Raw genomic sequence first — 56,284 nt, forward strand, 5'->3', positions numbered from 1 at the left:
AAGATCGGTATGTGATGCAAGATCGGAAGAGGCCGCAAGACCTAGTTAACAGCGTCTTCGGCGAGGCGTTCCCCGAGGTATCACCTGAGGAGCGCGAACCGGTTTCGCCAGAGGATGACGCAGACCATGATCGCTGGCTGCGCGACAACGTCCCGCCCCACCACGACTGACCTGTGTTTTCGCAATAGCACCAGCAGGTGACTTGCGTAACGGACCTGGACCCGCCGGCGAATAGCTGAGTGCGGGGTCACAATCCGCGACGGTTTCCCTAGCCTTACTCCGTGGTCGCACGGATGGGGCCGGGGGTCGGCGGGGGTTATCCAGCAAACGACGGGCAGCGAGCGGTTCCGGTCCACACCACCCGGAGCTCCGCGTTGCCGGTCCGATGCCTCCCCGTTATGTTCCTCATGTCAACGATTAGTGAATCGTAAGAACGACATGTGAGGTTTTTAATTCTCCTCACATGAAAGTCTTGCGAGGTGTGTGGTGTAAGCGGTAGCCAGGCACGGACAGAGCGAAGCCCCGCCGGGGCTTTGTGCGACAGAGCAGGGAGAAGATGAAGGCAATCAGTCGGGTGCTAATCGCGATGGTCGCGTCCATCGCGGCTTTGTTCGTGAGCACTGGCACCTCTCACGCAGGGCTGGACAACGAGCTGAGCCTGGTCGACGGCCAGGGCCGGACGTTGACGATCCAGCAGTGGGACACGTTCCTCAACGGCGTGTTTCCGTTGGACCGCAACCGCCTGACCCGTGAGTGGTTCCACTCGGGCAAGGCGACCTACATCGTGGCCGGCGAGGGCGCCGATGACTTCGAGGGCACGCTGGAGCTGGGTTACCAGGTCGGCTTCCCGTGGTCGCTGGGTGTGGGCATCAACTTCAGCTACACCACCCCGAACATCGCGTTCGACGGCTGGGGCCTGGACGGCAACCTGGCTGACAGCATCGTGACCCCGCCGCTGTTCCCGGGTGTGTCGATCTCGGCGGATCTGGGCAATGGCCCGGGTATCCAGGAGGTCGCGACCTTCTCGGTGGACGTGGCCGGCCCGACCGGTTCGGTGGCGGTGTCCAACGCCCACGGCACGGTGACCGGTGCTGCCGGTGGTGTGCTGCTGCGTCCGTTCGCCCGCCTGATCTCGTCGACCGGTGACAGCGTCACCACCTACGGCGAGCCCTGGAACATGAACTGACCTGAAGTTCCGGTGATCGGCCCCCGGCTCACATCCGGGGGCTGATCTCACCAAGCACGTTCTCTCGGTTTTCCCAGGCGCAGATGTTCAACCCCAACACAAACGAAGGAAGAAGATGAAGGCAATCACCCGGGTGCTGATCGCGATGGTCGCGTCCATCGCGGCGTTGTTCGTGAGCACTGGCACTTCGCACGCAGGGCTGGACAACGAGCTGAGCCTGGTCGACGGCCAGGGCCGGACGTTGACGATCCAGCAGTGGGACACGTTCCTCAACGGCGTGTTTCCGTTGGACCGCAACCGCCTGACCCGTGAGTGGTTCCACTCGGGCAAGGCGACCTACATCGTGGCCGGCGAGGGCGCCGATGACTTCGAGGGCACGCTGGAGCTGGGTTACCAGGTCGGCTTCCCGTGGTCGCTGGGTGTGGGCATCAACTTCAGCTACACCACCCCGAACATCGCGTTCGACGGCTGGGGCCTGGACGGCAACCTGGCTGACAGCATCGTGACCCCGCCGCTGTTCCCGGGTGTGTCGATCTCGGCGGATCTGGGCAATGGCCCGGGTATCCAGGAGGTCGCGACCTTCTCGGTGGACGTGGCCGGCCCGACCGGTTCGGTGGCGGTGTCCAACGCCCACGGCACGGTGACCGGTGCTGCCGGTGGTGTGCTGCTGCGTCCGTTCGCCCGCCTGATCTCGTCGACCGGTGACAGCGTCACCACCTACGGCGAGCCCTGGAACATGAACTGACACAAGGTTCTACAGAGACGGCCCCCGGCGATGTGCCGGGGGCCGTTTCGTGTCTTGGGAGACTTCCTCATTCCTCGGAATGGTCCTGCACACCCTTGCCGGCGTGCTTGCCGACCGCGGCGCCGGCGTCGCCATTGGTGCGCAGCAAGTCGCGGATCTCGGTCAACAACGTCAGCTCGGTCTCGGCCGACTCCACCTTCTTGTCGCGCTCCCGGATCTTCTTGAACGGCACCACGATCACGAAGTAGATGACGGCGGCGACGATGAGGAAGTTGATCGCTGCCGACAGCACCGCGTTGAGGTCGACGAACTGGTCGCCGCCCAACGGGATTCGCAGGATGCCGTACTCGGTCTCGGGGCCCGCGCCGATCCGGTCGATGAGCGGCTGGATGACGTTCTCGGTGAAGGCAGTCACCAGGCCGGTGAACGCGGCGCCGATGACGACGGCGACGGCGAGGTCGATGACATTTCCCCGCGCGATGAACTCCTTGAACCCCTTCAACATGAAGGTCACCCCTTTCGGTCTGTTGTCGAGCGGCTTCCCGGAATTTAGCCTGTCCACCCTGTTTGCGGGCCACCTCGGAGATGCCCAGGACCGGCACTGTTGCGCCCTGCCGCCCGAGCTGATGCGGAAAGCGTTGGTGGGCAACGAGTTCAGGCTGACTTCGCGCTCCCCGGCGGCGATCCGACGTCGGTGCGCGGCGGCCCGACATGAACGTCCAACAAACTCACAGGAAACGGTGGTGGACCTGCGAAGATCCGCCGAAATCGAATCTTCCGCTCGGCGCGCACACGGCGTTTCTGACTGCTACTCTATGGAAGCCTGAAATCGTAACGAGGACACTTGTGTCCGCTTATCAAAGGGGAATGCTGATGGCCAAGCATGCCAAAGCGTCTACCCGCAGTTCCAAGAAGCTGGGTGTTCTGGGCCTGGGCTCGTTCGCCGTGGCCACAGCTTTCGCCGGACTCGGTAGCGGTACGGCCAGCGCGGATGTCGAGGAAGTCGGCCCCGGCCCGACCGTGACGAGCCGGCAGGCCACGGAGTTCTCGGTGATCCGCATCAACGACTTCGGCGTCGCGCGCGGCATCTCCGAGTCGCGGGTCGCGGACGCCGGCATCATCAACGCGTTCGGCGAGGTCCGTGACAGCGTCAAGGCTGTCGTCGGGACCACCGCGTCCGCGTTCGAGGGTGAGTACCCGACCGGTCCCGGTATCGGCGACTGGTGATCTGACCTACGCGAACCGCCCCTGGGGAACCCCGGGGGCGGTTTGCGTTCTGCGGTTCATCAGCTAATGCAAGGTCAGCGTCACCGCCTCGACGAGGGCCGCGCCCGCGACCGATTTCGCCGCGGCGGCCGGTAGGGCCACCAGGACCACCCGGCCCGAACCGCGCGCACCGACCCCGCTTTCTTTCGCCGAGACCAGGACCACCACCGCGTCGGTCGCGATCAGGCGAGCATCGGCGGCCTCGTCGGCGGGGGCGGCCACGATATCGACGACATCTCCGGGTCGGACGAGATCCGTCAGCGCCGCATCGGCCAGCGGAATCGGCACGATCCGCGCGTCAGGCCCGGCAGCGGACTCGGCGAGCCGGGGTCCGAGTAGCCGGATGTCGGTCAGCACTTCGCCGCGGCGGGCGGGCCCGGCGAGCATTGTGCCCACCACCGCGTCGACGGAACTGTGCGCGCCGTCCGGAATGGTGGCGGCCGGCCGTGCCTCGACGTGCAGGTCGGCGGCGGTGAGCTCGGTCCCGGGAGACAGGTCGTGGGTCGTCACGACGACATCGGACATGTCGGCGCCCGGATCACCCCGCCACGCGGCGACCGCCGCCAGGATGACCAGCGCCGCTGCGAGCGTCCGCCGGGCGGCCGCGGTGTGCGTCCAGTCGGGGCGCAGTGCTCGGGACACGCGATCGAGAGTCGACCGGTCCAGCGGATGCCCCATGGGTCCACGCTAGGCAGAGCGGACAGCGCGATTCAGCGGAGATTGCGAAAGCTGTGGATAACTCGCCGCGTCAGCTGGACGCGGCGGCCGCGGGTGCCGAAGAAGTGGTCGACGACGCGGACTTGTCCGATGAACCGGACTTGTCCGAGGACGAGGACGAGGAAGAGGTGGTGGACGACGACTCCGAGCCGTTCGACGAGCTGCCCGAACTCGAGCTCTTCCCGGATTCCCGGCTGTCGGTGCGGTAGAAGCCGCTGCCTTTGAAGACCACGCCGACCTTGCCGAACACCTTGCGCAGCCGTCCGGCGCACTTCGGGCACTCGGTCAGCGAATCGTCGGTGAACGCCTGCACCACGTCGAACTTGTTGCTGCATTCGGTGCACGCATAGGAATAAGTGGGCACTCAAACCTCCGAGGTGGTCAAACTTCTTAGCACTCTACCGGCTCAAGTGCTAGAACCGCCAGCGGGACCGTGCCATTCCCGGCCGCCGGCCAGCGCCACCAGCCCCTGCCGTGGTGTGAGGGCATGCGTCATCCGCACATCGTGCGGCTCGGAAGGCAGGCGGTCGACGAGCTCGTCGTCGCGTACGACCGCCACCAACAGCACGCCGGGTTCCGCGAGGGTCAGGGTGCGGTCGTAGTAGCCGGCGCCGCGCCCCAGCCGTGCCCCGCTGCGGTCGACGGCCAGCGCCGGGACCAGAACCACGGTGGCGCTGCGCATCTCCCCGGCGGGCAGCCACGGCGGCGGCGGTTCCTGAAGACCGAACGGCGCCGCGACGAGAGCCCCCGGCGTGTGCCGTCCCCACCGCAGCGGCAGGGGAGTGCCGTCACCGTCCTCACGGGCCACCGGCAGCAGCACCGTGCAGTCGCGCCGGACCAGATCGTCGACCATGGCCGCCGACCCCGGCTCCGAGCCGACCGGGAGGTACGCGCACACCGTGGTTCCAGCGGGAATCAGGGCGCCCAGATGACGGGCCAGCTGTGCGGCCTCGCGGACTCGCATTTGCTGAGTCAATGACCGACGCGCGCTGAGGATTTCGGTCCGCAATTCTGATTTGGTCGACGACACCGACTAGTCCTCTTAACGACGGGTAAGGAAGGAACAACCGACTCAGAGAGGTTAGTGTGTGAACGATGAACCGGCCTGAAGTTGCTATCCCGCGCACCGCGGTCGTCCCCGCAGCGGGGCTGGGGACGCGTTTTCTTCCCGCGACCAAGACGGTGCCGAAAGAGCTGCTGCCGGTTGTCGACACGCCGGGCATCGAACTGGTCGCCGCCGAGGCGGCCGAAGCCGGCGCCGAACGTCTGATCATCATCACCTCCGAGGGCAAGGACGGCGTCGTCGCGCACTTCGTCGAGGACCTCGTGCTCGAGGGCACGCTGGAGGCGCGGGGCAAGAAGACGATGTTGGAAAAGGTCCGGCGCGCCCCGGCCCTGATCAAGGTTGAATCGGTCGTGCAGGCCGAACCGCTCGGTCTCGGCCACGCCGTCGGCTGTGTGGAGGCCAGCCTGTCGGATGACGAGGACGCGCTCGCGGTGCTGCTGCCCGACGACCTCGTGCTGCCGACCGGTGTGCTGGAGACCATGTCGAAGGTGCGCGCCAAGCGCGGCGGCACCGTGCTGTGCGCGATCGAGGTGGATCGCGAGGACATCAGCGCCTACGGCGTCTTCGACGTCGAGGAGGTGCCGGACGCCACCAACCCGAACGTGCTGCGGGTCAAGGGGATGGTCGAGAAGCCGAAGTCCGAAGACGCACCTTCGCTTTTCGCCGCGGCCGGGCGCTATGTGCTCGACCGCGCCGTCTTCGACGCGCTACGGCGCATTCCGCGTGGCGCCGGTGGCGAGTTGCAGCTCACCGACGCCATCGCGTTGCTGATCGAGGAGGGTCATCCGGTCCACGTGGTCGTCCACCGCGGATCTCGACACGACCTGGGAAATCCCGGGGGCTACCTGAAGGCTGCGGTTGACTTTGCGTTGGAGCGGGACGACTACGGGCCTGAATTGCGCCGGTGGTTGGTCGAGCGGCTGGGCCTCGCTCCGGCGACGTCCGAGCAGTAGCGGCTGCGATCGAGCGCATCCGCCGACCGATCGGTCGGCGCCAGCCCATGCGAGGTGAGAAAGGCGTGCCGTGCGTTCGGTGGAGGAGCAACAAGCCCGGGTAGCAGCTGCCGCGGTGGCGCCGCGGCCGGTGCGGGTGGCGATCGCCGAAGCCCAGGGTCTCATGTGCGCCGAGGAGGTCGTCACCGAGCGTCCGCTGCCCGGGTTCGATCAGGCCGCCATCGACGGCTACGCGGTGCGCAGTGTCGACGTGCTCGGTGTCGGAGGCGCGCCTGCCGAGGAGAGCGCCGACGGTGACGCCGACCGCGATGAGAGCCGCCCGCGGGAGATCAGCCTGCCGGTGATGGGGCTGATCGAGGCGGGCGCCCGCACACCCAGCCGGCTGCAGCCCAGGCAGGCGGCACGCGTGCAGACCGGGGCGCCGATGCCCACGCTCGCCGACGCCGTGCTGCCGCTGCGCTGGACCGACGGCGGTGCGTCCCGGGTGCGGGTGCTGCGCGGCGTGCGCTCGGGGGCCTACGTGCGCCGCACGGGCGACGACGTGCAACCCGGAGATGTGGCGGTGCGCGCGGGCACGATCATCGGCGCCGCGCAGGTGGGTCTGCTCGCCGCAGTCGGTCGCGAGCGGGTGCTGGTGCATCCGCGGCCGCGGCTGTCGGTGCTCTCGGTCGGTGGTGAACTCGTCGACATCTCGCGCGCCCCCGGTAACGGCCAGGTCTACGACGTGAACTCCTATGCGTTGGCAGCCGCCGGTCGCGATGCCGGCGCCGAGGTGAACCGTGTCGGCATCGTCTCCGCCGACCCCAAGAAACTCCGCGAAGTGGTCGAGGGTCAGCTCAGCCGGTCTGAAGTCGTCGTCATCGCCGGCGCGGTCGGCGGCGCCGCCGCCGAGGGGGTGCGGGCGGTGCTCGCAGAACTCGGCGACATGGAGGTCACCCGCATCGCGATGCACCCCGGTTCGGTCCAGGGGTTCGGCCAGCTCGGCGCAGACGGAGTTCCGGTGTTCCTGCTGCCCGCCAACCCCGTCAGTGCGCTCGTCGTGTTCGAGGTCATGGTGCGCCCGCTGATCCGGCTCTCGCTCGGCAAGCGGCAGGCCATGCGACGCATCGTGCAGGCGCGGGCCTTGTCGCCGATCGAGTCGGTCGCCGGTCGCAAGGGCTTCCTGCGTGGACAGCTGATGCGCGACCAGGACACCGGTGAGTACCTGGTGCAGGCGCTGGGCGGGGGGCCCGGGGCGTCGTCGCACCTCCTTGCGACGCTGGCGGAGGCAAACTGTCTGGTCGTCGTTCCCAGCGAGGCCGAGCAGATCCGTACCGGGGAGATCGTCGACGTCGCGTTCCTGGCCCAACGCGGGTGAACGCGAGATGGCGGCGGTGATGAACCTCTTGAGTTCACGGTCGCAGCATCCCGGCTGGCCGCTGGCGGTCGGCCCGCTGCGGGTCCCTGCGGGGGTGGTCCGGTTGCGCCCGGTCCGGCTGCGCGACGCCGCGCAGTGGAGCAGGATCCGACTGGCCGACCGCGCACACCTCGAGCCGTGGGAACCTACTGCGGAGCTGAATTGGGAACTGCGCCATGCTGTTTCGTCGTGGCCTTCGGTGTGTTCGGGGCTGCGCTCGGAGGCCCGCAAAGGCCGCATGCTGCCGTACGCGATCGAACTCGACGGCCAGTTCGCCGGGCAGCTGACGATCGGCAACGTCACCCACGGCGCGCTGCGGTCGGCGTGGATCGGCTACTGGGTGGCCAGTGAGTTCACCGGCGGAGGGGTCGCCACCGCGGCGCTGGCGCTGGGGTTGGACCACTGTTTCGGGCCGGTGACGCTGCATCGCGTCGAGGCCACCGTGCGGCCGGAGAACGGCGCGAGCCGGGCCGTTCTGGCAAAGGTCGGTTTCCGCGAGGAAGGCCTGTTGAAGCGATATCTTGACGTCGACGGGGCGTGGCGCGATCACCTGCTGGTGGCGCTCAGGATCGAGGAGTTGAACGGCAGCGTGGCCGCGGCGCTGGTGCGGGCCGGTCGCGCCTCGTGGGCCTGACCCCGTTCCGTGAGTCGGCGCAATTTGGCCATTTCCATTTGCGTCGTCACGCGAAATTGAGTCCTGCGCACGAACCGGTGCGTGTTACTGATGTGACACGTGTGACTATTGGTGCTTGTCTCCAGCGAATTACAGGTGTGTAATTGTGTCGGCGCGCCGCCCACGGATGCGCTGGTCACAGACCTAGCCTGATGGGGAAAGGAGCAGGCGCCATGCCAAGCATCCCCCAATCTCTTCTTTGGATCTCGCTCGTTGTGCTCTGGCTCTTCGTGCTTGTTCCGATGCTGATCAGCAAGCGCGATGCGGTGCGCCGCACCAGCGACGTCGCGCTGGCCACCCGCGTGCTCAACAGCGGTGCCAGTGCGCGGCTGCGTCGGCGCGGGCCCGCGGCCGGCCACCGCAGCGACCCGCATTGGCGGCCGTCCGAGGACGACGCCGACGACGCCGAGGACCGCGCACCCGGCGCCGCGGTGGTGATGGTCGCCGCCGAGGCGGAGGCGGCCGACGCCGAACCCGATTACCTCGATGTGGACGTCGTCGAGGACTCCGGCGCGCTGCCCGTGGCCCGGTCGATGGCCGAGGACGAGCAGTCCGCCCCCGTCGCGGCCGCGTCCGACGAGTTCACCGCCGATGCGGACCACACGGCGGAGCCGGAAGGACAGCGGGTTCATGCGGCGTCGCAGGACCCCGGACGCGACACGTCCGAGGACACCGGGGTGTACTCGGTGATCGACGACGAGTACGAGTACGAGGACGACGAGCCGGTGCAGGCCGAGGCGGCGGCAAAGAGCCGGCCGGCCGGGGAGTCCGAGGCGCCGGAGGACACCGAGCCGCGCATGGCGGACTCGATGAGCGAGGCGCGGCGCCGGCGCCGGGAGTCGACCACGGCCGCGGCGGTGTCGGCTCGCAAGTACCGGTTCCGTGCCCGCACCATCGCGGTGATGGGCGTGCTGCTGTTGACCAGCGCCGTCGCGGCGTTCACGTGGTCGTCGTCGATGTGGTGGGTCTGTGGCGCCGTCGGCGTGGTCACCGCGCTCTATCTGGCCTACCTGCGCCGTCAGACCCGCATCGAGGAGCAGTTGCGCCGGCGCCGCGCCCAGCGGCTGGCCAGGTCGCGGCTCGGCGTCGAGAACACCAGCGACCCGGAGTTCGACGTGACCCCCGCCCGGCTGCGCAGGCCCGGTGCTGCGGTGCTGGAGATCGATGACGAGGACCCGGCGTTCGAACACCTCGATTACGTGCCGTTCTCGCGACACTACGACCTGCCGCGTGCAGCGGGGCAGTAGAGGACCTACCGATTTCTGCCGGTGACCGGTGGCTGATAACCTGTACCGGCACCAGGGGCTATGGCGCAGTTGGTAGCGCGACTCGTTCGCATCGAGTAGGTCAGGGGTTCGATTCCCCTTAGCTCCACACATCAATACGGAAAATCCCCGGCCACTGGCCGGGGATTTCTCGTTTATCCCCCGATTGGCGCACCCGCGGACCGATTTTCGCGGCGGCCACCCAGCCCTGATGCTGGGCTCTCAACACCGGTGGTTACCCAGGCGACCGCCTCACAGAGAGCCGGGCGCAACCACACCGCTTGATGACCCCACTGCCGACGCTCCGCGTACCCGGGGTCGCCGACGGAAAACCCCTCAGAACGGACTGCTGTTGGAGTGCGCCTGGGCGTCGTCAGGCCGCGGGCCGAACCGGCGGACGTAGTCCTCGTGCATCTGCGCGTCCTTCTTGCGCTTGATCACGTCGACCAGGTTCGGGTCGAGCCCGTGGGTGGCCAGGCGGTGCCGGCGCCACACCTTGTTCAACGCCAGCCCCATCAGCAGCGCCCAGATGTAGATCGGCACCGTCATCTCGATGCGCATGTAGACCGACGCGGGCAGCAGCCACAGTGGGGCCAGGACAAACAGCGGGGGGATGGCGTAGCGGATCATGTGCCTGCGGATCGCGCCCTGGCCGGCCAGATCCTCGGCGACCCAGCGGTCCATCGATTTCGGCAGCCGGCGCCCATAGCAATAGGTGAGGTACTGCCAGATATTGGGTTTATCGGTGCCTTGCGGCTCATCATGGGCCATTGTTGGTCTCCTTCGGGGGACGGGATTCAGGACGACGCCACCGCGTCCGCGGCCTGGGCGGCTGAGTTGATGCGGGTCAGGACGTCGTGCAGATGCTCCAGCTCGGCCAGGTCGACCCCGAGCCGCGCCACGACCGCCGCCGGGATCTCCACCGCACGCTCGCGCAGTGCGGCACCGGCCGGGGTGAGCGCGATGTCGGTGGTCCGTTCATCGGCGGCGTTGCGGGCACGGGTGACCAACCCCATCGCCTCCAACCGCTTGAGCATCGGCGACAGGGTGGCCGAATCCAGCTGCAGCGTCTTGGCGATCTGCTTGACCGACAGTGCGCTCTGCTGTGCCGCGGACTGCTTCTGGTGATCCCACAACGACAGCATCACCAGGTACTGCGGGTGGGTCAGCCCGAGCGGTTCCAGCAGTGGCCGGTACACGGCCAGGACGGCGCGGTTGGTCACCGCCAGCGCGAAACAGACCTGCCGCTCGAGAGCGAGCGGGTCGAGATCCTCGGTGACGGGCGCGGCCATAAGTTACATAGTCCACTAACTGTTAGCGTGCTAGCAATATCGCCTGCGTCACGTCGGTCCGATCGTCACACCGGCGATCCGCTCCATCGGTTTGACCACCGATGTGAAATCCGATGCTGCGCCCTCTTCGGCCTGGGTCTGCTCCCACAGCCGCGCCACCGACTCCGCGAGAACCGCCGGTGATTCCAGAGCCCGCGCCTCGTCCAGATAGAGCAGCACGTCCTTGGTCATCAGACCGGTGGCGAAGCCGTAGTCGAACGTGCGGGGGAGCACCGCGCGGGGGAACTTGTCACGGCTGGCGTGGGTGCCGCCCGAGCCGGCGTTGAGCACGTCGATCATCACCTGAGGGTCCAGCCCCGCCTTGACGCCCATCACCACCACCTCGGCGGTCGCGGCCAGCGTGGTCGCCGCCATCAGGTTGTTGATCAGCTTCATGGTCTGTGCCGCGCCGGGCTCTTCGGACACGAAGATGGCCCGGCCGATCACTGCGAAAACCGGTTCCAGGGCCTCGAATTCGGCCCGCGGGCCCGACACCATCACCGCCAGCGTGCCGGCCTGCGCGCCATGTACCCCACCGCTGACCGGGCCGTCCAGCGCCGCGACGCCATGTACGGCGAGCAGTTCCCGGTTACGTTGAGCCGCTTGCTGTCCCACGGTCGACAGATCGACCAGCCGGCGCACCGCCGATCCGCGGGCCACCTCGGCGACGACGTCGTTGGACGCCTGTGGGGTGGGCAGACTCGCCAGCACCGTGGCGGCCTTGTCGGCCACCTCACGCACCGACGCGCCGGGCACACCGCCGAGCTGAACCGCCCGCGCCACCACTTCCGGGCGGGTGTCGAAAACCACCACCTCGTGCCCGGCGGCGACCAGCCGGCTCATGATCGGGAACCCCATGTTCCCCAACCCGATGAATCCCAGGTCCACGGCCGGCTACTCGTCTTCGAGTTCGGCGAACGTGGCCTTGGCCACGCGGAAGCTGTCGACGGCGGCGGGGATCCCGGCGTACACACCGACCTGCAGGAAGATCTCGCGGATCTCATCGCGGGTGACCCCGTTGCTCAGCGCGCCCCTGATGTGGGTGGCGAGTTCCTGCGGCCGGTTGAGCACCGCGATCATCGCCAGGTTGAGCATGCTTCGGGTCTTGAGCGCCAAGCTGTCACGCCCCCACACCGCGCCCCAGCAGTATTCGGTGACCAGATCCTGCAGCGGCTGCGAGAACTCGTCTGCGTTGGCTGCGGCGCGGTTCACGTAGTCCGCGCCGAGAACCTCGGTACGGATATGCCGGCCCTTCTCGTAGGTGTCCCGGTCCATGTCGTCTCCGTTCGGTTGTCAGGCGGGCGGCGGGGTTCCGATGAGTACCGCGCTGAGCCGGCAGCCCTGCGGCCCGGCCCGCCACGCGTGGTCCACGCCGGCCAGCACCACCAGATCGCCCTGTTCAAGCCGGTGCGCGCCGTCGTCGAGCACCAGCTCGACGGTGCCGGAGAGCACCGTCTCCAAATCGATCGTGTCGGTGTGGTGCATCGGCGTCTCGGAGTCGGGGCCCAGGTCCACGACCATCCAGCGGATCAGGCCGGGCGCGATGCCCTGGTCGATCAGCGGGGCGGTGCCCTCGGGGCGCGCCGGCGGTGGAGTCGCCGTCGTCTCGTAGGGGACACCCATCGCGAAGCCCGGTGCCAGGCGGTCCAGCGTCAGCTCGCCGTCGCTGACGACACACGACCTGCCCTCGGCGTCGACTCCGGTGATCAAAGTACGCACATTTCCCTCACTTTCTTGTTCGCTCAGGCCGAACCCGGTGACACCCAGACGCCGTGGTGATGACATTGATTGCCGCCGTTACGTTTTGCGCGGTACATCGCCATGTCCGCGGCGGCGATGAGATGGTCGACGACGCCGTCGCGGTCGCGGGGCCGCACACCGTCGAGCGCGGCGACGGCCGTGCCGAGGCTGGCGGTGACGGTGACGGGGATGTGCAGTCCGGCGATGGCGTCACAGATCCGCTGGCATTGCTGGGCGGCCTCGGCCGATGACACCACGTCGGCGATCAGGAACTCCTCCCCACCGCTGCGTGCGATCACCGCCGTCGGTGTCGCGGTCGCCCGCAGCGTGTCAGCTACGGCGACCAGGGCTCGGTCTCCGACGAGATGCCCGTGCGCGTCGTTCAGCCCCTTGAAGTCGTCGAGGTCGAGCAGTGCGACCAACAGATATGCGTCGGCGGACCGGCCGTCGAACATGCCGAGGACGAGCCGGTGGAACGCGCGGCGGTTCAACAGCCCTGTCAGTGGGTCGAGGTCGGCGTTGACCAGGTCCCCGCGCAACGCCCGCAGCAGCGCGTGGATGGCCACGGGCATCGTGATGTTGGCCTGCAACACCAGGACGAAATCAACCGCGGCCAGCGCCAACCGCCCGCCTTCGGCCAATTCGACGGCTCGACTGAACGCCACCGCGATGGCGATGAAGACCATGCCCAGCACCAACCGCGTCGAATGGAAGAACGCGGCGAACGCGCCGATCGTGCTGAACGCGATGCATCCGAGTAGGCCCGCCAGCGGATCCGGATAAGCGAGACACGCCAGCGCGATCGACAGCGACGTGACCACGACGAACGCGGCCGACTGCAGCCGGGTCGGCCAGCGCCACAGCCACAGTGCCGTACCCGCCACACCGCCGCCGACGGCGAGCAGCATCATCGCGCGTTCGACCGTTCCGTCCGGTCCGCCCGCGCCGCGCAGCAGAACGAGCAACGCTCCCGACATCGACAGTGCGGTGCCGGCCACCAACAAGCGCACCGTGCGCGCCCCCCCGCGCGCCTCGAGGTAGCCACTGAACCACTCGTAGTGACCAGCGCGCCGCTGATCCCTTTGCATCAACACCGTTTCGTTGCCGTTGACTTCACAGCCATCCAACAGCGTGTTCGCCGGCGGGGGGACGGAACCGCTCGAACGCGATGCAACTCACAAACGGGCGTTTGCTGACGGTCTTGCCGCCTCCTTGCCGGACATTCCCGCACGCCCGTAGCCTCGAGTCTGTGTCCGGCCTGACCACCGTGCGAGCCGATGACCTGGCCGCGCTGACCGTCTTCGACGGTGTCCCGGTGGAGGCGTTGGTGCCGCTGGCCGCGCAGCTGCGCCCGCTCGCCGCGGCGGCGGGTCAGGTGCTGATGCAGCAGGGTGAGCTGGCGGTGTCGTTCCTGCTGATCGGTAGCGGTCGGGCCGAGGTCACCCACGCCGGCGACGACGGCCATGACACCTTCGTCGAGGTCGACCCCGGCCTGATCGTCGGCGAGATCGCATTGCTGCGGGACGCGCCGCGCACGGCGACGGTGGTGGCCACCGAACCGCTGACCGGCTGGGTCGGCGGCCGCGAGGCATTCGCCACCATGCTCGAGATCCCGGGCATGGTCGACCGCTTGGTGCGCACCGCGCGTCAGCGGATCGCCGCGTTCATCACCCCGATCCCGGTCACGATGCGTGACGGCACCGTCCTGCATCTGCGACCCGTGCTGCCGGGTGACGTCGAGCGCACCGCCAACGGGCCGGTCGAGTTCTCGACCGAGACCCTGTACCGGCGCTTCCAGTCGATGCGATCGCCGACGAAGTCGCTGCTGACCTATCTGTTCGCGGTGGACTACCGGGACCACTTCGTGTTCGTGCTGACCGAGGGCTTCGACGGCCCGGTCGTCGCCGACGTCCGGTTCGTCCGCGACGTGCACCGCCCCGACGAGGCGGAGGTCGCCTTCATCGTCGGCGACGCGTATCAGGGCAGAGGGATCGGGACGTTCATGATGAGTGCGATCTCGGTGGCGGCGCGGTATGACGGGGTGCAGCGGTTCACCGCCCGCGTGCTCAGCGACAACTACGCGATGCGCTCGATTCTGGACCGCTACGGCGCGGCGTGGCGCCGCGACGATCTCAACGTCGTGGTCACCGAGATCGCGGTGCCGCCGGTCGAGGAGTTGCCCCTCGGACGGGAACTGGTGACTCAGATCCGCCAGATGGCGCGCCAGGTGATCCGAGCCGCCGGATGACCCGGCCGCCGCTGAGCAAGGACACGACGGTGTGCATCTCGCTGGCGGGACGTCCCAGCAACATCGGCACCCGGTTCCACAACCACCTCTACGACGTGCTCGGCCTCGACTTCCTCTACAAGGCCTTCACCACCACCGACATCGCAGCGGCGATCGGCGGGGTGCGCGCGCTCGGCATCCGCGGCTGCTCGGTGTCCATGCCGTTCAAGGAGGACGTGCTCGCGCTGGTCGACGAGGTCGAGCCGTCGGCACAGGCCATCGAGTCGGTGAACACCATCGTCAACGACACCGCGGTGCCGGGTGGCCGGCTCACCGCGTCCAACACCGATTACCTTGCGGTGCAACAACTCATCGCCGAGCACGGCCTCGACCCCGACGATCCGGTGGTGATCCGCGGCAGCGGCGGCATGGCCAAGGCAGTCGGCGCGGCCTTCGTCGGGGCCGGGTTCGGCACGGGCTTCGTGGTCGCGCGCAACCCCGACAGCGGGCGCGTACTGGCCGACCGGCTCGGCTACACACACGTCACCGACGTCACCGCGCCGATCCTGGTCAATGTCACCCCGATCGGGATGGCCGGGGCGCCCGAGGAACACGAAATCGCGTTCGGTGAGGCCGCGATCGCCGAAGCCACCACGGTGTTCGACGTGGTGGCCCTGCCGTCGGAGACGCCCTTGATCAGGGCCGCGCGGGCGGCCGGCGTGCCGGTGATCACCGGCGCACAGGTGATCGCACTGCAGGCCGCCGAACAGTTCGAGCGCTACACCGGTGTGCGGCCCAGCCCAGAACAGATCGCCGAGGCCTCGGAGCTGTCGCGCGCCTGAGCCGGGTCAGGGGGTGATCGTGGTCTGCTCGTCGATGGCCGCGGTGGCTTCCATCAACGGATACGCCAGATCCTCGGTGCCGTCCGCGGTCAGCTTCAGCACGAACAGCCCGTCCTGGCCGGGAATCACGACGGTCTTCTGCGCCACCATGTGGTTGATGCCGTCCTTGGTGTAGAAGCCGCCGATCTGGGTGGCGTCGAACCCGCCGAGATTGCTCGGCTCACCCTTGTCCGCGCCCTGGAAACCGGGAAGGTTGCGGGTCTCGTTGGGGGCGTACTCGATCACCTTGGCCGGGTCCGCCTCGCCGGTGAGCTTGGAGACGAACGCGACGATCGTCGGAGGGGTGGTCGCCGTCGGGTCCGCGGTGTAGATGATCGCGTCGTAGGCGCCCTGGGGCGCCCGGGGTCCTGCCGCCTCCCAGCCGGCGGGCAGCGGGAGGGTGATCGTCGGTGCGCCCGGATCGCCGCGCAGCACCGGCGTTTCAGTCAGGCCGCTCTCCTCGATGTACTGCGCCAGTGTCTTGCCCGGGCCCGCGGCCGGCGTCGGCGATGGAGACGCCTGGTCGGGAGCGGCGCTCTCGGACGTCGTCGCGGACGCTTCGGTGCCGGACTCCTCGCCGGAGTTGTCCGAGCTGCAGGCGGCCAGCCCGATCCCGAGTGCGACGGCCGCGATCGCGGTGACGCCGGCCCGCATTGCGTTGGTCATGTCGTCTCCTGTTCGCCGGCCCCGTGGGTCGACACGGTCGGTGCGCGACGAAGGCCGGATCGCAGCGCAGCATATCGAGCTGGAGAGATGGATTTCGAGGTCAAGCCTGATGAATTTGCTGGCAGCTCCCCGACGGTGTTTGCCGAAATCGTCCGCGGCCGTTCGGGTGGTGGTACATGTTGCCTGTACCGGCGCGATGGTTGAGGGGTCGGGACATGGGGCTTGTCATTCGCCCGATTGCGGCGCTCTTTTTAGTGCTCGCTAGCGTGGCGGCGCTGCCGGTGTCGTGGGCGTTGCCCGGGGTCGCGCTGACCCTGACCGCGAACACCACCGCGCTGATCATGGGTGGCACCTTCCATCCGCTGGCCGCACCCCGGGACGGCCCGCGGTTCGTCACCGACTACCTCGACAACGCGGTGACCCGGCACCTTGATCCGGCGTTCGCGGGGTCGTCGGGCCCGGTGACCAACGCCGTGGCCGTCGTCACCCCGGAGGACTTCTTCCCGATTGGGCGGTTGACGTTCGAGACGTCGGTCGCCGAGGGCCTGGCGAACCTGCACCGCTGCGTACGGGCGGGTGCGGAGTGCGTGTTCAACGCCGACCCGGCGGTGACGCCCGGAGTCGGTACCGGTGCGCCGCAGGCCGGCGACACGCTGAGTGTGTTCGGCTACTCGCAGAGCGCCGTGATCGCCTCGCTGGCCAAACGCGACCTCATCCGGGACTACGAACCGGGCGATCCCGGTATGTCGTTCATGTTGGTGGCGAATCCGATGCGGCCCAACGGCGGCGTGCTGATGCGACTGCATCGCTGGCCGACCATCCCTGTCCTGCGGATCCCGTTCCCCGGCGCGTCACCGACCGACGGGCCCAGGCTGGCCGGCGGCGGCCCGGTGTTCCCGACCGTCGACCTGGTGCGCCAGTACGACGGGCTCGGTGGGGACTTCCCGGTGCGTCCGCTCAACCTGCTCGCCACGGTGAACGCGTTGCTCGGATACGGCCTGCTGCACGGCGAGACCGTGGACGTGCCGCTCAGGCAGGCCCGGTTCCAAGGTCATGAGGGCGACACCGACTATTACCTCGTCGAGACCGACCTCGTGCCGTTGCTCCAGCCGTTCGCGCCGTTCGTGCCCCGGCCGATCCTCAAGGCGATCGACGCGCCGCTGCGCGTGCTCATCGAGGATGCCTACGACCGTCACATCGGCCCGGGCGTGCCGAGACTCATGAGCTGGCGGCCGGTCACGAGCGTGATCGGGTTGGCGGGCAGGCTCGTCGCGTCGATCCCGGTGGCCGTCGACAACTTCACCCAAGGACTGGGACTCGGGCGCGTGCTGCGCACCACCGAACCGGGCACCTTCGGTGTCGGCGGTCCGGACCTACCGGCCGGCGCCTCGCCGGAAATCAGAAACGATGCGGCGCAACGGGAGTCCGGTCTTGCGTCGGGGAAAAGCGAACATGGCGGCGGGGACGAGGAACCCGCAGGCGGCGGCACGGGGCCCCCGGCCCGAACCGAGATCGAGCTCGCAGAACCCGACGAAGAGGCCGAGCTCGCTGAACCCGACGAAGAGGTCGAACTCGCGGAACCCGACGAAGAATCGGCGCAGCACGTCGACCCGACGTCGCCAGAAGCCGAAGAGCGGCATCCGGTGACACCCGCCGAGCGCGAGGACACCTCAGACGTACCGTCGGACCGGGACACCTCCGATGTGCCGTCGGACCGGGACACCGCCGACGCGGCCTGAGCGTCGCACCCGTGCCCGCCCGGTCCGGCGTGGTATCAACAGCCCGTGAGGCTGTTCGCCCTCTTCGCGCTGGCGCTGGCCGGTGCCGCCTGCGCGGCGCCGCCGGAACCGGTACCGGCGCCCGCCCCGTCGCCGGCGGTCGATCACACAGTCAACCCGGCGCGCATCGACCGCGCCCGCGACCGCCTGCCCGAGGACTACGAGGTGACCGCCTACACCGGGCCGCCGTCGCCGTTCGCCGTGTGGGGCCTGAGCGACACACCCACCGTCGATCCCGGACACTGCGCGGTGCTGGGTGCGCCTGCGGTCGATCCGGTCACCGCGCGGGGATGGTCGGCCTCCGGCCCTGGCGGGATCGTCTACGCGCTGGTCGCCGGCACCGCCGACGCGGCGCCTGCTGCGCCGCCCGACGAGGGCTGCTCGCAGTGGACGGTGGCGTCGGGGCACACGACGGGTGTGGTGACCGGCGTGCCGGGTCCGGACATCCCCGCCGCCAGGACCGTCGGGATGAGCAGTGCCGCCACCACCGTCGTCGAGGGCGGCACCGAGACCCGCACGCATGCCGAGACCTTCGTCGCCTACCTGGGTGACCACATCTGTTTCGTCGCGGTGCTCACAGACCCCGGGTCGCCGCACCCCGTGCTCAGTCGTGATTTCGCATCCGGACTGCTCGCCGAAACGGTGTCGGCGCTGCGCGGTTGAGCCGGGCTGCCCGGGTACATTGGCGGCGATGTCAAACCCTCCGAGCCTCCGGGCGGCCGCCGCGGTGATGTGCGCGGCGCTGGCAACCGCGTGCGGGGCCGCGCAGTCCGAGGATCACTCCAACGCCGACATCGCCCGGGTCTCGGACCTGAAAGCCGACTTCCCGGCGTCGTTCACGGTCCACTCGGTGGGTCCGGCGGCCATCGACCCGCAGTACCTGACCGCGCAGAAGCTGCCGCCCGGGCTGACCTTCGATCCGGCCGACTGCGGGCAGGCCGCCGACGAGCAGGCCATCCCTGACGGCGTCAAAGGCAACATGGCGGCCACCACCGCCGAGGGTGACGGTGTGCGCTACATCGTGATCGCCGTCGAGACCTCCGAGCCCGTTTCCGCCAACACCCCCGCCGACCAGTGCCGCAAGGTGAGCTTCAACGGGCCGGGGATGCGCGGCCTCGTCGAGGTCGTGGAGGCCCCGCAGATCGACGGTGTGCACACCGTCGGCACCCACCGGGTGCTGCAGACGACGACGGCGCAGGGGCCGCGCACCGGCGAGCTGTACAACTACGTCGCCCATTTCGGGACGTTCATCGTGATCGTGACCGCCAACCCGCTGGTGGTCGCCGACAAGCCGGTGGCCCGGGTGGACACCCAGCGCGCCCGCGACCTCGTCGCGCAGACGGTCGGGCTGGTCAGGGGCTGAGCCGTCGTCACCGGACGTCGTGGGGGCGGAACTGGATGCTGATGCGCGGACCGGTGGGCCGCGCGGTCTTCGGCACGGCGTGTTCCCAGGTGCGCTGGCACGAGCCGCCCATCACCAACAGGTCGCCGTGGCAGTGACGGAGCCGCAGCGACGGTCCGCCGCCGCGCGGGCGCAACGCGAAAACCCTTGTCGCGCCCAGACCTACGATGGCGACCATGGTGTCGTCGGTACTGCTGCGGCCGATGTTGTCGCCATGCCAGGCGACGCTGTCGTTGCCGTCGCGGTAAAGGCAGAGGCCGGCGGTGACGAACGGCTCGCCGAGCTCCCCGGCGTACGCGTCGTTGAGGCGGCGGCGCAGCTGCTTCAGGCGCGGATGCGGTACGGGGTCGTCGAGCAGGTTATGGAAGCTCACCAGGCGCGGCACGTCGAGCACCCGGTCGTACATCTGGCGCCGCTCGGCACGCCACGGGATCTGATCACGCAGCTCCCTGAACAGCGTGTCGTCGGCTGAACCATCCTGGAACAGCCACCCGGACCGCACCTCCAGCCACGCGCCGCCGCCGAGGTCGCGGCGGTCGGAGGGGTCGAACAGAGAGCTTTGCACAGCCGGCTCCATACCCTGCACTCTATCGCACACCCGTTCGAAGACGGTGTGAACATCGGGAACCGGAACCCTCAGAGCCGGGCTGCGCCCGGGCCCTCCTCGGCGAGCATGTCGCCGGGATTGGCCAGCGCGCACACCTTGAGGCTCAAGCACCCGCAGCCGATGCAGCCCGCGAGATTGTCGCGCAGCCGTTGCAGATGCAGGATGCGCTGATCGAGATCCTGCCGCCACCCCGCCGAGAGCCTGGCCCAGTCCTTGCTGGTGGGCACCCGGTCCGACGGCAGGGTGGCCAGCGCTTCCCGGATCCGGGCCAGCGGGATGCCGAGTCGCTGCGACATCCGGATGAACGCGACCCGGCGCAGTGTGTCGCGCGAGTAGCGGCGCTGGTTCCCGCCGGTGCGACGGCTGGTGATGAGCCCAGCGCGTTCGTAGAAATGCAACGCCGACACCGACACCCCGCTGCGCACCGACATCTCGCCCGGCGTGAGTTCGTGGGGCCGCTCCATGACCTCAACCCTAGTTGAGGTGGCGATCCGGGTTACGGTGCTAGACGTGACTGAAGCCGCGCTCGGGTGCAACTCGGAAGTCGGCACGCTGCGGGTTGTGATCCTGCACCGGCCAGGGCCCGAACTGCAGCGGCTGACGCCCCGCAACAACGACACGCTGCTCTTCGACGGGCTGCCGTGGGTGGCCAGGGCCCAGCAAGAGCACGACGCGTTCGCCGAGCTGCTGCGCTCGCGCGGCGTGGAGGTGCTGCTGCTCGGTGACCTGCTGACCGAGGCGCTGGCCAAGAGCGGCGCGGCCCGGATGCACGGCATCTCCGCCGCGGTCGATGCGCGCCGCCTCGGAGTGCCGCTGGCCCAGGAACTCTCGGCGTACCTGCGCACCCTGGAGCCCGCCGCGCTGGCCCGGGTGCTGATGGCCGGGATGACGTTCGACGAACTGCCGTTCGGGGAGCACGAGCTGTCTCTGGTGCGGCGCATGCACCACGGCGGGGACTTCGTCATCGACCCGCTGCCGAATCTGCTGTTCACCCGCGACTCGTCGTTCTGGATCGGCCCGCGGGTGGCGATCACATCGCTGTCGATGCACGCCAGGGCGCGCGAGACCTCCCTGACCGATCTGATCTACGCCCACCACCCCCGATTCCTCGGGGTGCGGCGGGCGTATGAGTCACGGTCGGCGCCGATCGAGGGAGGCGACGTGCTGCTGCTGGCGCCCGGTGTGGTGGCCGTTGGAGTGGGGGAGCGGACGACGCCGGCGGGCGCGGAGGCGTTGGCGCGCAGCCTGTTCGACGACGACCTCGCGCACACCGTGCTGGCGGTGCCCATCGCCCAGGAACGCGCGCAGATGCACCTGGACACGGTGTGCACGATGGTCGACACCGATGCCGTGGTGATGTACCCGAACATCCAGGATTCGTTGACGGCGTTCACCATCCGGCGCGAGTCCAGCGGGGTGAAGATCGACCGTGCCGCACCGTTCGTCGACGCGGCGGCCCACGCGATGGGGATCGGCAAGCTGCGGGTGATCGACACCGGGCTGGACCCCGTCACCGCCGAGCGTGAGCAATGGGACGACGGCAACAACACGTTGGCACTGGCGCCGGGTGTGGTGGTGGCCTACGAGCGCAACACCGAAACCAATGCGCGCCTTATGGATGCGGGCATCGAAGTGCTGCCGATCGCGGCCTCGGAGCTCGGCACCGGCCGTGGCGGGCCGCGCTGCATGTCGTGTCCGGCCGGCCGCGACCCGCTCTAGCACTTCGCGAAACCGCCATCACGGTAGCGGATCGCGACAGCTGACTACCGTGGTGGCGGTTTCGCGAGGCGAACGCGGCTACCGCCAGGACGGCAGCCAGATCTGCATGTTCCACGTCTGCTGGGAGATCGGCAGCCCGGTCAGGATCGGGTACAGCCACGCGAAGTTCGTGATCACCAGCGCCACATAGCTGCACACCACCAGCAGCCCCAGGGTCCGCCGCTCGGCGTTCTGCCCCGGTTTGTACAGGATGTCGCCGAGGATCATCGCGATGATCATCACCAGGAACGGCGCCATGGTCGCGGCGTAGAAGAAGTACATCTGCCGGTCGATGTCGGCGAACCAGGGCAGGAAGCCGGCGCTGTAGCCGACCAGCAGCGCGGCATACCGCCAGTCCCGCTTCACGAACGACCGCCACACCGCCCAGGCCAGCACGGGCACCGCGAGGAACCACAGCGCCGGCGTGCCGACCAGCATCACCGCTTTGACGCACGACTGCGCACCGCACCCCGACACGTTCTCGGTGTCGATCGCGTACAGCACCGGGCGCAGCGACATAGGCCAGGCCCACGGCTTGGACTCCCACGGGTGGTGGTTGCCGTCAGCATTGGTCAGGCCGGAGTGGAAGCGGTAGGCCGCGTAGGTGTAGTGCCACAGCGACCGGAGGGCGTCCGGGACCGGCAGCGCACTGTCCGGTCCGAGGGAGCGTCCCACCTGATAGCGGTCCACGGCGGTCTCGGAGGCAAACCACGGCGTGTAGGACGCCAGGTACACCCCGAACGGGATCAGTACCAGCGCGTACAGTGCCGGACCGACGTCGCGGCGGAAGGCGCCCAGCCACGGCCGCGGCACGTGGTACTGCTTGCGGGCGGCGACGTCGAACGCGACGGTCATGATGCCGAAGAACATCACGAAGTACAGGCCCGACCACTTCGTCGCGCATGCCAGCCCGAGCAGCACACCGGCGCCGAACCGCCACCACCGCACCCCCAGACGCGGCCCCCACGCCGTCTCGGCGATCCGGCCTTCCAGAAACGCCACATGCATCCGTTCCCGCACCTGGTCACGGTCGACGATCAGAGCGCCGAACGCCGCGACCACGAACACCGTCAGGAAGCCGTCCAGCAGCGCGGTCCGGGCGGTGACGAAGCTGACGCCGTCGGCGATCAGCAGCAGGCCGGCGACCCCACCGACGAGGGTGGATCGGCTGATCCGGCGTGCGATGCGCACCACCAGCAGCACCAGGATGACCCCGCACACCGCGCCGGTGAATCGCCAGCCCAGGCCGTTGTAGCCGAAGATCGCCTCGCCGAGCGCGATCAGCTGCTTGCCGACGGGCGGATGCACCACCAGGCCGTAGCCGGGATTGTCCTCGACCCCGCCGTTGTGCAGCATCTGCCAGGCCTGCGGCGCGTAGTGCTTCTCGTCGAAGATCGGGGTGCCCGCGTCGGTGGGGGAACCGAGGTTCAAAAACCTGGTGATCGCGGCGAGCGCGGTGATCACGGCGGTCATCACCCAGCCCCGCATCCGGTCCAGCGGGCCGAAGTCGGCGACCGGGATCACCGGGCCGGGGCTGATGACCGGGACCGAGCGACCGCTTCTGTGGAGTTGGTCGGCGAAGGTGCTCTCGCTCCTCACGTCCGCGGTGGCGCTCACGCCTGCGATCGTAGGCTGTGTGGCATGACGGCCGGACGACTGTTGGTGGCCGCCACGCCGCTGGGGCAGCCCTCGGATGCGTCGGCGCGGCTGGTGCGGGCGCTGCGCAGCGCCGACGTGATCGCCGCCGAGGACACCCGCAGGGTCCGCACGCTGGCGACGGCGCTGGAGGTGAAGCCCGCCGGGCGGATCGTCAGCCTCTACGACCAGAACGAGGCCTCCCGGGTGCCCGCGCTGCTCGACGACATCAAGGGCGGTGCGACCGTGCTGCTGGTCAGTGACGCGGGGATGCCGTTGATCAGCGACCCCGGTTATCGGCTGGTGGCGGCGTGTGTGGACAACGAGCTGCCCGTGCAATGCCTGCCCGGCCCGTCGGCGGTCACCACCGCGCTGGCCGTCGCCGGCCTGCCGTCGGAACGGTTCTGTTTCGAGGGCTTCGCGCCGCGCCGACAGACCGCCCGTCGCACCTGGCTGCAGTCGCTGGCCGCCGAGCCGCGCACCTGCGTGTTCTTCGAGTCACCGCGCCGGCTTGCCGAGACCCTCGGCGACGCCGTCGAGGTGCTGGGCCCCCGACGCCGCGCGGCGGTGTGCCGGGAACTGACCAAGACGCACGAGGAGGTCGTCCGTGGCACCCTCGGGGAGCTCGCCGAATGGGCCGCCGACGGGGTACTGGGCGAGATCACCGTGGTGCTGGCCGGTGCGACGCCGTCGGCGGACCCGGCGGAGCTGGTGGTCGAGGTGAACCGTCTGGTCGACGACGGCATGCGCGTGAAGGACGCGTGCGCGCAGGTGGTCGCTGCCAATCCGGGCGCCCCGTCCAAGCGCGAGCTCTACGACGCGGTGCTACGCGCGCGCCAGTGAGCCGGCGCCACGGCCGATGATCGGGGCGGCCTTGTGCAGACACTCCTCCCACTCGCGGGTGGGGTCGGAGTCGGCGGTGATGCCTCCGCCGACGCCGAGCACCGCGCTGCCGTCGGCGGCGAACTCCACCGTGCGGATCGCGACGTTGAGCTCGCAGCCCGCCACTGGTGAAGCCAGACCTATTGTGCCGCAGTAGATCCCGCGTCGTGACGGCTCCCATCCGGTCAGCAGCCGCCGGGCCCGGGTCTTCGGGGTGCCGGTGACCGACGCCGGCGGGAACGTCGCTTCCAGCAGGTCGGCCATCGGCAGGTCGGTGGGCACCCGGGCCGACACCGTCGAGACCAGATGCCACACGCCGGGAGCCGGCCGGACCGCCAGCAGTTCGGGCACCGACACCGAACCCGTGCGGGCGACCCGGCCCAGATCATTGCGGACGAGGTCGACGATCATGATGTTCTCCGCGACGTCCTTGACCGACGCCCGCAGCGCCGCCGGGTCGGCGGTGTCGGGCAGCGTGCCCTTGATCGGGCTCGACGTCACCGCTTCGCCGCGGCGGCGCAGGAACAGCTCCGGCGACAGCGACGCCACCGCACCCCAGTCCCCGGCGACGAACGCGGCGCGGGCCGGCGCCGTGCGCGCGGCGACCTTGGCGAAGAAGTCGGCCGGTGTGCCGTGGAGGGTGCCGGCGAACTGTGTGCACACGCACGCCTGGTACACCTCGCCGGCCGCGATCGCCTCCAGGCAGTCCAGCACCCCGCGCCGGTGCGCGTCCCGATCGGCCTCACTCCAGGTGATCACCGCGTCCCGCTCGGCCGGAGCCGACCGCAGGGCTTCCTCGACCCAGCCGGGAAGCGTTGCGCCGGTAAGGTTCTCATGCCACCACAGCCCGTCGCGGTCGCACCGCAGCACCGCGTCCGACCAACCGCCTGCGGCCTCCGGGATCCGCGGGCCCAGCCCGTCGGCGCCCGGATCGGGGTAGGACAGGTAGCCGAACCAGCCGCCGCCCACCGGGCCGTCCCGCCGGTCGCCGGGGACGACGTCGAAAACGGTTTGCGGCGCGACCGCGCGGGCGTGCAGCGACGGCGCGATCACCGCGCGGGAGCCGAACCAGTCTCCGGTCAGCGCAGCCGGCGGGGGCAGGCCGCGCTGTGCCGCCGCGGCCGCGAGCGCGCGCAGCACCGCGGGGGCACTGCCCAGATCGCCGAGTCGCTCGATGCGCACCGGGTCATTATCGGCTGATCTGGCGGGGCACCATCACGCCCGCCAACTTCTCCGGGTTGCGCATCGCGTAGAAGTTCGTGATCCGGCCGTCGACCACCTCGAACGTCACCACGCCCTCGAGGTTGTCGCCGAGGTAGAGCACCAGCGCGGGCGCGCTGTTGTAGATCGCCGGCTCGACCCGGCCCTCGGTCCCGGCGAGCCGGACGAAGCCCAGGATCAACCGGGCCACCCGGTCAGCGCCGGCCACCGGCCTGCGGGCCGCGCTGACCTTGCCGTCGCTGTCGGCGGTCCACACCACGTCCGGCGCGAGCATCGTCAGGAGGCCGTCGAGGTCGCCGGTGGCGGCGGCGGAGAAGAACTTCGTGGTGATCTCAGCGGACAGTTGCGGGTCGACGGGCTCGAACCGCTTGCGCCTCGACTGCACGTGTTCGCGGGCGCGGTGGGCCATCTGCCGGACCGCGGCGGCCGACTTCCCGAGCGCCGCGGCGATCTCGTCATGTTCGAATCCGAACACCTCGCGCAGCACGAACACCGCGCGCTCGTCCGGACTCAGCGTCTCCAGCACCACCAGCATCGCCATCGACACCGATTCGGCGAGTACCACGTCCGCAGACGGATCCGCTTCTGTGAGAAGAGGTTCCGGCAGCCACGGGCCTACGTACTCCTCCCGCCGCCGGGACTGTGCGCGCAGCGCGTTGAGCGCCTGCCGGGTGACGAGCTGGGCGAGGTAGGCCTTGGTGTCGGCGACCCGGGACAGGTCGACCTCGGCCCAACGCAGGTAGGCTTCCTGCAGCACATCGTCGGATTCCGTAGCGCTGCCCAGGATCTCGTAGGCGATGGTGAACAGCAGCGGACGCAGATGCGTGAACCGTTCGGCGTGTTCGTCACCCGGGGTGGTTGTCATCGGACGGGCACCGCCTCGGCGGCGATCAGCGCGGAGCGGTCCGGGCCCTTCAGCGAGCGGTAGGAGCCGGGCTTACGCGCTTCGGCGCCAAGCCATTTCAGTGTGAACCGGCACACCTGCTCCTTGACGAACGCGCCCGCGCGCCCGCCGATGTACAGGTTCACCGGGGTGTCATCCTTGTGCTGCAGCTGCACGGTGCCCGCGCCGCGACCCAGGCTGATGCACTGGCCGCTCATCGGCACGGTGGCGTCGGCGGGCGCGGTTCGCGCGATCCTGGCCAGCACGGTGTCGGCGGCCTGTGCGCCCAGCGGCAGCCCTGCCTGGCAGCTCATCCGGTACGGCAACCCCGACGGCGCCGCGGCGTCGCCGGCCGCCACGATGCGGTCGTCGTCGACGCTGGTCAATGTCTCGTGGGTGATCACGCGGCCTACCCGGTCGGTCGTCAGACCGCTGGCCGCGGCCAAGCCGGGCACACCGAAACCGGCGGTCCACACCGTCACCGCGCTCGGTACCGTGGTGCCGTCGGCCAACGCCACATGGTCGGCGCCGACGGAGACGACGAAGGACGCCACGGTAATCACCCCGAGCCTGCGCAGCCGCTTGCTCACCGAGCGCTGTCCGGCTCGGCTCAGCGACGGGCCCACCACCGGGCTGACCAAGGTCACCCGACGGCCCCCTTCGGCAAATTCCGAGGCCGCTTCTATTCCGGTGAGCCCACCGCCGACCACCACGATCGGGGCGGGGGTCGCCACATCCGCCAGCCGCTCACGCAACCGGGTGGCCTGCTCTAATTCGCCCAGCGGGTAAGCGAACTCGGCGGCGCCGGGTACGGCGGCAGGCACGTCGCCGGTGCTGCCGAGGGCATACACCACGTAGTCGTAGTCCAGCGTGCCGCCGGATCCGAGGGACACCTGGCGGGCGGTCGCATCGATGCGGTCAGCGGTGTCGACCACCAGCTGCACGCCGGTGTTGAGGACCGCGCGGAAATCCTCGACGGCGTCGTCGTTTCCGGCGGCGAGCTGGTGCAGCCGGATGCGCTCGACGAACTGCGGCCGGGGGTTGACCAGGGTCACCCGGATGTCGTCACGTGACATCAACCGGTTGGCTGCCATCACGCCGGCGTAGCCGCCTCCCAGCACGATCACGTGGGTCTGCGGTGCGGTCATGGTGTCTCCTCTCGACGGGGCTTGTGCCCTCAAGACACCGCGCGGCGCCGATCTGTGACATGTGGCCGCACTATGTGGCGCAGATCACTAAACCAGACCCAGCGCCAACATCGCGTCGGCCACCCGGATGAACCCGGCGATGTTGGCGCCGACGACATAGTTGCCGGGTTGGCCGTACTCGTCGGCGGTGACCAGGCAACGGTGGTGGATGCGGCGCATGATCTGCTCGAGCCGCTGCTCGGTGTCGGCGAAGGTCCACGAGTCGCGCGATGCGTTCTGCTGCATCTCCAGCGCGCTGGTCGCCACCCCGCCCGCGTTGGCGGCCTTGCCGGGTGCGAAGACCGCCCCGGCGTCGGAGAACTGTTTGATCGCGTGGGGCGAGCACGGCATGTTCGCGCCCTCGGCGACGATGCGGCAGCCGTTTTTGATCAGCGCGGCGGCTTCGTCACCGTTGATCTCGTTCTGGGTGGCGCACGGGATCGCGATGTCGCAGGGCACCTCCCACACGTTGCGGTTCTCCACTGCCCTCGCCCCGCCACCGCGCAGCTCCGCATAGTCCGACATCCGGCCGCGGCGCACCTCTTTGACCTCTTTGAGCAGCTCGAGGTCGATGCCCTTCTCGTCGACGACATAGCCGCTGGAGTCCGAGCACGCCACCACGGTGCCGCCGAGCTCGTGGACCTTCTCGATCGCGTAGATCGCGACGTTGCCCGAACCGGACACCACGACGTTCTTACCCTCGAACGTGTCGCCGGAGGCTTTGAGGATCTCGTTGATGAAGAACACCGTGCCGTAACCGGTGGCCTCGGTGCGTACCTGGGAGCCGCCCCAGGTCATGCCCTTGCCGGTGAACACCCCGGACTCGTAGCGGTTGGTGATGCGCTTGTACTGCCCGAACATGTAGCCGATCTCGCGCGTGCCGACGCCGGTGTCACCGGCCGGCACGTCGGTGTACTCGCCGAGATGCCGGTACAGCTCGGTCATGAACGACTGGCAGAACCGCATCACCTCGCCGTCGCTGCGGCCCTTCGGGTCGAAGTCCGAGCCGCCCTTACCGCCGCCGATCGGCATACCGGTCAGGGAGTTCTTGAAGATTTGCTCGAAGCCGAGGAACTTCACGATGCCCAGGTACACCGACGGATGGAAACGCAAGCCGCCCTTGAACGGTCCGAGCGCGGAGTTGAACTCCACCCGGAAGCCGCGGTTGATCTGCACCACGCCTCTGTCGTCGATCCAGGGCACCCGGAAGATGATCTGGCGCTCCGGTTCGCACAGTCGCCGGATCACCGCCGAATCGACGTAGTCCGAGTGCTTCTCGACCACCGGGCCGAGGCTGCCGAGCACCTCGTAGACGGCCTGGTGGAACTCGGCCTCACCCGGATTGCGTTGGGCCACTTCGTCATAGATGTCTTGCAGTTTTTCGTGAAGGTCAGTCAACTCTCAGTCCACCTGGTAGCGAGGGAAAACACCGGACGGAGCGGGCAGGGCGGTGCCCGGTGCCAGCCGCGTCGCGATGGTGTCGAAGGAGCGCTGGTCCGCGGGCCGGCCCAGCAGGTCGAGCAGTCTGGCCGTCGAGGCGGGCATCACGGGCTGGCTCAGGAGCGCGGCGATGCGCACCACCTCCAAGGTCGTGTAGAGCACGGTCGCGAACCGGTCCGGGTCGGTCTTGCGCAGCACCCACGGCTCCTGCGCGGAGAAGTACCGGTTGGCCGCGCCCAGCACCGACCAGATCGCCTCCAGTGCAAGGTGCATCGCCGTCGCCTCGAAATGACCGCGGACACGTTCGAGCAGCGCGTCGGCCGCGGCGAGCATCTCGGAGTCCTCGGCGGTGAACGCGCCGGGCTGGGGCACCACGCCGTCGAGATTCTTGGCCACCATCGACAGCGAGCGCTGTGCCAGGTTGCCGAACTCGTTGGCCAGGTCGGCGTTGATCCGCGAGATGATGCCTTCCTCGCTGTAGCTGCCGTCCTGCCCGAACGGCACCTCGCGCAGCAGGAAGTACCGCAGCTGGTCCACCCCGAACGTGTCGACCAGATCGGTCGGGTCGACGACGTTGCCGACGGACTTGCTCATCTTCTCGCCGCGGTTGAACAGAAAGCCGTGTGCGAACACCTTTTTCGGTAACTCGATGCCCGCCGACATCAAGAACGCGGGCCAGTACACGGTGTGGAACCGGATGATGTCCTTGCCGATCATGTGCAGATCGGCCGGCCAGTACCGCCGGAAGTCCGCCGACTCGGTGTCGGGGAAACCGACGCCGGTCAGATAGTTGGTCAGCGCGTCCACCCACACGTACATGACGTGGTCGGGGTGGTCGGGCACCGGCACACCCCAGTCGAACGTGGTCCGCGAGATCGACAGGTCGCGCAGCCCGCCGGAGACGAAGCTGACCACCTCGTTGCGCCGCACCTCGGGCTCGATGAACTCCGGGTGCGCCTGATAGTGGGCCAGCAGCCGGTCGGTGTAGGCCGACAGCCGGAAGAAATAGGTCTCCTCTTCGGTCCAGGTCACCGGAGCGCCCGTCTCGGTGGCGACCCGGACGCCGTCCTCACCCACCGTGGTCTCGGCCTCGGTGAAGAAGCGTTCGTCACGCACCGAGTACCAGCCGGAGTACTTGTCGAGGTAGACGTCGCCCGCGTCGACCATGCGGGTCCAGATCGCCTTGGACGCTTCGTAGTGGTCGGCGTCGCTGGTGCGGATAAACCGATCGAAGGAGATGTTCAGTTTCTCCTGAAGCCGCTGGAACACATCGGAGTTGCCGCGTGCCAGTTCGGCGGTGGGGATCCCCAGCTTGGCCGCGGTCTCGGCCATCTTGAGCCCGTGCACATCGGTGCCGGTCAGGAACCGGACGTCGAAGCCGTCGAGCCGCTTGAAGCGGGCGATCGCGTCGGTGGCGACGTATTCGTAGGCGTGTCCGACGTGCGGATCGCCGTTGGGGTACGCGATCGCCGTCGTGATGTAGTAGGGCTGACTCATTTGGGGTTCACCCTAGAGTGTGGGCCGTGAGTGCCAAGCGAGAGCCGCCGCCGATTCCGGAGCCTCTCACCCCGCTGATCGACGCTCACACCCATCTGGACGCCTGCGGCGCCAGAAATGGCGACGACGTGCGCGCCATCCTGGACCGCGCCGCCTCGGCGGGGGTGCAGGCCGTCGTGACCATCGCCGATGACCTGGAAGCGGCGCGGTGGGCCGCCGACGCGACGGACTGGGACCCGCGGGTGTACGCCGCGGTGGCGCTGCATCCGACCCGGGCCAACGCGCTGACCGACGAGGCTCGCACCGTGATCGAGCGTCTGGCCGCGCATCCGCGCGTGGTCGCGGTGGGGGAGACCGGGATGGACTTGTACTGGCCGGGCCGGTTGGACGGCTGCGCCGAGCCCGCCGAGCAGCGCGAGGCGTTCGCGTGGCACATCGACCTGGCCAAGAGCACCGGGAAGCCGCTGATGATCCACAACCGCGACGCCGACGCCGCGGTGCTCGACGTATTGCGCGCCGAGGGGGCGCCCGAGACTGTGATCTTCCACTGTTTCTCGTCCGGCGCCGCAATGGCCCGCACCTGCGTCGACCAGGGCTGGGTGCTCAGCCTGTCCGGCACGGTCAGCTTCAAGAATGCCCGTGACCTGCGGGAAGCCGCCGCGCTGATTCCGCCCGAGCAGCTGCTGGTCGAGACGGACGCACCGTTTCTGACCCCGCATCCGTTCCGCGGCGCGCCGAACGAGCCCTACTGCCTGCCTTACACTGTGCGAGCGCTGGCCGACGTGGTCGGCCGGTCGGCCGAGGCGATCGCGGAGCAGACTTCCGTTACGGCGAAACGGGTGTACGGCCTGGCGAGTTGCTGGTCCTAGACCTTTTCGTTACCGTCTTGTGACGAAATGCGGGTCGGCCGCTTGAGCCGTCCGTGATGCCAAAGTCGGGGATAGACGACATTTTGAATGCATTGATAAAACTCCACCAGACGCGCTCGCCGTTGATGCGGGCTCTGGTCGCGGTGACTTTGCTGGCCTTGATCTTCGCCGGCGCGACCGCGGTGGCCACGCACAAGACGGTCACGCTGACCGTCGACGGGGTGTCGATGTCGGTGCCGACGATGAAGTCGCGGGTCATCGACGTGGTGACCGAGAACGGATTCGACGTCGGCGAGCGGGACGACCTGTACCCGGCGGCCGAGACGCCCGTCCACCAGGCCGACACCATCGTGCTGCGTCGCAGCCGGCCGCTGGAGATCTCCACCGACGGTGGAGGCACCGAGCAGGTGTGGACGACGGCGTCGACCGTCGACGAGGCGCTGACCCAACTGGAGATGACCGACAAGGCGCCGGTGGCGGCCTCGCGCGGCAGCCGGCTTCCGCTGGACGGCATGGCACTTCCGGTCGTGAGTCCCAAAAACGTGCAAATCGACGACGGCGGAGCGCTTCGCTCGGTGCGCCTGGCGGCGCCCACCGTGGCCGCCCTGCTGGATGCCGCCGGAGTGCCGCTTCAGCAAAGCGATACCGTGTTCCCGGCGGCGTCGGCGCCGCTGGAGGACGGGATGGCTGTCAAAGTCACCCGGGTGCGCATCGCCAAGATGACCGAGCGGCTGCCGCTGGTTCCGAACAACCAGCGCGTCGAAGACGTGACGCTGAACATGAGCCGGCAGATCGTCGAGGATCCGGGTGCTCCTGGCGTCCAGGACGTGACGTTCGCGGTCGCGACGGTCAACGGGGTGGAAACCGGCAGATTGCCAGTAGCCAATGTCGTGATCGCTCCGGCCCGCGCTGGTGTGCTGAGAGTCGGCGCGAAACCGGGCACCGAGGTTCCGCCGGTGAGCAACGGGCACACCTGGGACGCCCTGGCGCGCTGCGAAGCCGGAGGTAATTGGTCCATCAATACCGGCAATGGCTATTTCGGTGGAGTCCAATTTGATCAAAACACCTGGGAGCGCAACGGTGGTCTGAGGTATGCTCAGCGGGCAGATCTGGCAACAAGAGAAGAGCAGATCGCGATTGCTGAGGTAACCCGGGCGCGCCAAGGTTGGGGGGCGTGGCCCACGTGTAGTGGGAGGATCGGTGCGTCGTGACAATACGACTGCTCGGACGAACTGAAATACGGCATCTGGCTAAGTCGATCGACTTCCGGCCACGCAAGTCCTTCGGACAGAACTTCGTGCACGACGCCAACACCGTGCGCCGTATCGTGTCAGCGTCCAGTGTCAACCGGTCGGACCACGTGCTCGAGGTCGGCCCGGGACTCGGCTCGCTGACTTTGGCGTTGCTGGATCGCGGCGCGAAAGTCACCGCCGTAGAGATCGATCCAGTGCTGGCCACTCAGCTTCCGACCACGATCGCCGCCCACTCGCACAGCGAGGCGAACCGGCTGACCGTGCTGAACCGGGACATTTTGACGTTCAAGCAGTCGGACATGACCGAGATGCCGACCGCGCTGGTTGCCAACCTTCCGTACAACGTGGCGGTGCCGGCGCTGCTGCACCTGCTCGCCGAGTTCCCGTCGATCCGCACTGTCATGGTGATGGTGCAGGCCGAGGTCGCCGAGCGGCTCGCGGCCGAGCCCGGCGGCAAGGACTACGGGGTGCCCAGCGCGAAGGTCCGGTTCTTCGGCAACGTCCGCCGCTACGGCATGGTGTCGCCGACGGTGTTCTGGCCGATCCCGCGCGTGTACTCGGGCCTGGTGCGTATCGACCGCTACGAGACCTCGCCGTGGCCGACCGACGCCGAGTTCCGCGAGCAGGTCTTCGAGCTCATCGATGTGGCGTTCGCCCAGCGCCGCAAGACGTCCCGCAACGCGTTCGCCGAGTGGGCCGGATCCGGCAACGAGTCGGCCAGCCGCCTGCTCGCCGCCAGCATCGATCCGTCCCGCCGAGGGGAGACGCTGAGCATCAACGACTTCGTCCGGTTGCTGCAGCGCTCCGCGGACTGGCACGTGGTGCCCAAGTCGGCGATTGCCTCGGCCGAGGACACGGCCGAGGACGTCGACACGGCCGAGAAGGACGCCGAAGTCCCGACGGCCTGACCCCCCGCCGAATCACGTTCCACGCGGTCAAATCCATGTGAGCGCCGCACCGGGCGCGGTTTCGGCGCCCGCAGGACACCCAGAACGACCCCGGCCGTGCGCCGGGGTCGTCCTTTTTCGTTAGTGTTCGTGCAGTGTCCGCGCGTGACGGTAATACGGCATTCGACCGGGTCCCTACGGGTTCCGTCACGGTCCGGGTGCCGGGCAAGGTCAACCTGTACCTCGATGTCGGGGATCGCCGAGACGACGGCTACCACGAGCTGACCACGGTTTTCCATGCGGTCTCGCTGCTCGACGAGGTCACCGTGCGTGCCGCCGACGTGCTGTCGCTGGAGATCTCCGGCGAGGGTTCCGACGCGCTGCCGACCGATCACCGAAATCTCGCCTGGCGGGCCGCCGAACTGATGGCCGAGCACGTGGGTCGCGCCCCAGACGTCGCGATCTCGATCGAGAAGACGATCCCCGTCGCCGGCGGCATGGCGGGCGGCAGTGCGGACGCGGCCGCGGTGCTGGTGGCGATGAACGCGCTGTGGGAGCTCGGCGTTCCCCGGCGCGACCTGCACGCGCTGGCCGCCCATCTGGGCAGCGACGTCCCGTTCGCGTTGCACGGCGGCACGGCGCTGGGCACCGGGCGGGGCGAAGAGCTGGCGACCGTGCTGGCGCGCAACACGTTCCACTGGGTCCTGGCGTTCTCGCCGGGCGGCCTGTCCACCGCGAAGGTGTTCGCCGAGATCGACCGGCTCCGCGCCGAGCAGGGCCGCACGTTGCCGCCCCGGCTGGAGTCACCCGAGCCGGTGCTCGCCGCGCTCGCCTCCGGCGATCCCACCGAGCTGGCCCCGCTGTTGGGCAACGACCTACAGCCGGCCGCGCTGAGCCTGGATCCGGGGTTGCGCCGCACACTGCGGGCCGGTGCCGAGGCCGGCGCGCTGGCCGGCGTGGTGTCGGGATCCGGACCGACGTGCGCGTTCCTGTGCGCGACGGCCGGCGCGGCCGTCGACGTGGGCACCGAACTCGCCGGGGCGGGGGTCTGCCGCACCGTGCGGGTGGCCACGGGGCCGGTGCACGGCGCCCGGGTGGTGCCCAGTCCGTCCGCCGCTGGTTGAGATCGCAATCAGGTGTGACACATCCCTCAATACGCGCGCTCGTTTGGCAGTTACTTAAGGGTTGCTTAAGATGAGCGACGGTGAGTGACAGCGGTCGAGCAAGGGACGCATTGGTTTACCCCTCCGGTCTGACCGGCGGGCTGCGAACCGGTGTCGGTGCGGCATCCGACCGCGCTTGCGCAACATCACCGATTCGAGACACAACCGCTCCCCAAATGTTTGCGCGCCTCCGCGAAAAGGCCGCTCAACAGGCGGAGCATGGCAAACGGGCATGTGCACCGGGGCAGATGTCGGCGAGGAGGTCGTCGTGAGCAGATTCACCGAGAAGATGTACCGCAGCGCCCACACCACCGGGCGGGGCATGGTCACCGGCGAGCCGCACGAGCCGGTCCGGCATACCTGGGGTGAGGTCCACGAACGCGCCAAGCGCATCGCCGGCGGCCTGGCGGCGGCCGGCGTGGGACGCGGCGACGCCGTCGGGGTGCTCGCGGGCTTCCCGGTCGAGATCGCTCCCACTGCGCAGGGGCTGTGGATGCGCGGCGCCAGCCTGACGATGCTGCACCAGCCGACTCCCCGCACCGACCTGGTGGTCTGGGCCGAGGACACCATGAACGTCATCGGCATGATCGAGGCCAAGGCCGTCATCGTGTCCGAGCCGTTCCTGGTCGCGATCCCGGTGCTCGAGGAGAAGGGCATCAAGGTCCTCACGGTCACCGACCTGCTCGAATCCGAGCCGATCGAGCCGATCGAGGTCGGCGAGGACGATCTCGCGCTGATGCAGCTGACATCCGGCTCGACGGGATCTCCCAAAGCAGTGCAGATCACCCACCGCAACATCTACTCCAACGCCGAGGCCATGTTCATCGGCGCGCAGTACGACGTCGACAAGGACGTCATGGTCAGCTGGCTGCCCTGCTTCCACGACATGGGAATGGTCGGCTTCCTGACCATCCCGATGTACTTCGGCGCCGAGCTGGTCAAGGTCACGCCGATGGACTTCCTGCGCGACACCCTGCTCTGGGCCAAGCTCATCGACAAGTACAAGGGCACCATGACCGCGGCGCCGAACTTCGCGTACGCGCTGTTTGCCAAGCGGTTGCGCCGCCAGGCCAAGCCGGGCGAGTTCGATCTGTCCACGCTGCGTTTCGCACTGTCCGGCGCCGAGCCCGTCGAGCCTGCCGATGTCGAGGACCTGCTCGATGCCGGTAAGCCGTTCGGCCTGAACCCGGGTGCGATCCTGCCTGCCTACGGGATGGCCGAGACGACGCTGGCGGTGTCGTTCTCGCCGTGCGGCAAGGGCCTTGTCGTCGACGAGGTCGACGCCGACCTGCTCGCCGCGCTGCGCCGCGCGGTCCCGGCGACCAAGGGCCACACCAAGCGACTCGCCGAGCTCGGCCCGCTGCTGACCGACCTGGAGGCCCGCGTCATCGACGACCACGGCAACGTGATGCCGCCCCGCGGCGTGGGCGTCATCGAGCTGCGCGGTGAATGCGTGACGCCCGGCTACATGACCATGGGCGGCTTCATCCCGGCTCAGGACGAGCACGGCTGGTACGACACCGGCGACCTCGGCTACCTGACCGAGGACGGCAACGTGGTGGTGTGCGGCCGCGTCAAGGACGTCATCATCATGGCCGGCCGCAACATCTACCCGACCGACATCGAGCGCGCCGCCGGCCGCGTCGAGGGTGTGCGCCCGGGCTGTGCGGTCGCGGTGCGGCTGGATGCCGGGCACTCCCGCGAGACCTTCGCGGTGGCGGTGGAGTCCAACAACTGGCAGGACCCCGCCGAAGTGCGCCGCATCGAGCACCAGGTGGCCCACGAGGTCGTCGCCGAGGTCGACGTCCGGCCGCGCAACGTCGTGGTGCTCGGGCCGGGCAGCATCCCCAAGACCTCGTCGGGCAAGCTGCGCCGCTCCACCTCGGTCTCGCTGGTCACCTAACCGCGAGCGTGCGTGTCTGCGGCCGACACGCCGTCAGTTTCGCCGACTTCACGCACGCTCACCGCGCGGCGACCGGCGGCAGGTACTCAGCGACCAGAGTTCGGTGCCACCACCGCCGTTCCTCACGCAGCTCCTGCCACGTCGTGAACCGGTACTCGAACAGCCGCGCCCGGATGTACCGCGGCGGCGCGTCGGGAAACGGATTGTGTCCGAGCAGGCGAAGCGTCGCGGCATCGTTGCGCAGCAGCCGCACGACCAGCGGCCGGAACCAGTCCTGCGCGTAGGCCGGTGACAGCGCCGCGAACCACATCAGCCAGTCCAGGCGAAGGTGGTAGGGCGCCCACTGCCGGGGGATCCGGCGCGGATCGCCGGGTTTTCCCTTGAAGCCGTACTCCTTCCACACCGTCTGCTCCGCGGGCGCCGGCTCGTCGGTCCCTTCGATGATCACCTCGTACCGGACCCGCGCGATGCTGCCGAACGCGCCGTAGGTGTTCACCAGGTGAAAGGGGTTGAACGACGCGTTCATCCGCTGCCGGCGTCCGAGCATGTTGCGCACCGGCCAGTAGCTCAGCACCGCGGTCAGCACGGTGGCCGCGATCACCAAGGCGACGAACCACGCCGGCGGCCCGGGTGCTGTCGGGGGAGCGGGCAGCGGCACCACCCGGCCGAGCACGGTCTGGTCCACGGCGCTGAACGCCAGGATGATCGTCAACCAGTTCAGCCAGGCGAAGTTCCCGGACAGCACCAGCCACAACTGCGTGACGATCACGATCCCGGCAGCCACCGTCGCCACCGGTTGCGGAGCGAACAACGCGAAGGGCACGACCAGCTGGGCGACGTGGTTGCCCGCCACCTCGACACGGTGCAGCGGCTTGGGCAGGTGGTGGAAGAACCAGCTCAGCGGACCCGGCATCGGCTGCGTCTCGTGGTGGTAGTCCAGGCAGCTCAGGTCGCGCCAGCACGGATCGCTGCGCATCTTGATCAGGCCGGCGCCGAACTCCACGCGGAACAACAGCCAGCGCGCCAGCCACAGCGTCAGCAGTGGCGGTGCCGTGTCGTCATTGCCCAACAGCATGGCCAGGAAACCCGCCTCCAACAACAAGGACTCCCAACCGAATCCGTACCAGCGCTGCCCGACGTTGACGATCGACAGGTACAGCACCCACAGCGCCAGCCACGTCAGCGTGGCCGCCCACAGCGGCACCAGGTCATCGGCGCCCGCGACCAGGGCCGCCGCCACCACGGCCCCGCTCCAGCAGACCGCGGCGAAGAAGCGGTCGGAGTAGTGGAGATGGAACAGGCTTGGGGCGACCCGGAACGACACCTGCGCGACGAACCGCGGCACCGGGAGCATCCCGTGCGCACCGATCAGGGCGCGGAACTGGCGGGCGGCGCCCACGAACGCGATCAGATAGATCAGTGCCACACCCCGCTGCAGCACCTCCCGGGCCAACCAGTACCCGGGCGCATCGAACCACTCCGCGGACACGTCTCCAGTAGACGCCGCCGCGGCGCCCGGCGGGGAGCAAAAGCGTTCGCTCGATGTCGGTGCGCGCCTATACCGTCGAGGGCATGGAATCGGCGATCGAGGCCATCGACCTGGTCAAGCGGTTCGGCACCGAGACGGCCGTGGCCGGTGTCAGCTTCGCGGTGCCCCCGGGCACCGTGCTGGGCCTGCTCGGTCCCAACGGCGCGGGCAAGACCACGACTGTGCGGATGATGACGACGCTGACCGAACCGACCAGCGGCACCGCCCGGGTGGCCGGATACGACGTGCGCACCCAGCCCGACGAGGTGCGGCGCCACATGGGACTGACCGGTCAGGTCGCCACCGTCGACGAACTGCTCACCGGGCGTGAGAACATCCGGATGATCGGCGGCCTCTACGGGATCCGGCGCAAGGACCTCGACCGGCTGGGGGGCCAACTGCTTGACCAGTTCTCGCTCAGCGACGCCGCCGACCGGGTGGTGAAGTCCTACTCCGGCGGGATGCGCCGGCGGCTCGACCTGGCGGTCAGCCTGCTCGCGTCGCCTCCGGTGCTGTTTCTCGACGAGCCCACCACGGGCCTGGACCCGCGCAGTCGTAGCGAACTCTGGGACGTCCTGCGCGGCCTCGTCGCGCAGGGCACCACGTTGTTGCTGACGACCCAATACCTGGAAGAGGCCGACCAACTCGCCGACAACATCGTGGTGATCGACCGCGGCCGCATCATCGCCGAGGGCTCGCCGTTGGAGCTCAAGCAGCAGGCAGGCCAGGCCAGCCTGGTGGTCACCGTCGCCGACAGCGGCGATCTTGAGCAAGCCCGGACGCTGCTGGGACAGGGTGGTGCCGAGGTGTACGTCGACGCCGGCGCGCGCCGGCTGACCGCCGCGGCCGACGGGCTCGACGACATGATCCGGGTCGCGGGTCTGCTGCGCGACCGCGGCGTCACCGTCGACGACATCGGATTGTCCCGGCCCAGCCTCGACGACGTGTTCCTGACGTTGACCGGGCACCGCACCGAAGACAGTGAGGAGATCGGCGCATGACCGCCCTCGACAGCAAGCCGCAGACGCCGGTGCGTCCGCAACCGGTGCCCATCCGGCCCACCAATCTGGCGCAGCAGTCCTGGATCATGGTGAAGCGCAACATGATCCACACCAAGCGGATGCCCGAGATGCTCAGCGACGTGACCGCCCAGCCGATCATGTTCGTGTTGCTGTTCGCGTTCGTGTTCGGTGCGTCGATCACCAACACCGGCGGCGCGTCGTACCGGGAGTTCCTGCTGCCGGGCATCCAGGCGCAGACCATCGTGTTCTCGGCGTTCGTCGTCGCCTCCGGGATCACCGCCGACGTCGAGAAGGGGATCATCGACCGCTTCCGCTCGCTGCCCATCTCCCGCTCCTCGGTGCTGATAGGCCGCAGCATCGCCAGCGTCATCCACTCGTCACTGGGCGTGGTCGTGATGGCGCTGACCGGGCTGGCGATCGGCTGGCGGATCCGCAACGGCGCCGGCGAAGCCGTGCTGGCGTTCGCGCTGCTGCTGCTGTTCGGTTTCGGGATGATCTGGTTCGGCATCCTGATCGGCTCGTTGATGCGCACCGTGGAGGCGGTCAACGGCGTGATGTTCACGGCGTTGTTCCCGGTGACGTTCCTGGCCAACACGTTCGTGCCGACCGAGCCGATGCCGCACTGGCTTCGCGTGATCGCCGAATGGAACCCGGTGTCGTCGCTGGCGCAGGCGATGCGGGAGCTGTGGGGCAACGGTGGGCCGGCGCCGGCGAGTGCGCAACTGCCGCTGCACCATCCAGTGCTGGCGACGATCCTGTGGTCGCTGGCGTTGACGGCGATCTTCGCGCCGTTCGCGCTGTATGCCTACAAACGCCGGACCGGCGGTTAGCCCGAGGCGGCGATCGCCTCGTCGGCCAGCCGCTGATAGACACGCCACCACACCGACTCGTGGGCGGCCGGCGTGATCAGGCCCTGTTGTAACTGCCGGTCGGCGTCCATCAGCTCGTCGGCCAGCGCGAGTAGCCGATCGCGGGCCTGCCGCGCCTCGGGGCAGGGGTAGCCGGCCCGCACCGCGACGGTCACCGCACGGACCCGCGTGCGCTGCGTTCCGACGCGCATCATCGCGACAACCGCGGCGGACACCGTCAGCGCCGTCGAGACCGCCAGTGCCTGCCCCGGTCCGAGAGCGTGGGTCAAAGTGATCTGGCAGGTGAGCCACAGCGCCGGGGCCCACACCTGCCAGCCGAGGGCGATGCGCAGTGCGACGCGTTCGCTATCGGTGATCCCCGGCGGATACACGGCCATCCGGTAGCGGATCATGCCGGTGCGGTCCGGCCGGACCGTCAGCGAGCCCCAGCGGCGGTCCCCGAGAAGCAGACGATCGCGGACTCGGCGCAGTCGCAGGGAGCCGGTGCGGTTCACATCTGCGGTCTACCCGCTCAGCTCGGCGGGAACCGTCCGGACCGCCCCGTTTCCCGGGGCATCTAAATATGGTCTGCTATACCCAGCAGGGGCCGACAAGTTACCCAAGCGAAATCCTCGCCGAAATCGCATTCCACGCGGCATTTTTCGAGCCCTGGCCGCGCGGAATGCGATTTCGGCGGAACTGAGGCTCAGCTCCAGGCGTGGACGGTGTTCTGCGCCGGCTCCAGGCCTTGGGCGATCAGCAGCTCGGTGGCGTCGGCGGCCTGCTCGACGATCGTCGGAACCTCTTTGCGTTCGACGCTGTTGAAATTCTCCAGCACGAAGCCGGCGCCGGACTTGTGGCCGGGAGGGCGGCCGATACCGACCCGGACCCGGTGAAAATCGTTGCTGCCCAACGCCGAGGACACCGATCTCAGTCCGTTGTGGCCGGCCACTCCACCGCCGCCCTTGAGCCGGATCCGGCCGAAGTCGATGTCGAGTTCGTCGTGGATCACGACAACGTCGGTGGGGGCCACCGAGTAGAACTTCGCCAACGGCCCGACCTGCCGACCGGATTCGTTCATGTACACGCGCGGCTTGGCCAGCACCACCGAGCGGCCCGCAAGCCGCCCGGTGGCCACTTCGGCGCCGGACTTCTTGTGCACCTTGAACTTCTCGCCCATCCGGTCGGCGAGGACGTCGACGACCATGAAGCCGAGGTTGTGCCGGGTCGTCGCGTAGTTCGGCCCCGGATTGCCCAGGCCGACCACGAGTACGGGTTCGGCCATGACGGGGTCTGCCTACTCGGACTCGGGGGCGGCTTCGCCCTCGGCGGCCTCGCCCTCGCCGGCTTCAGCGGCTTCGGCGGCCTGCTCCTCGACCGACGCGCCGCCGCCCTCGGACTCCAGCTCCTCGGCGGTCGGCGCCGCGACCACGTTGACGACCAGCGTCTCGGGGTCGGCGACCAGGGTGACACCCGAGGGCAGCTCGATCTGGGAGGCCAGGATCTGGGTGCCTTCCTCGGCGCCCTCGACCGACACGGTGAACTGCTCGGGGATGGACTGGACGTCGGCCTCGATCTCGATGGTGGCGGCTTCCTGGGTGACCAGCGTGCCGGGGGTGGCGTCACCCTCGACGACGACGGTGACCTCGACGTTCACCTTCTCACCGCGGCGGACCACCAGCAGGTCGGCGTGCTGAATGTTGCGGCGGATGGGGTGGATCTCGATGGCCTTGGTCAGCGCCAGCTGTTCCGTGCCCTCGATGTCGAGCGTCAGCACCGCGTTGGTGCCGGAGTTGCGCAGCACGGCGGCGAAATCCCGCGCGTTCAGTTCCAGATGCTGAGGATCGATGCCGTGGCCGTAGAGAACAACCGGGACGCGGCCTTCGCGGCGCGCGCGACGCGAGGCGCCCTTACCGGTGGCGCGGCGGACCTGCGCGGTCAGATTGTTGGGCGGGTTCTTCGCCATGATGTGTGCTCCTGTGCCGGTGATCGCTGTGTCTGGGCACGGCCAGGGTCGCACTTCGATGAAGTCGCGGGTTCCCGTCGATAACGGCGGCGCTGCGCAATGCAGGCCACCCTCGCCGTGACGCGTCCCCGAGGGTAGCGCAAGCCCCGGTCAGAGCGAAAATCCGACGCCGGTGAGCTGCTCGGACAGCGTCCACAGGCGGGCCGCCCTGGCCCGGTCGCGGGCCAGCGGGCTGCGGCCGCGCGGACCCGTCGCCCCGACCATCGTGAACTTCGGCCCGATGAAACTGTCGCCGGGGACGTCGCGTGCCACCGCGTACAGGGTCTGGCGGGCCCCGAAGTCCGCGTCGGTGGCCATCAGCCGATTGCCCATCGCCGCGACACGGCTGCCGAACGCGTTACCCGACTGGCCCTGCAGGTTGGTCGCCGAGTAACCGGGGTGCGCGGCCAGCGCCCGGACCGGGGAGCCCGCGGCGGTCAGCCTGCGCTGCAGTTCACTGGTGAACAGCAGGTTCGCCAGTTTGGACTGGCCGTAGGCGGGCCAGGCTCGATACGGCCGGGACTTCCAGTTCAAGTCCTTGAGATTGACGGTTCCGAACAGGTGCATCAGCGACGACACCGTCACCACCCGGTCGGTGATTCTGGGCAGCAGCAGGTTGGTCAGCGCGAAATGGCCCAGGTGGTTTGTGCCGATCTGGCTCTCGAAGCCGTCGACGGTCAGCGCGAAGGGCACCGCCATGATCCCGGCGTTGTTGACCAGCACGTCGACGCGTTCACCCGGCCCGGAGAAGCCGCCCGCGAACTCGCGTACCGAGGACAGGTCCTGCAGGTCGAGTCGACGCACCTGCACGTCGCCGGTCATCGTCGCCGCGGCGGCGTGGCCTTTCTCCAGGTTGCGTACCGCCAGGATCGTCCTGGCGCCGACCCGGGCGAGCTCGCGGGCGGTCACCAGACCGAGCCCGCTGTTGGCGCCGGTCACGATCACGGTGCGGCCGGCGAAGGAGGGCAGATCCGCGGCGGTCCAGTCGCTCATGGCCCCCACCCTAATTTCAGCGGCTCGGCTTGGGCACCGCGACGGTGAACCCACCGATGATCTGCTCGACGTCCGGCCCGTCGGCGGCGGCCTCGTCGGCGAACCCGGTCACGGTGAGCTGCACCAGGTATCGCTGCCGCTGCGGCGGTGCGCCGGTGGCGATGACGATGCGGTTGTAGCTGTGCATCCGGGCGCCGTTGAGGTCGTAGCTGCCCTCGATCATCGACGACGGAAACGAGTTGAAGTCCTCGCGGGACGCGTTGAGTTCGCGGAAGTTCTCCGACTTCTGCGCGTCGACGTTGGCGTGGCCCAGCGCTTCGTTGACGTCGAAATCTCCGTTGAGTTCGAACACCATCAGCATCGCGGTCGGATACGTGTCGCCCTTGGCGATCACCCGGGTGCCCGGCGCCAGGTTCGAGTTCCGGTAAGGCTGCCAGCCCTGCGGTGTCGGTATCGACACGGTGAGATCGGTGAGCTGGTCGGGCGCCACCGGCTCTCCGATGACCCCGGCCTGCTCCAGGAACGTCGCGATCGACATGGCGTCCTCGGCGACGGCGGTCGGCGCCGCCGACGTACTGCTCGGCGTCGACCAGACAGACTGGTAGTCGGGGGTTTCGGTGGCGCACCCCGTCACCGCCAGCGTGGCCGCGACCGCCAGCGTCGCCGGCAGGCGTGCTGTCACAGAATCTCTCGGACGTTGTCGATCGGACGTGCCAGCCGGGCGCCCTTCCCGGTAACCACGAAGGGGCGCTCGATCAGGATCGGGTTCTCGGCCATCGCGTCGAGCAGTTCGTCGTCCGACGCGGACGCCAGATCAAGCTCGGTATACAGCGATTCGCGCTTACGCACAGCGGTGCGCACGTCGATTCCGGCGTCGGCGATCATCTTGGCCAGCTCCGCACGCGTGGGAGGGTTCTTCAGGTACTGCACGATCTCGGGCTCGATCCCGTTCTCGCGCAACAGGTCCAGCGTCTTGCGCGACGTGGAGCACTTGGGGTTGTGGTAGATGACGGCGGCGGGCCGCCCATCGGATACGGCGGGCCGCCCATCGGATACGGCGGGCTGCCCATCGGATTGCGCCATCTAGGCGGACCCGTCGAAAAGGCTTGTCACCGAACCGTTGTCGAACACCGCGCGGATCGTGTTGGCCAGCAGCGGCGCGATCGACAGCACGGTCAGCTGCGGGAAGCGCTTCTCCTCGCTGATCGGCAGCGTGTTGGTGACGATCACCTCGCAGGCCCCCGATTCAGCCAGCCGTTCACGTGCCGGATCCGACAGCACTCCGTGCGTGGCGGCGATGATCACCTCACCGGCGCCGCCCTGTTTGAGCAGCCTGACCGCGCCGGCGATGGTGCCGCCGGTGTCGATCATGTCGTCGGTCAGGACGCAGGTCTTGCCCTTGACGTCGCCGACGACGCGGTTGGACTTCACCTGGTTGGGCACCAGCGGGTCGCGCGTTTTGTGGATGAAGGCCAGCGGGACCCCGCCGAGGGCGTCGGCCCACTTCTCGGCCACGCGCACGCGGCCGGAGTCGGGGGAGACGACGACCATGTCGTGGTCGGCGTAGTTGTCGGCGATGTAGCCGGTGAGCAGCTTCTGGGCCCGCATGTGGTCGACAGGTCCGTCGAAGAAGCCCTGGATCTGGTCGGTGTGCAGGTCGACGGTGACGATGCGGTCGGCGCCGGCGGTCTTGAGCAGGTCGGCCACCAGGCGGGCCGAGATCGGCTCACGGCCACGGTGCTTCTTGTCCTGCCGGGCATAGGGGTAGAACGGCAGGATCGCGGTGATGCGCTTGGCGCTACCCCGCTTGAGCGCGTCGATCATGATCAGCTGTTCCATCAGCCACTGGTTCAGCGGCGCCGGATGGGACTGGAGCACGAACGCGTCGCAGCCGCGGACCGATTCGTCGAAGCGGACGAAGATCTCGCCGTTGGCAAAGTCGCGGGCGCTCTGGGCGGTCACGGGAACGTCGAGTTCCTTGGCCACCTGCTCGGCCAGTTCGGGGTGAGCCCGGCCCGAGAAGAGCATCAGGTTCTTGCGGTTGTCGGTCCAGTCGTGGCTCACGGGGCTGCCCTCGGCGTCGGCGATCGATACGGGGCCATCGTACGTAGCGGTCAGGCACGGACGGTGGCGGGTTACCAGAATGCCAATAAACGGCGACGAAAAGCTACTCGCGGGTAGCCCCGCCGCCGGAAGCGCCGGCTTCCTCGGTCGTCCGATTCGCCGCTGCCGCAGCTTCTGTCTGATTTGCCGCTGCCGCAGCTTCTGTCTGATTCGCCGCTGCCGCAGCGGTCGCGGCCTTGCTGCCCGGCCGCTTGCGCGCCACCCAGCCTTCGATGTTGCGCTGCGGACCTGCCGACACGGCCAGCGCGCCCGGCGGGACGTCCTCGCGCACCACCGTGCCGGCCCCGGTGTAGGCCCCGTCCCCCACAGTCACCGGCGCGACGAACATGGTGTCCGACCCGGTGCGCACGTGGGAGCCGATCGTGGTGCGGCTCTTGGACTCTCCGTCGTAGTTGACGAACACACTCGACGCGCCGATGTTGCTGTGCTCGCCGATGTCGGCGTCGCCGACGTAGGTCAGGTGCGGCACCTTGGTGCCGGTGCCGATCGTCGCGTTCTTGGTCTCGACGAACGCCCCGAGCTTGCCGGCCGCGCCGAGTTCGGTGCCGGGCCGCAGATAGGTGAACGGGCCGACGACGGCGTCGGCGCCGATGACCGAATCGGAGCCGTGGGTGCGGACCACCTGCGCTCCGTCGCCGACGGTGACGTCGGTCAGCGTGGTGTCAGGGCCGATCTCGCAGTGCTCGCCGACGACCGTCGACCCCAGCAGTTGGGTGCCGGGCCGCACCACGGTGTCGCGGCCGATCGTCACGTCGACGTCGATCCAGGTCGACGCCGGGTCGATGATCGTGACACCCGCGCGCTGATGCCGTTCGACGATGCGTCGGTTCAGCACCGCGGCCACCGCCGCCAGCTGCACGCGGTCGTTGACCCCGGTGACCAGCGCGGTGTCGTCGATGTGCCGGGCGCGCACCGCGCCGCCGTCCGAGCGCACGATCCCGATCACGTCGGTCAGATACAGCTCACCCTGGGCGTTGTCCGCCTTGAGCCGGCCCAGCGCCGAACGCAGCGCGGTCACGTCGAAGGCGTAGACGCCGGCATTGACCTCGGTGATCGCCTGCTGCGACGGGGTGGCATCGGCCTGCTCGACGATGCCCATCACCCCGCCGCCTTCGGCTTCGGAACTGCGCAGGATGCGCCCGTAGCCGGTCGGGTCGGCCAGTGTGGTGGTCAGTACCGTGACGACCGCGGCCTGCGCGGTGTGGGCGGCGATCAGCCCGTCGAGCGTGTGCGCGTCCAGGAGCGGAACATCGCCCGCGGTCACCACCACCACGCCGGCGAAGTCCCCGGGCAGCACGGCCAAGCCGCATTCGACGGCATGTCCTGTGCCGCGCTGCTGATCCTGGACCGCGATCTCGATGTCGCGGCCCAGCGCCTGTCCGAGCTCCGACGCTGCCGGGGTGACACGTTCGCGGTCCTTGCCGACCACCACCACGAGATGACGCGGTTCGACCGCGGCCACCGAGTGCACAGCGTGCGCCAGCATGCTGCGACCGGCCAGGGTGTGCAGAACCTTGGGAATGTCGGACTTCATCCGGGTGCCCGCACCCGCCGCCAGAATCAGCACCGCGGCGTCACGCATAGATGTCCTTCCGGATCGCGGAGCGCAGCCGGATCCGCTCGGGCAAGCCGCACTGCTCCGTCGCCAGGACTCGAACCTGAACTATCTGAACCAAAATCAGAGGTGCTGCCGATTACACCACGACGGACCGGTCAACGAGGTACGCGTGCGACTCTAACCCACCGCCGGTGGCGGTTTCACCGCGTCGCCGGCTCCCCGGCCTGGTGCGCGCCGTACGGCTTGGCGGCCAGGATCGTCACCGATTGGGTGCTGCCGTTCGGTAACTGGTAACTGCGCTGGTGTCCCGGGGTGGCACCGAGCAGCGCGCTGCCCAGCGGCGAGTTGACGCTGTAGACGTCCAGTTCGGAGTCGGCGGTCCCGCGGGTGCCGAGCAGGAAGGTCTCGGTGTCGCCCGTGTCGTCGAACCGCACGGTGAGCACCATGCCCGGTTCGGCGACACCGTCATCGGCGGGGCTGACCGCAAGGTCGGCCCGGCTCAGCAGTTCGTGGATCTGGCGGATGCGTTCCTTGCGGGCCAGCCACGCGTCGACCACCTGGTCGGTGCGGTCGGATTCGTCGGCGCCCGCCGGGTTGGGCACGGCCATCAGTTCGGCCAGTTCCCGTTCCAGGCTCTCGCGGGCCCGCGGGGTCATCCAGATGTGTTCGGTGGGTTGCACGTTCGGTTCCTTTTCCGGTGGGAGTGATCGTCGTCAGGGGCGGGATGATGACACCGCCCCTGACGACCAGGTGACCCTCGTCAGAGGGGAAGAGTGAGCAGATCGTCGTCGGCGGCGGATCCGCGCCCGCGCAGCGGGTCGAACGGCCGCATCGCCTCCGGTTGTTTCCCGGTCACGATCTGTTCGGCCAGCAATCGGCCGGTGGCCGGGCCGTGGGCCAGACCCCACATCCCGTGCCCCCCGGCGACGTACACGCCGGCGCCGAGCCTGCCGATCAACGGTTTGCCGTCATCGGTGACCGGGCGCGGGCCGACCCACAGGTCGGTGCGCTCGTCCCATTTCACGCCGTCCAGCAGCGGGGCCGCCGACGCGATGATCGCGTGGATTCGGCGGTGCGCCATCGGTTCGGACGGCCGGCGGAACTCCATGGTGCCCGCCACCCGCAGCCCGCCGCGGTAGGGCGTGCACGCCACCCGCGCCTCGGGCAGGTAGATCGGTCCCGGCAGCGGGCGGTCGACCGGCACCGTGAACGAGTAACCGCGCCCGGCCTGCAGCCCGACACGCACCCGGCGTCCGGTCAGCTCGGGCAACCAGGCGCCGGCGGCCAGCACGACGGCGTCGGCACCCACCGATTCACCCGAGCGCAGGTCGACGCGGGCGCCGCCGGCGGTGCCGGACACGCCACGCACCTCACCGGTGCGCATCGTGGCGCCCCGCTCGGCGACGGCGTGCGCGAGCGCGTGGCTGAAGCGGCCGGGGTCGACGAACCGCTGACCGGACACGTTCACCACGGTCGCGACCTCCGGTGAGGCGAGCGGGACCTGCTCCTGCAGCGCCGCGCCGGTCAGCACCTCCACACAGAGGTCCTGATCGCAGGTCCGCATGTGGCTCAGTTCGGTCAGGAACCGGGCGGCGTTGCCGGCGTCCCGGAAGGCGACGGCCAGCGAGGTGTCGGTCACCGGCGCCTCGACGCCGTTGGAGACGAGGACGTCGAACGTCTCGATGGCCTCGTTGTTGAGCGCCGCGTTGGCCTCGACGGCGTGCCGCCAGGAGCTGGGCCGGCAGTTCGCGGCGAACCGCGTCAGAAACCGCGCCAGCGCGGTGTCGGCGCGCAGCGGTATGTGCAGCGGCGCGGCGGGGTCGAGAAGTGCGCGCAGCCCTTCACGCAGCACCGACGGCGAGTTCAGCGGGGCGGTGAGCGCGGGAGACACCCAGCCGGCGTTACCCCAGGACGCGCCCGCCGCGACGCCGGCCCGGTCCACGACCGTGACCTCGACGCCCCTGTCTTGCAGGAACCATGCCGTGGACAGGCCGACGATGCCGGCGCCCACGACGATCACAGATCGGGGACCGCCATCCATCCCTGACCCGCATGACATCGCACGACCTCCCTCACCGCTACGGACGACTCCATCGTGCGGTGGCCGATGACCGCGGGTGTTGTGCGTCGTCGACAAACCAGTCCTAGTGAAATGTCGCGTCAGGACAAACGTCAGGGCAGCACGGCGAGTTCGATCATCATCGCGAAACGCTTGTCGGCGTCGTCGAGACGAAGGTCGGTCAGTTCGGCCATCCGTCGCATCCGGTAGCGCACGGTGTTCTCGTGCACGCCGAGCGCGGCGGCGGTGCGCCCGGGATCGCCGTGCTCCTGCAGCCAGGTCCGCAACGTCGCGACGTAGGCGGTGCCGTGGGTCCGGTCGTGGTCGCGCAGTTCGGCGACCGCGCCCCGGTGCGGCGTCCGGCCGCTGCGGGCCGCGGTGCGCAGCCGCCGCAACACCAGGTCGTCCCACGACTCGTCGTAGGCCGGCGGCACGGCGGTCGCGGTGCCCTCCTGCAGCGCCAGGCACTCGTCGGCCTCGGCGCGCGCGACGGCGAGTTCCCCGGCGGCCGCGGGAGCGCTGATCCCGGCCTGCACGGTCAGCTGCTCGGGCAGCGTCGCGATCAACGCATGCACCCAGTCCCGCGCGACCGCGACCTGTTCGGCGGCCAGCACCGTGTAGACCGTGGCGTCGGCCAGCGCGCTGCGCGAGGGCCGGGACCAACCGAAGCCCGCGGTGGCACGCTCGAAGATCTGCAGCAAAGCCGCGTGCCTGCTGCCCTCGTCGCCGGCGCGCAGCGCGATGACCCGCAGCGACGCCGGAGGCAGCCCGAGCCGGCTGGCCAGCGTCGCGGCGTCGGCCGGGGACTCCAGCAGCCGGATCACAAGTTCCGACTCGACCTGACGTTCCAGGTCGGCGCTGGCCCGGGAGCGCAGCAGATGCAGTGCGACGGTGTGTGCGCCGTCGGCCAGCGCGCGGCGCTGCTCCCCGGTGAGCGGGCTCGCGCACGCCACCCACACCGAACCGAGCAGTTCGCGCCCGGCGCGGGCGGCCACCACCATGCGGCCGGTCAGCCCGATGGCCGCGTCGCCCGGCACGAACACCGGATCGTCGGACGCCGCCAGGTGCGCGAACACGCCGTAGGACTCGAACACCTCCCGCAGTGCCGGCGGCGCCTGTCGCCCCAGGATCGTCGCAGCGCGCCCCGGGTCCGCGTCCTGCTGGCCGCGGGAGAACGCCAGCACCTGCGAGGCGCGGTCCTCGATCACGACGGCGCCGCCGACCGCCCCCGCCAGGCTGTCGGCGAGGGCGAACAGATCGGTGGGTCCGCGACCCGACTCGGTCTCGCGGCCCTCCATGACCAGCCCGTACACGATCGCGGCGAACTCGCTCCACGGCATCGCCGGATCAACGACCACCACCGCGACACCGTCGGGGTCGGCGCCGGTGGGTGACCCGTCGTCCTCACAGCGGGTGAGCACGACGACGGCGCGGGCGGCCCGCGCCCACCGAAGCGCGTCGGCCTGCGAGGTGGCCCCGACGGCGAGTAGCACATCGCCCGAGACGGTGCGGCCGTCGACCTCCTCGGGAAGCACGACGCTGCGCAGTTCGGTCTGCCGGTCCGCGGCGCCGCCGTGCCAGCGCGCACCGTACCCGCCGAGGACGTTGATCAGCCGGTCCAGCGTGATCATGAGGGTCGACGCTACCCGGGGCAGCAGCCTGCACCGTCTACCCTGTGACGCGTGGCTGTGTCCGACAAACCGGGCGGTTCCGACGTACACGTGCGCGCCCCGCGCGCACGGATGACCGGCACCGAGCGGCGCCAGCAGTTGATCGAGATCGCGAAGTCGCTGTTCGCCGAGCGCGGCTTCGACGGCACCTCGATCGAGGAGATCGCGCTGCGGGCCAACGTGTCCAAGCCGGTGGTCTACGAGCATTTCGGCGGTAAGGAAGGTCTGTACGCGGTCGTCGTCGACCGTGAGATGTCGGCGCTGCTCGACGGCATCACCCGCTCGCTGACCAACAACAGGTCCCGGGTGCGGGTGGAACGGGTGGCGCTGGCGCTGCTGACCTATGTCGAGGAACACACCGACGGCTTCCGCATCCTGATCCGCGACTCACCGGCCAGCATCACCTCGGGCACGTACTCGACGCTGCTCAACGACGCGGTGAGCCAGGTCGCCTCGATCCTGGCCGGGGATTTCTCCCGCCGCGGGCTGGACCCCGACCTGGCGCCGCTGTACGCGCAGGCGCTGGTCGGCTCGGTGTCGATGGCCGCGCAGTGGTGGCTCGACGTGCGCGAGCCGAAGAAAGAGGTCGTCGCCGCCCACCTGGTCAACCTGTGCTGGAACGGGTTGACCCACCTCGAGTCGGACCCGGTGCTGCACGAGGAGTGACCGCCCGGGGGCTGCGGTGCCCGGGGCCCGGGCAGGCGAGTGCCTACGATGGACGCATCATGACCGTATCGGGGACCCCCCATGTCCACACCCCGATCGCGGGCCTCGTCGAACTGGCACTGCGCGATCCCTGTCTGCAGGAGATCTCCCGCCGCGCCGCCGACCGGCCTGCCGATCTCCATCTCGTCGGGCCCGCCAGCGCGCGGGTGTTCGTCGCGTCCGCGCTGGCCACGCCGGTCGCGCCGGCATCGGCCGAAGCCGCACCGCTGCTGGTGGTCACCGCCACCGGCCGGGAGGCCGACGACCTGACCGCCGAACTGCAGGGCGTCTTCGGCGACACCGTCGCGCTGTTCCCGTCGTGGGAGACGTTGCCGCACGAGCGGCTCTCGCCCGGTGTGGACACCGTCGGCGCGCGCATGATGCTGCTGCGCCGGCTGGCCCACCCCGGCGACGCCCGGCTCGGGCCGCCGTTGCGGGTCGTGGTGACGACCGCGCGGTCGCTGCTGCAGCCGATGGCCCCCGATCTGGCCGAGGTCAACCCGGTCACGCTGACCGTCGGTGACGAGACGGACTTCGACGCGACGGTCGCACGTCTGGTCGACCTGGCCTACACCCGGGTGGACATGGTCGGCAAGCGCGGTGAATTCGCGGTCCGCGGCGGCATTCTCGACGTCTTCCCGCCGACGGCCGAACACCCGGTGCGCATCGAGTTCTGGGGCGACGAGATCTCCGAGATGCGGATGTTCTCGGTCGCCGATCAGCGGTCGATCCCCGAGATCGAGATCGACACGATGATCGCGGTGCCGTGTCGCGAGCTGCTGCTGACCGCCGACGTTCGCGAGCGCGCCGCGGCGCTGTCGGCCGAGAATCCGGTGCTGGAGAACAGTGTGCCGGGCAGCGTGCCGGACATGCTGGCCCGGCTGGCCGAGGGCATCCCGGTGGACGGCATGGAGGCACTTCTTCCGCTGTTGCGGCCCAGCGACTTCGCGACGCTGCCCGACCATCTGCCCGACGGCACGCCGATACTGGTGTGCGATCCGGAGAAGGTGCGCACCCGCGCGGCCGACCTGATCAAGACGGGCCGGGAGTTCCTGGAGGCGTCGTGGTCGACCGCGGCCGTCGGCGGGGACGTGCCCATCGACATCGAGACGCTCGGCGCGTCGGGCTACGTCGGGTTCGACGACGCCCGGGACGCGGCCCGGGCCGGTGGGCATCCGTGGTGGACGCTGAGCCAGCTCGACAGCGGTTCGGGGGACTCGATCACCGTCGACATCCGGCCCGCGCCGACAGCGCGGGGCCAACAGCACACCCTCGATGAGATCTTCGCGATGCTGCGCGCCCACGTGGTCACCGGCGGCTACGGCGCGGTCGTCACCCCGGGCAGCGGAACCTGCAAGCGGGTGGTCGAGCAGCTCTCCGAAACCGACACGCCCGCAACCGTTCTGGAGCCGGGTGAGCAGCCCAGGGCGGGCGTGGTCGGGGTGATCAAGGGGCCGCTGCACGACGGTGCGGTGTTCCCCGGCGCCAATCTTGTGGTGGTCACCGAGACCGATCTGACCGGCAACCGAGCGTCGGCCACCGAGGGCAAGAAGCTCGCCGCCAAACGCCGCAACGTCGTCGACCCGCTCGCGCTGACCGCGGGCGATCTGGTGGTGCACGATCAGCACGGCATCGGGCGCTTCGTCGAGATGACCGAGCGGGTGGTCGGCGGCGCGCGCCGCGAGTACTTGGTGTTAGAGTACGCGTCTTCCAAGCGGGGTGGGGGCACCGACAAGCTGTATGTGCCGATGGACTCGCTGGACCAGCTGTCCCGCTACGTCGGCGGGGAGGCGCCCACGCTGAGCCGGCTCGGCGGCAGCGACTGGGCCAACACCAAGACCAAGGCGCGCCGCGCGGTGCGCGAGATCGCCGCCGAGCTTGTCGCGCTGTACGCCAAGCGGCAGGCCTCGGCCGGGCACGCGTTCAACCCGGACACGCCGTGGCAGACCGAGATGGAGGACGCGTTCGGATTCACCGAAACCGTCGACCAGCTCACCGCGATCACCGAGGTCAAGTCCGACATGGAAAAGCCGGTCCCGATGGACCGGGTGATCTGCGGCGACGTCGGCTACGGCAAGACCGAGATTGCGGTGCGGGCGGCGTTCAAGGCGGTCCAGGACGGCAAGCAGGTCGCGGTGCTGGTGCCGACCACACTGCTGGCCGATCAGCACCTGCAGACGTTCACCGCGCGGATGACGGGCTTCCCGGTCACCGTGAAGGGGTTGTCGCGGTTCACCGACCCGGCCGAGTCCCGCGCCACCATCGAGGGCATGAAGGACGGGTCGGTCGACATCGTGATCGGCACCCACCGGCTGCTGCAGACCGGCGTGACGTGGAAGGACCTCGGTCTGGTCATCGTCGACGAGGAGCAGCGGTTCGGCGTCGAGCACAAGGAGCACATCAAGTCGATGCGCACCCACGTCGACGTGCTGACCATGAGCGCCACCCCGATCCCGCGCACTCTGGAGATGAGCCTGGCCGGCATCCGCGAGATGTCGACGATCCTGACTCCGCCAGAGGAGCGCTACCCGGTGCTGACCTACGTCGGCCCGCACGACGACAAGCAGGTCGCCGCGGCGCTGCGCCGCGAGATGCTGCGCGACGGGCAGGCGTTCTACATCCATAACCGGGTGCGCACCATCGACTCCGCCGCGGCCAAGGTGCGCCAGTTGGTGCCCGAGGCGCGGGTGGCGGTCGCGCACGGGCAGATGCCCGAGGAGCAGCTCGAGAAGACCGTCGAGGGGTTCTGGAACCGGGAGTACGACATTTTGGTGTGCACCACGATCGTCGAGACCGGGCTGGACATCTCGAACGCCAACACGCTGATCGTCGAGCGCGCGGACACTTTCGGGCTGTCGCAGCTGCACCAGCTGCGCGGCCGGGTGGGCCGGTCCCGGGAACGCGGCTACGCGTACTTCCTGTATCCGCCCGAGGTTCCGCTGACCGAGACCGCCTATGACCGGCTGGCCACCATCGCGCAGAACAACGACCTGGGCGCGGGCATGGCGGTGGCGATGAAGGACCTCGAAATCCGCGGCGCCGGAAACGTATTGGGCGCCGAGCAGTCCGGGCACGTCGCCGGCGTCGGCTTCGACCTGTACGTGCGGCTGGTCGGTGAGGCCGTGGAGGCGTATCGGGCCGCCGCGGACGGGAAAACCGTTGCCACAGCTGAAGAACCGAAGGATGTCCGGATCGACCTGCCGGTCGATGCGCATCTGCCACCGGACTACATCGGCAGCGACCGGCTGCGGTTGGAGGCCTATCGCCGGCTGGCCGCGGCGCCGGATGACGACGCGGTGGACCGGGTTGTTGAAGAGCTCGTCGACCGCTACGGGCCACTGCCCGAGCCGGCGCTGCGGCTGGTCGCGGTCGCACGGCTGCGGCTGCTGGCGCGTGCGCACGGCGTCACCGAGATCGGCGCCCCGTCGGCGTCGACGTTGCGGATCGCGCCGTTGACGCTGCCGGACTCGGCGCAGCTGCGGCTCAAGCGGCTCTATTCGGGGGCGAATTACCGCGCCACCACCTCGACGGTGCAGGTGCCGATCCCGCGCGCGGGCAGCGGGGTGGGCTCGCCGCGCATCCGCGACGTCGAACTGGTGGCGTTCGTGGCGGGATTGTTGCTGGCCATCGATGGGAAACCGGACGGGGAAGTTGATATAACCAAGTTCGGAGGTGGCTCATGACGGTCGTCCTGGTGGACCCGCGGCGTCCGTCGCTGATTCCCATCGAGGCGATCGATCTGCTGGCCGGTGACGTGCAGTACACCGAGGAGATGCCGATCAAGGTGCCGTGGTCGCTGCCGTCGGCGCGGCCCTGCCTGGCCGGTTCCGGCGACGAACCCGCGGCGGTGCTGCTGTCCTCGGACCGCGAGCACCCGGCCGTCGCAGCACGGATCGCGGCGGGGGAGAGGGTGATCTCCGCACCCGCCGCGCAGCCCGGTGAACGTCTGGTGGACGCGGTCGCGCTGATGGACAAGCTGCGCACCGCCGGGCCGTGGGAGAGCCGGCAGACCCACGATTCGCTGCGGCGGTACCTGCTGGAGGAGACCTACGAGCTGTTCGACGCGGTGCACGGCGGGGACCTGAGCCAGCTGCGCGACGAGCTCGGCGACGTGCTGCTGCAGGTGCTGTTCCACGCCCGCATCGCCGAGGATGCCCCCGAGAACGCGTTCGACATCGACGACGTGGCCGACGCGCTGGTCCGCAAGCTCGGCAACCGGGTGCCGGCAGTCCTTGCCGGAGAATCGATCTCGCTGGAAGACCAGCTGGCGCAGTGGGAGCAGCGCAAGGCCCTGGAGCGCTCCACGCGGGAGTCCATCATGGACGACATTCCCACCGCGCAGCCCGCGCTGGCGCTGGCGCAGAAGGTGCTGGCCCGCGCCGAGACCGGCGGGGTGCCTGCGGATCTGGTGCCGGCGGCGATCACGACGGTGACGGTGTCGGCCGACATCGACGCCGAGAACGCGTTGCGCTCGGCGGTTCTGGAGTTCATGGCCGATGTGCGTGCCGCCGAGCGGGCGGCGACGGCGGCGCGGCGCAGCGCCGACGTGGCCGAGCAACTCGATGACGCCCCGCACGGAGTCATCTCCGCCGGCCAATGGCGCGCTCACTGGCCGGGCGAACCCGGGGCGCTCCAGGAAGCCGGGGCGCTTCAGGAACCCGAGGAGCTTCAGGAACCCGGGGCGCTTCAGGAACCCGAGGCGCTCCTGGAGGCCGGGGACATCGAGGGCGTCGAGTCCGGGGAAGCCCTGGGCGTCGAGTCCCAGAAGTAACAGGTATCCACGCTTTTCAGCGCTGCTCTCGTACTTTCGCTGCCAAACGTGGATAGGTGTGACGTGTGAGGCGAAAGCGACGTCAACCGGCGCGCCGGGACCAGGCCCGAAGCTCAGTCGAACAGCGTGGAGCCCCAGAACGTCGACGTGTCACCGTCGGGAATACCTGGGGGACAGGCGAATACGGCCGAGCTGGTAGGGGTGACGTACTCGTTCATCGCATCGTTGCGCGAGATCGCGTTCTGCATCGGCACGAACTGCGTCACGGGGTTGCGCACGAACGCGATGAAGAACAACCCCGCGTCGAGATGGCCGAAGCCGTCCGAACCGTCGGTGAAGTTGTAGCCGCGACGCAGGATCTCGATGCCGCCCAGGTTCTGCGGCGACGCCAGACGGACATGGGCCACCGGATCGATCAACGGCTTGTCCTTGTCGTCGGTCAGGTCGAGGTCGAGTTCCTCGAACTCGTCGGTCAGCCCCATCGGGGCGCCGCTGCCCTTCTGCCTGCCGATCACCCGCTCCTG

56 protein-coding genes and 2 tRNA genes (1 of these 58 only partly in view) are annotated in these 56,284 nt (G+C 69.1%); 25 read left to right on the forward strand and 33 right to left on the reverse strand.

Features of this window, described 5'->3' with window-relative positions; genetic code table 11:
* Positions 1-556 precede the first annotated feature (556 nt).
* Both ACTWP6_RS04180 and ACTWP6_RS04185 read left to right on the forward strand, forming a co-directional pair.
* Positions 557-1,186, forward strand: a complete 630-nt coding sequence (locus tag ACTWP6_RS04180; protein WP_443186908.1) for an MspA family porin — start codon at positions 557-559, stop codon at positions 1,184-1,186.
* Between the two features lie 115 nt (positions 1,187-1,301).
* Positions 1,302-1,931: an MspA family porin gene (locus tag ACTWP6_RS04185; protein ID WP_260755127.1), complete on the forward strand. Its 630-nt coding sequence runs from the start codon at positions 1,302-1,304 to the stop codon at positions 1,929-1,931.
* Positions 1,932-1,998: 67 nt separating this feature from the next.
* Here ACTWP6_RS04185 and mscL read toward each other — a convergent pair whose 3' ends face one another.
* Complete coding sequence (mscL, locus tag ACTWP6_RS04190) at positions 1,999-2,436, reverse strand: large-conductance mechanosensitive channel protein MscL (protein WP_260755126.1); 438 nt, start codon at positions 2,434-2,436, stop codon at positions 1,999-2,001.
* Between the two features lie 368 nt (positions 2,437-2,804).
* Between mscL and ACTWP6_RS04195 the strand changes: the two genes are divergently transcribed.
* Entirely contained in the window at positions 2,805-3,158 is a 354-nt protein-coding gene (locus tag ACTWP6_RS04195) for a hypothetical protein (protein ID WP_260755125.1), read from the forward strand.
* Positions 3,159-3,221: 63 nt separating this feature from the next.
* Here the strand turns inward: ACTWP6_RS04195 and ACTWP6_RS04200 are convergent, their stop codons facing one another.
* The 3 genes from ACTWP6_RS04200 to ACTWP6_RS04210 all read right to left on the reverse strand — a co-directional run bounded on the left by ACTWP6_RS04200 (position 3,222) and on the right by ACTWP6_RS04210 (position 4,944).
* Complete coding sequence (locus tag ACTWP6_RS04200) at positions 3,222-3,875, reverse strand: SAF domain-containing protein (RefSeq protein ID WP_260755124.1); 654 nt, start codon at positions 3,873-3,875, stop codon at positions 3,222-3,224.
* Positions 3,876-3,945: 70 nt separating this feature from the next.
* On the reverse strand, positions 3,946-4,278 hold the full coding sequence (locus ACTWP6_RS04205) for an FmdB family zinc ribbon protein (protein ID WP_260755123.1): 333 nt from the start codon (positions 4,276-4,278) through the stop codon (positions 3,946-3,948).
* A gap of 42 nt (positions 4,279-4,320) precedes the next feature.
* The gene (locus ACTWP6_RS04210; protein WP_260755122.1) at positions 4,321-4,944 is read right to left on the reverse strand and encodes a 5-formyltetrahydrofolate cyclo-ligase; all 624 of its coding nucleotides are present in this window, start codon (positions 4,942-4,944) and stop codon (positions 4,321-4,323) included.
* Positions 4,945-5,009: 65 nt separating this feature from the next.
* Between ACTWP6_RS04210 and ACTWP6_RS04215 the strand changes: the two genes are divergently transcribed.
* The 5 genes from ACTWP6_RS04215 (at position 5,010) to ACTWP6_RS04235 (ending at position 9,376) form a co-directional block, all read left to right on the forward strand.
* Positions 5,010-5,933: a UTP--glucose-1-phosphate uridylyltransferase gene (locus tag ACTWP6_RS04215; protein WP_260755121.1), complete on the forward strand. Its 924-nt coding sequence runs from the start codon at positions 5,010-5,012 to the stop codon at positions 5,931-5,933.
* Between the two features lie 70 nt (positions 5,934-6,003).
* Complete coding sequence (gene glp, locus ACTWP6_RS04220) at positions 6,004-7,290, forward strand: molybdotransferase-like divisome protein Glp (RefSeq protein ID WP_260755120.1); 1,287 nt, start codon at positions 6,004-6,006, stop codon at positions 7,288-7,290.
* A gap of 19 nt (positions 7,291-7,309) precedes the next feature.
* Positions 7,310-7,963 (forward strand): GNAT family N-acetyltransferase, encoded by a 654-nt coding sequence (locus ACTWP6_RS04225; protein ID WP_443186909.1) that lies wholly within the window; start codon positions 7,310-7,312, stop codon positions 7,961-7,963.
* Between the two features lie 212 nt (positions 7,964-8,175).
* Complete coding sequence (gene sepX / locus ACTWP6_RS04230) at positions 8,176-9,249, forward strand: divisome protein SepX/GlpR (protein ID WP_443186910.1); 1,074 nt, start codon at positions 8,176-8,178, stop codon at positions 9,247-9,249.
* 54 nt (positions 9,250-9,303) lie between these two features.
* Positions 9,304-9,376, forward strand: a tRNA-Ala gene (locus tag ACTWP6_RS04235).
* A 227-nt stretch (positions 9,377-9,603) separates the two neighbouring features.
* Here ACTWP6_RS04235 and ACTWP6_RS04240 read toward each other — a convergent pair.
* From ACTWP6_RS04240 to ACTWP6_RS04265, 6 genes are read right to left on the reverse strand one after another with little or no spacing between them, the layout of a single operon-like run.
* Positions 9,604-10,038 (reverse strand): DUF5313 domain-containing protein, encoded by a 435-nt coding sequence (locus tag ACTWP6_RS04240; protein WP_260755117.1) that lies wholly within the window; start codon positions 10,036-10,038, stop codon positions 9,604-9,606.
* Positions 10,039-10,064: 26 nt separating this feature from the next.
* Complete coding sequence (locus tag ACTWP6_RS04245) at positions 10,065-10,559, reverse strand: MarR family winged helix-turn-helix transcriptional regulator (RefSeq protein ID WP_260755116.1); 495 nt, start codon at positions 10,557-10,559, stop codon at positions 10,065-10,067.
* Between the two features lie 48 nt (positions 10,560-10,607).
* Positions 10,608-11,486 (reverse strand): NAD(P)-dependent oxidoreductase, encoded by an 879-nt coding sequence (locus ACTWP6_RS04250; RefSeq protein WP_443186911.1) that lies wholly within the window; start codon positions 11,484-11,486, stop codon positions 10,608-10,610.
* A gap of 6 nt (positions 11,487-11,492) precedes the next feature.
* Positions 11,493-11,873, reverse strand: a complete 381-nt coding sequence (locus tag ACTWP6_RS04255; protein WP_443186912.1) for a carboxymuconolactone decarboxylase family protein — start codon at positions 11,871-11,873, stop codon at positions 11,493-11,495.
* A gap of 18 nt (positions 11,874-11,891) precedes the next feature.
* Positions 11,892-12,317 carry a cupin domain-containing protein gene (locus ACTWP6_RS04260; RefSeq protein WP_260755113.1) on the reverse strand — a complete coding sequence of 142 codons (426 nt, stop codon included), beginning with the start codon at positions 12,315-12,317 and terminating at the stop codon, positions 11,892-11,894.
* Between the two features lie 23 nt (positions 12,318-12,340).
* Positions 12,341-13,426 (reverse strand): GGDEF domain-containing protein, encoded by a 1,086-nt coding sequence (locus ACTWP6_RS04265; protein ID WP_260755112.1) that lies wholly within the window; start codon positions 13,424-13,426, stop codon positions 12,341-12,343.
* A 161-nt stretch (positions 13,427-13,587) separates the two neighbouring features.
* Between ACTWP6_RS04265 and ACTWP6_RS04270 the strand changes: the two genes are divergently transcribed.
* Both ACTWP6_RS04270 and ACTWP6_RS04275 read left to right on the forward strand, forming a co-directional pair.
* Positions 13,588-14,586 carry a GNAT family N-acetyltransferase gene (locus ACTWP6_RS04270; protein WP_260755111.1) on the forward strand — a complete coding sequence of 333 codons (999 nt, stop codon included), beginning with the start codon at positions 13,588-13,590 and terminating at the stop codon, positions 14,584-14,586.
* Positions 14,583-15,407, forward strand: a complete 825-nt coding sequence (locus ACTWP6_RS04275; RefSeq protein WP_260755110.1) for a shikimate 5-dehydrogenase — start codon at positions 14,583-14,585, stop codon at positions 15,405-15,407. Before ACTWP6_RS04270 ends, ACTWP6_RS04275 begins: the two co-directional genes overlap by 4 nt.
* A gap of 6 nt (positions 15,408-15,413) precedes the next feature.
* Here ACTWP6_RS04275 and ACTWP6_RS04280 read toward each other — a convergent pair whose 3' ends face one another.
* A complete protein-coding gene (locus ACTWP6_RS04280; protein WP_260755109.1) occupies positions 15,414-16,112 on the reverse strand; it encodes an LpqN/LpqT family lipoprotein in 699 nt (232 codons plus the stop codon).
* 254 nt (positions 16,113-16,366) lie between these two features.
* On the opposite strand from ACTWP6_RS04280, the gene ACTWP6_RS04285 reads away from it, so the two are divergent.
* Genes ACTWP6_RS04285 through ACTWP6_RS04295 form a run of 3 tightly spaced genes read left to right on the forward strand, consistent with a single transcriptional unit; the run spans position 16,367 to position 19,253 of the window.
* Positions 16,367-17,851, forward strand: a complete 1,485-nt coding sequence (locus tag ACTWP6_RS04285; protein WP_443186913.1) for a PE-PPE domain-containing protein — start codon at positions 16,367-16,369, stop codon at positions 17,849-17,851.
* 45 nt (positions 17,852-17,896) lie between these two features.
* Entirely contained in the window at positions 17,897-18,553 is a 657-nt protein-coding gene (locus ACTWP6_RS04290) for a DUF5642 family protein (protein ID WP_443186914.1), read from the forward strand.
* A 28-nt stretch (positions 18,554-18,581) separates the two neighbouring features.
* Positions 18,582-19,253 carry a DUF5642 family protein gene (locus ACTWP6_RS04295; protein ID WP_260755106.1) on the forward strand — a complete coding sequence of 224 codons (672 nt, stop codon included), beginning with the start codon at positions 18,582-18,584 and terminating at the stop codon, positions 19,251-19,253.
* 7 nt (positions 19,254-19,260) lie between these two features.
* On the opposite strand, the gene ACTWP6_RS04300 is transcribed toward ACTWP6_RS04295, so the two are convergent.
* A complete protein-coding gene (locus ACTWP6_RS04300; RefSeq protein ID WP_443186915.1) occupies positions 19,261-19,869 on the reverse strand; it encodes an alpha-ketoglutarate-dependent dioxygenase AlkB in 609 nt (202 codons plus the stop codon).
* A gap of 59 nt (positions 19,870-19,928) precedes the next feature.
* Positions 19,929-20,363, reverse strand: a complete 435-nt coding sequence (soxR, locus tag ACTWP6_RS04305) for a redox-sensitive transcriptional activator SoxR (protein ID WP_260755104.1) — start codon at positions 20,361-20,363, stop codon at positions 19,929-19,931.
* A 46-nt stretch (positions 20,364-20,409) separates the two neighbouring features.
* Here soxR and arcA point away from each other — a divergent pair, with 46 nt between their 5' ends.
* Entirely contained in the window at positions 20,410-21,618 is a 1,209-nt protein-coding gene (gene arcA, locus ACTWP6_RS04310) for an arginine deiminase (RefSeq protein ID WP_260755103.1), read from the forward strand.
* A gap of 78 nt (positions 21,619-21,696) precedes the next feature.
* On the opposite strand, the gene ACTWP6_RS04315 is transcribed toward arcA, so the two are convergent.
* Positions 21,697-23,145: a dolichyl-phosphate-mannose--protein mannosyltransferase gene (locus ACTWP6_RS04315; protein WP_260758264.1), complete on the reverse strand. Its 1,449-nt coding sequence runs from the start codon at positions 23,143-23,145 to the stop codon at positions 21,697-21,699.
* A gap of 153 nt (positions 23,146-23,298) precedes the next feature.
* On the opposite strand from ACTWP6_RS04315, the gene rsmI reads away from it, so the two are divergent.
* Positions 23,299-24,135, forward strand: coding sequence for a 16S rRNA (cytidine(1402)-2'-O)-methyltransferase (gene rsmI / locus ACTWP6_RS04320; RefSeq protein ID WP_260755102.1), 837 nt, complete (start codon positions 23,299-23,301; stop codon positions 24,133-24,135).
* On the opposite strand, the gene ACTWP6_RS04325 is transcribed toward rsmI, so the two are convergent.
* From ACTWP6_RS04325 to metG, 5 genes are all read right to left on the reverse strand, one after another.
* A complete protein-coding gene (locus tag ACTWP6_RS04325) occupies positions 24,118-25,356 on the reverse strand; it encodes an aminodeoxychorismate synthase component I (protein WP_443186916.1) in 1,239 nt (412 codons plus the stop codon). The two genes, rsmI and ACTWP6_RS04325, sit on opposite strands and share 18 nt — an antisense overlap.
* Positions 25,357-25,363: 7 nt before the next feature.
* On the reverse strand, positions 25,364-26,260 hold the full coding sequence (locus ACTWP6_RS04330) for an RNA polymerase sigma-70 factor (RefSeq protein WP_443186917.1): 897 nt from the start codon (positions 26,258-26,260) through the stop codon (positions 25,364-25,366).
* Complete coding sequence (locus ACTWP6_RS04335; RefSeq protein WP_260755099.1) at positions 26,257-27,426, reverse strand: NAD(P)/FAD-dependent oxidoreductase; 1,170 nt, start codon at positions 27,424-27,426, stop codon at positions 26,257-26,259. Before ACTWP6_RS04335 ends, ACTWP6_RS04330 begins: the two co-directional genes overlap by 4 nt.
* 87 nt (positions 27,427-27,513) lie before the next feature.
* Entirely contained in the window at positions 27,514-28,863 is a 1,350-nt protein-coding gene (gene gdhA, locus ACTWP6_RS04340; RefSeq protein WP_260755098.1) for an NADP-specific glutamate dehydrogenase, read from the reverse strand.
* 3 nt (positions 28,864-28,866) lie between these two features.
* Positions 28,867-30,402, reverse strand: a complete 1,536-nt coding sequence (gene metG, locus ACTWP6_RS04345) for a methionine--tRNA ligase (RefSeq protein WP_260755097.1) — start codon at positions 30,400-30,402, stop codon at positions 28,867-28,869.
* Positions 30,403-30,419: 17 nt separating this feature from the next.
* Here metG and ACTWP6_RS04350 point away from each other — a divergent pair, with 17 nt between their 5' ends.
* The 5 genes from ACTWP6_RS04350 to ACTWP6_RS04370 all read left to right on the forward strand — a co-directional run bounded on the left by ACTWP6_RS04350 (position 30,420) and on the right by ACTWP6_RS04370 (position 36,477).
* The gene (locus tag ACTWP6_RS04350) at positions 30,420-31,271 is read left to right on the forward strand and encodes a TatD family hydrolase (RefSeq protein WP_443186918.1); all 852 of its coding nucleotides are present in this window, start codon (positions 30,420-30,422) and stop codon (positions 31,269-31,271) included.
* An 83-nt stretch (positions 31,272-31,354) separates the two neighbouring features.
* Positions 31,355-32,482: a resuscitation-promoting factor gene (locus ACTWP6_RS04355; protein ID WP_260755095.1), complete on the forward strand. Its 1,128-nt coding sequence runs from the start codon at positions 31,355-31,357 to the stop codon at positions 32,480-32,482.
* Positions 32,479-33,432: a 16S rRNA (adenine(1518)-N(6)/adenine(1519)-N(6))-dimethyltransferase RsmA gene (rsmA, locus tag ACTWP6_RS04360; protein ID WP_260755094.1), complete on the forward strand. Its 954-nt coding sequence runs from the start codon at positions 32,479-32,481 to the stop codon at positions 33,430-33,432. The genes ACTWP6_RS04355 and rsmA overlap by 4 nt, the downstream gene beginning before the upstream one ends.
* Positions 33,433-33,566: 134 nt before the next feature.
* Positions 33,567-34,535, forward strand: a complete 969-nt coding sequence (locus tag ACTWP6_RS04365; RefSeq protein ID WP_260755093.1) for a 4-(cytidine 5'-diphospho)-2-C-methyl-D-erythritol kinase — start codon at positions 33,567-33,569, stop codon at positions 34,533-34,535.
* Positions 34,536-34,842: 307 nt separating this feature from the next.
* Positions 34,843-36,477, forward strand: coding sequence for a fatty acyl-AMP ligase (locus tag ACTWP6_RS04370; RefSeq protein WP_443186919.1), 1,635 nt, complete (start codon positions 34,843-34,845; stop codon positions 36,475-36,477).
* Between the two features lie 58 nt (positions 36,478-36,535).
* On the opposite strand, the gene ACTWP6_RS04375 is transcribed toward ACTWP6_RS04370, so the two are convergent.
* Positions 36,536-37,966, reverse strand: a complete 1,431-nt coding sequence (locus ACTWP6_RS04375) for a lipase maturation factor family protein (RefSeq protein ID WP_443186920.1) — start codon at positions 37,964-37,966, stop codon at positions 36,536-36,538.
* A 53-nt stretch (positions 37,967-38,019) separates the two neighbouring features.
* Between ACTWP6_RS04375 and ACTWP6_RS04380 the strand changes: the two genes are divergently transcribed.
* The gene (locus ACTWP6_RS04380; protein ID WP_260755090.1) at positions 38,020-39,006 is read left to right on the forward strand and encodes an ATP-binding cassette domain-containing protein; all 987 of its coding nucleotides are present in this window, start codon (positions 38,020-38,022) and stop codon (positions 39,004-39,006) included.
* Positions 39,003-39,857, forward strand: a complete 855-nt coding sequence (locus ACTWP6_RS04385) for an ABC transporter permease (RefSeq protein WP_260755089.1) — start codon at positions 39,003-39,005, stop codon at positions 39,855-39,857. Before ACTWP6_RS04380 ends, ACTWP6_RS04385 begins: the two co-directional genes overlap by 4 nt.
* On the opposite strand, the gene ACTWP6_RS04390 is transcribed toward ACTWP6_RS04385, so the two are convergent.
* The 12 genes from ACTWP6_RS04390 to ACTWP6_RS04445 form a co-directional block, all read right to left on the reverse strand.
* Entirely contained in the window at positions 39,854-40,390 is a 537-nt protein-coding gene (locus ACTWP6_RS04390; protein WP_443186921.1) for a DUF6611 family protein, read from the reverse strand. The genes ACTWP6_RS04385 and ACTWP6_RS04390 overlap by 4 nt on opposite strands.
* 191 nt (positions 40,391-40,581) lie before the next feature.
* Positions 40,582-41,160 (reverse strand): aminoacyl-tRNA hydrolase, encoded by a 579-nt coding sequence (gene pth / locus ACTWP6_RS04395; protein ID WP_260755087.1) that lies wholly within the window; start codon positions 41,158-41,160, stop codon positions 40,582-40,584.
* A 12-nt stretch (positions 41,161-41,172) separates the two neighbouring features.
* Positions 41,173-41,841, reverse strand: coding sequence for a 50S ribosomal protein L25/general stress protein Ctc (locus tag ACTWP6_RS04400; RefSeq protein ID WP_260755086.1), 669 nt, complete (start codon positions 41,839-41,841; stop codon positions 41,173-41,175).
* A gap of 150 nt (positions 41,842-41,991) precedes the next feature.
* Entirely contained in the window at positions 41,992-42,873 is an 882-nt protein-coding gene (locus ACTWP6_RS04405; protein ID WP_260755085.1) for an oxidoreductase, read from the reverse strand.
* 16 nt (positions 42,874-42,889) lie between these two features.
* Positions 42,890-43,555 carry an LpqN/LpqT family lipoprotein gene (locus ACTWP6_RS04410; RefSeq protein WP_260755084.1) on the reverse strand — a complete coding sequence of 222 codons (666 nt, stop codon included), beginning with the start codon at positions 43,553-43,555 and terminating at the stop codon, positions 42,890-42,892.
* The gene (gene arsC, locus ACTWP6_RS04415; RefSeq protein WP_443186922.1) at positions 43,552-43,956 is read right to left on the reverse strand and encodes an arsenate reductase (glutaredoxin); all 405 of its coding nucleotides are present in this window, start codon (positions 43,954-43,956) and stop codon (positions 43,552-43,554) included. The genes ACTWP6_RS04410 and arsC overlap by 4 nt, the downstream gene beginning before the upstream one ends.
* Positions 43,957-44,937, reverse strand: coding sequence for a ribose-phosphate diphosphokinase (locus tag ACTWP6_RS04420; RefSeq protein WP_260755082.1), 981 nt, complete (start codon positions 44,935-44,937; stop codon positions 43,957-43,959).
* Between the two features lie 103 nt (positions 44,938-45,040).
* On the reverse strand, positions 45,041-46,579 hold the full coding sequence (glmU, locus tag ACTWP6_RS04425; RefSeq protein WP_443186923.1) for a bifunctional UDP-N-acetylglucosamine diphosphorylase/glucosamine-1-phosphate N-acetyltransferase GlmU: 1,539 nt from the start codon (positions 46,577-46,579) through the stop codon (positions 45,041-45,043).
* A 55-nt stretch (positions 46,580-46,634) separates the two neighbouring features.
* A tRNA-Gln gene (locus ACTWP6_RS04430) sits at positions 46,635-46,706 on the reverse strand.
* 49 nt (positions 46,707-46,755) lie between these two features.
* A complete protein-coding gene (locus tag ACTWP6_RS04435; protein ID WP_443186924.1) occupies positions 46,756-47,235 on the reverse strand; it encodes a GreA/GreB family elongation factor in 480 nt (159 codons plus the stop codon).
* Positions 47,236-47,315: 80 nt separating this feature from the next.
* Positions 47,316-48,614, reverse strand: a complete 1,299-nt coding sequence (locus ACTWP6_RS04440; protein WP_443186925.1) for an NAD(P)/FAD-dependent oxidoreductase — start codon at positions 48,612-48,614, stop codon at positions 47,316-47,318.
* A 113-nt stretch (positions 48,615-48,727) separates the two neighbouring features.
* Positions 48,728-50,245, reverse strand: a complete 1,518-nt coding sequence (locus ACTWP6_RS04445; RefSeq protein WP_443186926.1) for a PucR family transcriptional regulator — start codon at positions 50,243-50,245, stop codon at positions 48,728-48,730.
* Between the two features lie 111 nt (positions 50,246-50,356).
* Here ACTWP6_RS04445 and ACTWP6_RS04450 point away from each other — a divergent pair, with 111 nt between their 5' ends.
* The 3 genes from ACTWP6_RS04450 to ACTWP6_RS04460 are packed head-to-tail and all read left to right on the forward strand — an operon-like array spanning position 50,357 to position 55,760.
* Positions 50,357-50,950 carry a TetR/AcrR family transcriptional regulator gene (locus ACTWP6_RS04450; protein WP_260758263.1) on the forward strand — a complete coding sequence of 198 codons (594 nt, stop codon included), beginning with the start codon at positions 50,357-50,359 and terminating at the stop codon, positions 50,948-50,950.
* Between the two features lie 59 nt (positions 50,951-51,009).
* Positions 51,010-54,672, forward strand: a complete 3,663-nt coding sequence (gene mfd, locus ACTWP6_RS04455; RefSeq protein WP_443186927.1) for a transcription-repair coupling factor — start codon at positions 51,010-51,012, stop codon at positions 54,670-54,672.
* Complete coding sequence (locus ACTWP6_RS04460; RefSeq protein ID WP_443186928.1) at positions 54,669-55,760, forward strand: nucleoside triphosphate pyrophosphohydrolase; 1,092 nt, start codon at positions 54,669-54,671, stop codon at positions 55,758-55,760. The genes mfd and ACTWP6_RS04460 overlap by 4 nt, the downstream gene beginning before the upstream one ends.
* Before the next feature lie 113 nt (positions 55,761-55,873).
* Here the strand turns inward: ACTWP6_RS04460 and efeB are convergent, their stop codons facing one another.
* Positions 55,874-56,284, reverse strand: partial view of an iron uptake transporter deferrochelatase/peroxidase subunit gene (gene efeB / locus ACTWP6_RS04465; RefSeq protein ID WP_260755076.1) — the 3' end only. 906 nt of this gene lie beyond the right edge of the window; 411 of the gene's 1,317 nt are visible here — the last part of the coding sequence; its start codon lies beyond the right edge, outside the window; it ends in the stop codon at positions 55,874-55,876.

Source organism: Mycobacterium sp. 4D054 (assembly GCF_052245755.1).
Classification (GTDB): domain Bacteria; phylum Actinomycetota; class Actinomycetes; order Mycobacteriales; family Mycobacteriaceae; genus Mycobacterium.

Bases quoted from the DNA above. Each gene is read 5' to 3' on its own strand.
- ACTWP6_RS04405 (WP_260755085.1), bottom strand. From the start codon at position 42,873: ATGAGCGACTGGACCGCCGCGGATCTGCCCTCCTTCGCCGGCCGCACC.
- ACTWP6_RS04440 (WP_443186925.1), bottom strand. From the start codon at position 48,614: ATGTCATGCGGGTCAGGGATGGATGGCGGTCCCCGATCTGTGATCGTC.
- ACTWP6_RS04400 (WP_260755086.1), bottom strand. From the start codon at position 41,841: ATGGCGAAGAACCCGCCCAACAATCTGACCGCGCAGGTCCGCCGCGCC.
- ACTWP6_RS04240 (WP_260755117.1), bottom strand. From the start codon at position 10,038: ATGGCCCATGATGAGCCGCAAGGCACCGATAAACCCAATATCTGGCAG.
- ACTWP6_RS04295 (WP_260755106.1), top strand. From the start codon at position 18,582: ATGTCAAACCCTCCGAGCCTCCGGGCGGCCGCCGCGGTGATGTGCGCG.
- ACTWP6_RS04255 (WP_443186912.1), bottom strand. From the start codon at position 11,873: ATGGACCGGGACACCTACGAGAAGGGCCGGCATATCCGTACCGAGGTT.
- ACTWP6_RS04195 (WP_260755125.1), top strand. From the start codon at position 2,805: ATGGCCAAGCATGCCAAAGCGTCTACCCGCAGTTCCAAGAAGCTGGGT.
- ACTWP6_RS04200 (WP_260755124.1), bottom strand. From the start codon at position 3,875: ATGGGGCATCCGCTGGACCGGTCGACTCTCGATCGCGTGTCCCGAGCA.
- ACTWP6_RS04215 (WP_260755121.1), top strand. From the start codon at position 5,010: ATGAACCGGCCTGAAGTTGCTATCCCGCGCACCGCGGTCGTCCCCGCA.
- ACTWP6_RS04460 (WP_443186928.1), top strand. From the start codon at position 54,669: ATGACGGTCGTCCTGGTGGACCCGCGGCGTCCGTCGCTGATTCCCATC.
- ACTWP6_RS04225 (WP_443186909.1), top strand. From the start codon at position 7,310: ATGAACCTCTTGAGTTCACGGTCGCAGCATCCCGGCTGGCCGCTGGCG.
- ACTWP6_RS04245 (WP_260755116.1), bottom strand. From the start codon at position 10,559: ATGGCCGCGCCCGTCACCGAGGATCTCGACCCGCTCGCTCTCGAGCGG.
- ACTWP6_RS04445 (WP_443186926.1), bottom strand. From the start codon at position 50,245: ATGATCACGCTGGACCGGCTGATCAACGTCCTCGGCGGGTACGGTGCG.
- ACTWP6_RS04280 (WP_260755109.1), bottom strand. From the start codon at position 16,112: ATGACCAACGCAATGCGGGCCGGCGTCACCGCGATCGCGGCCGTCGCA.
- pth (WP_260755087.1), bottom strand. From the start codon at position 41,160: ATGGCCGAACCCGTACTCGTGGTCGGCCTGGGCAATCCGGGGCCGAAC.
- ACTWP6_RS04450 (WP_260758263.1), top strand. From the start codon at position 50,357: ATGACCGGCACCGAGCGGCGCCAGCAGTTGATCGAGATCGCGAAGTCG.
- soxR (WP_260755104.1), bottom strand. From the start codon at position 20,363: ATGGAGCGGCCCCACGAACTCACGCCGGGCGAGATGTCGGTGCGCAGC.
- ACTWP6_RS04330 (WP_443186917.1), bottom strand. From the start codon at position 26,260: ATGACAACCACCCCGGGTGACGAACACGCCGAACGGTTCACGCATCTG.
- ACTWP6_RS04185 (WP_260755127.1), top strand. From the start codon at position 1,302: ATGAAGGCAATCACCCGGGTGCTGATCGCGATGGTCGCGTCCATCGCG.
- metG (WP_260755097.1), bottom strand. From the start codon at position 30,402: ATGAGTCAGCCCTACTACATCACGACGGCGATCGCGTACCCCAACGGC.
- glmU (WP_443186923.1), bottom strand. From the start codon at position 46,579: ATGCGTGACGCCGCGGTGCTGATTCTGGCGGCGGGTGCGGGCACCCGG.
- mfd (WP_443186927.1), top strand. From the start codon at position 51,010: ATGACCGTATCGGGGACCCCCCATGTCCACACCCCGATCGCGGGCCTC.
- mscL (WP_260755126.1), bottom strand. From the start codon at position 2,436: ATGTTGAAGGGGTTCAAGGAGTTCATCGCGCGGGGAAATGTCATCGAC.
- ACTWP6_RS04265 (WP_260755112.1), bottom strand. From the start codon at position 13,426: ATGCAAAGGGATCAGCGGCGCGCTGGTCACTACGAGTGGTTCAGTGGC.
- sepX (WP_443186910.1), top strand. From the start codon at position 8,176: ATGCCAAGCATCCCCCAATCTCTTCTTTGGATCTCGCTCGTTGTGCTC.
- arsC (WP_443186922.1), bottom strand. From the start codon at position 43,956: ATGGCGCAATCCGATGGGCAGCCCGCCGTATCCGATGGGCGGCCCGCC.
- ACTWP6_RS04300 (WP_443186915.1), bottom strand. From the start codon at position 19,869: ATGGAGCCGGCTGTGCAAAGCTCTCTGTTCGACCCCTCCGACCGCCGC.
- rsmI (WP_260755102.1), top strand. From the start codon at position 23,299: ATGACGGCCGGACGACTGTTGGTGGCCGCCACGCCGCTGGGGCAGCCC.
- ACTWP6_RS04380 (WP_260755090.1), top strand. From the start codon at position 38,020: ATGTCGGTGCGCGCCTATACCGTCGAGGGCATGGAATCGGCGATCGAG.
- ACTWP6_RS04180 (WP_443186908.1), top strand. From the start codon at position 557: ATGAAGGCAATCAGTCGGGTGCTAATCGCGATGGTCGCGTCCATCGCG.
- ACTWP6_RS04275 (WP_260755110.1), top strand. From the start codon at position 14,583: ATGACCCGGCCGCCGCTGAGCAAGGACACGACGGTGTGCATCTCGCTG.
- ACTWP6_RS04315 (WP_260758264.1), bottom strand. From the start codon at position 23,145: ATGCGGGGCTGGGTGATGACCGCCGTGATCACCGCGCTCGCCGCGATC.
- ACTWP6_RS04335 (WP_260755099.1), bottom strand. From the start codon at position 27,426: ATGACCGCACCGCAGACCCACGTGATCGTGCTGGGAGGCGGCTACGCC.
- ACTWP6_RS04385 (WP_260755089.1), top strand. From the start codon at position 39,003: ATGACCGCCCTCGACAGCAAGCCGCAGACGCCGGTGCGTCCGCAACCG.